At 74.4% G+C, this 56,571-nt stretch carries 48 protein-coding genes and 4 riboswitches (1 of these 52 cut by a window edge); of the genes, 28 read left to right on the forward strand and 20 right to left on the reverse strand.

Annotated elements, in window-relative coordinates; translation table 11 throughout:
• Positions 1-1,269, reverse strand: partial view of a response regulator gene (locus tag E4622_RS21605; RefSeq protein WP_245156153.1) — the beginning only. 1,920 nt of this gene lie to the left of the window's left edge; the window shows 1,269 of its 3,189 coding nt (coding positions 1-1,269); its start codon is at positions 1,267-1,269; its stop codon lies off the left edge, out of view.
• Positions 1,270-1,413: 144 nt separating this feature from the next.
• Here E4622_RS21605 and icmF point away from each other — a divergent pair, with 144 nt between their 5' ends.
• From icmF to ppgK, 3 genes are all read left to right on the forward strand, one after another.
• Positions 1,414-4,644: a fused isobutyryl-CoA mutase/GTPase IcmF gene (gene icmF, locus E4622_RS21610; RefSeq protein WP_134742302.1), complete on the forward strand. Its 3,231-nt coding sequence runs from the start codon at positions 1,414-1,416 to the stop codon at positions 4,642-4,644.
• A gap of 126 nt (positions 4,645-4,770) precedes the next feature.
• Positions 4,771-5,478 carry a helical backbone metal receptor gene (locus E4622_RS21615; protein WP_134742303.1) on the forward strand — a complete coding sequence of 236 codons (708 nt, stop codon included), beginning with the start codon at positions 4,771-4,773 and terminating at the stop codon, positions 5,476-5,478.
• A gap of 60 nt (positions 5,479-5,538) precedes the next feature.
• Positions 5,539-6,312 carry a polyphosphate--glucose phosphotransferase gene (gene ppgK, locus E4622_RS21620; RefSeq protein WP_134742304.1) on the forward strand — a complete coding sequence of 258 codons (774 nt, stop codon included), beginning with the start codon at positions 5,539-5,541 and terminating at the stop codon, positions 6,310-6,312.
• Positions 6,313-6,321: 9 nt separating this feature from the next.
• On the opposite strand, the gene E4622_RS21625 is transcribed toward ppgK, so the two are convergent.
• Complete coding sequence (locus E4622_RS21625) at positions 6,322-6,960, reverse strand: TetR/AcrR family transcriptional regulator (RefSeq protein ID WP_134742305.1); 639 nt, start codon at positions 6,958-6,960, stop codon at positions 6,322-6,324.
• A gap of 65 nt (positions 6,961-7,025) precedes the next feature.
• On the opposite strand from E4622_RS21625, the gene E4622_RS21630 reads away from it, so the two are divergent.
• From E4622_RS21630 to E4622_RS21640, 3 genes are all read left to right on the forward strand, one after another.
• Positions 7,026-8,378, forward strand: a complete 1,353-nt coding sequence (locus E4622_RS21630; protein ID WP_134742306.1) for a cytochrome P450 — start codon at positions 7,026-7,028, stop codon at positions 8,376-8,378.
• A gap of 150 nt (positions 8,379-8,528) precedes the next feature.
• Positions 8,529-9,734: a YibE/F family protein gene (locus E4622_RS21635; RefSeq protein ID WP_134742307.1), complete on the forward strand. Its 1,206-nt coding sequence runs from the start codon at positions 8,529-8,531 to the stop codon at positions 9,732-9,734.
• Between the two features lie 31 nt (positions 9,735-9,765).
• Positions 9,766-11,229 carry a protein adenylyltransferase SelO gene (locus E4622_RS21640; protein ID WP_134742308.1) on the forward strand — a complete coding sequence of 488 codons (1,464 nt, stop codon included), beginning with the start codon at positions 9,766-9,768 and terminating at the stop codon, positions 11,227-11,229.
• Positions 11,230-11,239: 10 nt separating this feature from the next.
• Here E4622_RS21640 and E4622_RS21645 read toward each other — a convergent pair whose 3' ends face one another.
• The 3 genes from E4622_RS21645 to E4622_RS21655 all read right to left on the reverse strand — a co-directional run bounded on the left by E4622_RS21645 (position 11,240) and on the right by E4622_RS21655 (position 14,035).
• Positions 11,240-12,898 carry a sigma-70 family RNA polymerase sigma factor gene (locus E4622_RS21645; RefSeq protein ID WP_134742309.1) on the reverse strand — a complete coding sequence of 553 codons (1,659 nt, stop codon included), beginning with the start codon at positions 12,896-12,898 and terminating at the stop codon, positions 11,240-11,242.
• Positions 12,899-13,064: 166 nt separating this feature from the next.
• A complete protein-coding gene (locus E4622_RS21650) occupies positions 13,065-13,661 on the reverse strand; it encodes a sigma-70 family RNA polymerase sigma factor (RefSeq protein ID WP_167736193.1) in 597 nt (198 codons plus the stop codon).
• A 41-nt stretch (positions 13,662-13,702) separates the two neighbouring features.
• The gene (locus E4622_RS21655) at positions 13,703-14,035 is read right to left on the reverse strand and encodes a hypothetical protein (RefSeq protein WP_134742311.1); all 333 of its coding nucleotides are present in this window, start codon (positions 14,033-14,035) and stop codon (positions 13,703-13,705) included.
• A 161-nt stretch (positions 14,036-14,196) separates the two neighbouring features.
• On the opposite strand from E4622_RS21655, the gene E4622_RS21660 reads away from it, so the two are divergent.
• The gene (locus tag E4622_RS21660; protein WP_134742312.1) at positions 14,197-15,543 is read left to right on the forward strand and encodes a hypothetical protein; all 1,347 of its coding nucleotides are present in this window, start codon (positions 14,197-14,199) and stop codon (positions 15,541-15,543) included.
• Positions 15,544-15,565: 22 nt separating this feature from the next.
• Here the strand turns inward: E4622_RS21660 and E4622_RS21665 are convergent, their stop codons facing one another.
• Together E4622_RS21665 and E4622_RS21670 are read right to left on the reverse strand one after the other, a co-directional pair.
• Positions 15,566-16,303 (reverse strand): hypothetical protein, encoded by a 738-nt coding sequence (locus E4622_RS21665; protein WP_134742313.1) that lies wholly within the window; start codon positions 16,301-16,303, stop codon positions 15,566-15,568.
• 4 nt (positions 16,304-16,307) lie between these two features.
• Entirely contained in the window at positions 16,308-17,039 is a 732-nt protein-coding gene (locus E4622_RS21670) for a hypothetical protein (protein WP_134742314.1), read from the reverse strand.
• A 90-nt stretch (positions 17,040-17,129) separates the two neighbouring features.
• Between E4622_RS21670 and E4622_RS21675 the strand changes: the two genes are divergently transcribed.
• Positions 17,130-17,960: a sigma-70 family RNA polymerase sigma factor gene (locus tag E4622_RS21675; RefSeq protein ID WP_134742315.1), complete on the forward strand. Its 831-nt coding sequence runs from the start codon at positions 17,130-17,132 to the stop codon at positions 17,958-17,960.
• A gap of 371 nt (positions 17,961-18,331) precedes the next feature.
• Here the strand turns inward: E4622_RS21675 and E4622_RS21680 are convergent, their stop codons facing one another.
• Positions 18,332-24,613 (reverse strand): DUF5979 domain-containing protein, encoded by a 6,282-nt coding sequence (locus E4622_RS21680; RefSeq protein WP_134742316.1) that lies wholly within the window; start codon positions 24,611-24,613, stop codon positions 18,332-18,334.
• Positions 24,614-24,835: 222 nt separating this feature from the next.
• Here E4622_RS21680 and E4622_RS21685 point away from each other — a divergent pair, with 222 nt between their 5' ends.
• The 6 genes from E4622_RS21685 (at position 24,836) to E4622_RS21710 (ending at position 29,687) form a co-directional block, all read left to right on the forward strand.
• Positions 24,836-25,498, forward strand: coding sequence for a class E sortase (locus E4622_RS21685; protein ID WP_245156145.1), 663 nt, complete (start codon positions 24,836-24,838; stop codon positions 25,496-25,498).
• 51 nt (positions 25,499-25,549) lie between these two features.
• Positions 25,550-25,807, forward strand: coding sequence for a hypothetical protein (locus tag E4622_RS22975; protein ID WP_167736194.1), 258 nt, complete (start codon positions 25,550-25,552; stop codon positions 25,805-25,807).
• Positions 25,788-25,982: riboswitch (cobalamin riboswitch) on the forward strand. It overlaps the preceding gene by 20 nt.
• A gap of 53 nt (positions 25,983-26,035) precedes the next feature.
• On the forward strand, positions 26,036-26,899 hold the full coding sequence (locus E4622_RS21695; protein ID WP_134742318.1) for a nitrite reductase: 864 nt from the start codon (positions 26,036-26,038) through the stop codon (positions 26,897-26,899).
• Positions 26,896-27,561: a precorrin-8X methylmutase gene (locus E4622_RS21700; RefSeq protein WP_134742319.1), complete on the forward strand. Its 666-nt coding sequence runs from the start codon at positions 26,896-26,898 to the stop codon at positions 27,559-27,561. The genes E4622_RS21695 and E4622_RS21700 overlap by 4 nt, the downstream gene beginning before the upstream one ends.
• Positions 27,558-29,078 carry a precorrin-2 C(20)-methyltransferase gene (locus E4622_RS21705; RefSeq protein ID WP_134742320.1) on the forward strand — a complete coding sequence of 507 codons (1,521 nt, stop codon included), beginning with the start codon at positions 27,558-27,560 and terminating at the stop codon, positions 29,076-29,078. The genes E4622_RS21700 and E4622_RS21705 overlap by 4 nt, the downstream gene beginning before the upstream one ends.
• A gap of 108 nt (positions 29,079-29,186) precedes the next feature.
• Complete coding sequence (locus E4622_RS21710; protein WP_134742321.1) at positions 29,187-29,687, forward strand: hypothetical protein; 501 nt, start codon at positions 29,187-29,189, stop codon at positions 29,685-29,687.
• 64 nt (positions 29,688-29,751) lie between these two features.
• On the opposite strand, the gene cobM is transcribed toward E4622_RS21710, so the two are convergent.
• Positions 29,752-30,519 (reverse strand): precorrin-4 C(11)-methyltransferase, encoded by a 768-nt coding sequence (gene cobM, locus E4622_RS21715; RefSeq protein WP_134742322.1) that lies wholly within the window; start codon positions 30,517-30,519, stop codon positions 29,752-29,754.
• On the reverse strand, positions 30,516-31,733 hold the full coding sequence (cbiE, locus tag E4622_RS21720) for a precorrin-6y C5,15-methyltransferase (decarboxylating) subunit CbiE (RefSeq protein ID WP_209022043.1): 1,218 nt from the start codon (positions 31,731-31,733) through the stop codon (positions 30,516-30,518). The genes cobM and cbiE overlap by 4 nt, the downstream gene beginning before the upstream one ends.
• Before the next feature lie 18 nt (positions 31,734-31,751).
• A riboswitch (cobalamin riboswitch) is annotated at positions 31,752-31,919 on the forward strand.
• 21 nt (positions 31,920-31,940) lie between these two features.
• Between cbiE and E4622_RS21725 the strand changes: the two genes are divergently transcribed.
• Genes E4622_RS21725 through cobC form a run of 4 tightly spaced genes read left to right on the forward strand, consistent with a single transcriptional unit; the run spans position 31,941 to position 36,979 of the window.
• Entirely contained in the window at positions 31,941-34,010 is a 2,070-nt protein-coding gene (locus E4622_RS21725; protein WP_134742323.1) for a VWA domain-containing protein, read from the forward strand.
• Positions 34,010-34,624, forward strand: a complete 615-nt coding sequence (cobO, locus tag E4622_RS21730) for a cob(I)yrinic acid a,c-diamide adenosyltransferase (RefSeq protein WP_134742324.1) — start codon at positions 34,010-34,012, stop codon at positions 34,622-34,624. The genes E4622_RS21725 and cobO overlap by 1 nt, the downstream gene beginning before the upstream one ends.
• On the forward strand, positions 34,621-35,979 hold the full coding sequence (locus E4622_RS23250; protein WP_245156146.1) for a cobyrinate a,c-diamide synthase: 1,359 nt from the start codon (positions 34,621-34,623) through the stop codon (positions 35,977-35,979). Before cobO ends, E4622_RS23250 begins: the two co-directional genes overlap by 4 nt.
• The gene (cobC, locus tag E4622_RS23255) at positions 35,972-36,979 is read left to right on the forward strand and encodes an Rv2231c family pyridoxal phosphate-dependent protein CobC (RefSeq protein WP_245156147.1); all 1,008 of its coding nucleotides are present in this window, start codon (positions 35,972-35,974) and stop codon (positions 36,977-36,979) included. The genes E4622_RS23250 and cobC overlap by 8 nt, the downstream gene beginning before the upstream one ends.
• 486 nt (positions 36,980-37,465) lie before the next feature.
• Here the strand turns inward: cobC and E4622_RS23260 are convergent, their stop codons facing one another.
• Positions 37,466-37,723: a hypothetical protein gene (locus E4622_RS23260; protein ID WP_245156148.1), complete on the reverse strand. Its 258-nt coding sequence runs from the start codon at positions 37,721-37,723 to the stop codon at positions 37,466-37,468.
• A 141-nt stretch (positions 37,724-37,864) separates the two neighbouring features.
• Between E4622_RS23260 and E4622_RS23265 the strand changes: the two genes are divergently transcribed.
• The 6 genes from E4622_RS23265 (at position 37,865) to E4622_RS21765 (ending at position 43,219) form a co-directional block, all read left to right on the forward strand.
• Positions 37,865-39,016: a hypothetical protein gene (locus tag E4622_RS23265; RefSeq protein WP_245156149.1), complete on the forward strand. Its 1,152-nt coding sequence runs from the start codon at positions 37,865-37,867 to the stop codon at positions 39,014-39,016.
• Positions 39,013-40,104, forward strand: coding sequence for a hypothetical protein (locus E4622_RS21745; protein WP_134742326.1), 1,092 nt, complete (start codon positions 39,013-39,015; stop codon positions 40,102-40,104). Before E4622_RS23265 ends, E4622_RS21745 begins: the two co-directional genes overlap by 4 nt.
• Positions 40,105-40,239: 135 nt before the next feature.
• Positions 40,240-40,316: riboswitch (cobalamin riboswitch) on the forward strand.
• Positions 40,317-40,375: 59 nt separating this feature from the next.
• Complete coding sequence (locus E4622_RS21750; protein ID WP_134742327.1) at positions 40,376-40,591, forward strand: CbtB-domain containing protein; 216 nt, start codon at positions 40,376-40,378, stop codon at positions 40,589-40,591.
• A 92-nt stretch (positions 40,592-40,683) separates the two neighbouring features.
• The gene (locus E4622_RS21755) at positions 40,684-41,481 is read left to right on the forward strand and encodes a CbtA family protein (protein WP_134742328.1); all 798 of its coding nucleotides are present in this window, start codon (positions 40,684-40,686) and stop codon (positions 41,479-41,481) included.
• Positions 41,482-41,492: 11 nt separating this feature from the next.
• Positions 41,493-42,521 (forward strand): nicotinate-nucleotide--dimethylbenzimidazole phosphoribosyltransferase, encoded by a 1,029-nt coding sequence (cobT, locus tag E4622_RS21760; protein WP_134742348.1) that lies wholly within the window; start codon positions 41,493-41,495, stop codon positions 42,519-42,521.
• A 2-nt stretch (positions 42,522-42,523) separates the two neighbouring features.
• On the forward strand, positions 42,524-43,219 hold the full coding sequence (locus E4622_RS21765) for an adenosylcobinamide-GDP ribazoletransferase (protein ID WP_245156150.1): 696 nt from the start codon (positions 42,524-42,526) through the stop codon (positions 43,217-43,219).
• A 5-nt stretch (positions 43,220-43,224) separates the two neighbouring features.
• Here E4622_RS21765 and E4622_RS21770 read toward each other — a convergent pair whose 3' ends face one another.
• Positions 43,225-43,734 (reverse strand): bifunctional adenosylcobinamide kinase/adenosylcobinamide-phosphate guanylyltransferase, encoded by a 510-nt coding sequence (locus tag E4622_RS21770; RefSeq protein ID WP_134742330.1) that lies wholly within the window; start codon positions 43,732-43,734, stop codon positions 43,225-43,227.
• A 2-nt stretch (positions 43,735-43,736) separates the two neighbouring features.
• Here E4622_RS21770 and E4622_RS21775 point away from each other — a divergent pair, with 2 nt between their 5' ends.
• Positions 43,737-44,630: a cobalamin biosynthesis protein gene (locus tag E4622_RS21775; RefSeq protein WP_134742331.1), complete on the forward strand. Its 894-nt coding sequence runs from the start codon at positions 43,737-43,739 to the stop codon at positions 44,628-44,630.
• On the opposite strand, the gene E4622_RS21780 is transcribed toward E4622_RS21775, so the two are convergent.
• The 5 genes from E4622_RS21780 to E4622_RS21800 form a co-directional block, all read right to left on the reverse strand.
• Positions 44,542-45,297: a cobalt-precorrin-6A reductase gene (locus E4622_RS21780; RefSeq protein WP_134742332.1), complete on the reverse strand. Its 756-nt coding sequence runs from the start codon at positions 45,295-45,297 to the stop codon at positions 44,542-44,544. The genes E4622_RS21775 and E4622_RS21780 overlap by 89 nt on opposite strands.
• Positions 45,294-46,673, reverse strand: coding sequence for a cobyric acid synthase (locus tag E4622_RS21785; RefSeq protein ID WP_134742333.1), 1,380 nt, complete (start codon positions 46,671-46,673; stop codon positions 45,294-45,296). Before E4622_RS21785 ends, E4622_RS21780 begins: the two co-directional genes overlap by 4 nt.
• On the reverse strand, positions 46,670-47,428 hold the full coding sequence (cobF, locus tag E4622_RS21790; protein ID WP_245156151.1) for a precorrin-6A synthase (deacetylating): 759 nt from the start codon (positions 47,426-47,428) through the stop codon (positions 46,670-46,672). Before cobF ends, E4622_RS21785 begins: the two co-directional genes overlap by 4 nt.
• Positions 47,429-47,503: 75 nt before the next feature.
• Positions 47,504-51,097, reverse strand: coding sequence for a cobaltochelatase subunit CobN (gene cobN / locus E4622_RS21795; RefSeq protein ID WP_134742334.1), 3,594 nt, complete (start codon positions 51,095-51,097; stop codon positions 47,504-47,506).
• Positions 51,098-51,120: 23 nt separating this feature from the next.
• A riboswitch (cobalamin riboswitch) is annotated at positions 51,121-51,250 on the reverse strand.
• An 86-nt stretch (positions 51,251-51,336) separates the two neighbouring features.
• Positions 51,337-51,954 (reverse strand): TetR family transcriptional regulator, encoded by a 618-nt coding sequence (locus tag E4622_RS21800; protein WP_167736196.1) that lies wholly within the window; start codon positions 51,952-51,954, stop codon positions 51,337-51,339.
• Between the two features lie 76 nt (positions 51,955-52,030).
• Between E4622_RS21800 and E4622_RS21805 the strand changes: the two genes are divergently transcribed.
• From E4622_RS21805 to E4622_RS21815, 3 genes are all read left to right on the forward strand, one after another.
• Complete coding sequence (locus E4622_RS21805; RefSeq protein WP_134742336.1) at positions 52,031-53,458, forward strand: MFS transporter; 1,428 nt, start codon at positions 52,031-52,033, stop codon at positions 53,456-53,458.
• An 85-nt stretch (positions 53,459-53,543) separates the two neighbouring features.
• Positions 53,544-53,903 carry a hypothetical protein gene (locus E4622_RS21810; protein WP_134742337.1) on the forward strand — a complete coding sequence of 120 codons (360 nt, stop codon included), beginning with the start codon at positions 53,544-53,546 and terminating at the stop codon, positions 53,901-53,903.
• Positions 53,904-53,945: 42 nt separating this feature from the next.
• Complete coding sequence (locus tag E4622_RS21815; RefSeq protein ID WP_134742338.1) at positions 53,946-54,293, forward strand: MmcQ/YjbR family DNA-binding protein; 348 nt, start codon at positions 53,946-53,948, stop codon at positions 54,291-54,293.
• A gap of 13 nt (positions 54,294-54,306) precedes the next feature.
• Here E4622_RS21815 and E4622_RS21820 read toward each other — a convergent pair whose 3' ends face one another.
• The 3 genes from E4622_RS21820 to E4622_RS21830 all read right to left on the reverse strand — a co-directional run.
• Positions 54,307-54,594, reverse strand: a complete 288-nt coding sequence (locus tag E4622_RS21820) for a PspC domain-containing protein (RefSeq protein ID WP_134742339.1) — start codon at positions 54,592-54,594, stop codon at positions 54,307-54,309.
• Positions 54,595-54,718: 124 nt separating this feature from the next.
• Positions 54,719-55,861: an MFS transporter gene (locus tag E4622_RS21825; RefSeq protein ID WP_209022044.1), complete on the reverse strand. Its 1,143-nt coding sequence runs from the start codon at positions 55,859-55,861 to the stop codon at positions 54,719-54,721.
• Between the two features lie 32 nt (positions 55,862-55,893).
• The coding region (locus E4622_RS21830) for an NAD(P)-dependent oxidoreductase (protein ID WP_209022045.1) at positions 55,894-56,571 on the reverse strand (678 nt) is incomplete at its 5' end.

The raw sequence follows: 56,571 nt of genomic DNA on the forward strand, positions 1-56,571 counted from the left end.
GGCCAGGAAGTCCGACTTGGCCCGCGACGCGCTCAGCGCCTCGTCACGCGCGGCGGCGAGCTCCTCGGCCGCCCACTCGCGCTCCGCGACCCGGGCGAGGAAGCCGAGCATCTGGTTGAAGACGGCGAGGTCCGAGGGGCGCGGGGCGACCGGGTCGAGGGAGTCCGAGACGATGACCGCGGCGAGCCGGCCCCCGTAGACGACCGGGCCCGCGACCAGCGCGGTGCCGCCCGGGCCGACCTCGGTGAGGGTGCGCTGGGCCTCTCCGGCGCGCGTGGCCAGGGCGCGCGCGGCACGCCGTACGTCCTGGGGATGCTTGTCCCACGCCACGTCGATGAACCACAGGCCGCCGTCCTCGAGGTAGGGGGCGCCCACCAGCACGGCCGGCCACTGGGCGTAGGGCATGACGTGCTGCTCGGCGGCGTTGAGCACCTCCTCCAGCGTGCGGGCGTCGTTGGCGGCCGACGCCATGGCGCTGAGGAAGCCCAGCCCGAGCTCGTTCTCCTTGGCCGCCGTGACGTCCTGGAGCGTGCCGCCCATGCGCAGCGGCGTGCCGTCGCGGTCGCGGGTCACGACGCCCTGGGCGTGGACCCAGCGGGGCGGCCCGCCCTCGCCGGGGACGCGCGCCTCGAACTCCAGGGTGTCGCTGCCCGCCACCATCCGCTCGAACGCCTCGCGGGCGAGGGGCCGGTCGTCGGGGTGCAGCAGCTCGAAGAACGACTCCGGGGTGGCCTCGAAGGTGTCCGGGTCGACCCCGCAGAGGTGGTAGGTCTGCTCGGACCACTCCGCCTGGCGGGTCGCCAGGTCGAGGTCCCAGCTGCCGATGCGTCCGATCTCCTGGGCCTCGGCGAGCTGGTGCTCGCGCCGCTGGGACTCCGCCAGCACCCGGCGCTGCTCGGTGTGGTCGCTGACGCGGTGCAGCCACCCGCGCAGGGCGCCGTCGTCGTCGCGCAGCGGCGTGCAGCGCACCTGTGCCCAGAACTCGGTCCCGTCGGTGCGGGTCACGCAGCACTCCACCTCGGTGGTGACGTCCTCCTGCTCACGCAGGCGGCGCCGGTGCTGCTGCAGCACCTCCAGCCCGTCGTCGTCGAGCGCCTGGGCCACGTCGTAGCCGGCCACCTCGTCGGGCGCCACGCCCAGCATCTGGGCCATCCGCTCGTTGACGAACACGGTCCGGCCGACCTCGTCGACGACCCACAGCCCGTCGGGCAGCGCCCGCACGATCCAGTCGGGCAGCCCACGAGGAGGCGCGGGACGGCCGTCGTCCATCGCCCTCACCTCGCCCTCCTCCGCACGTCTCGCGCCAACTGTAAGGGTGGCGGCCGAGGGTGTGCGGCCGGTCTGGATGACCGAATTACTAGGACGTCCTACTATATTGGGGGCACGCCCCATCCGTGAGCACCCGGAGGACCGATGTCGGACCCGTACCGCCCCACCCACCCCGTGCGCCTGGTCACGGCCTCGGCGCTGTTCGACGGCCACGACGCCTCGATCAACATCATGCGGCGGATCCTGCAGAGCCAGGGCGCGGAGGTCGTCCACCTGGGCCACAACCGCTCCGTCCAGGAGGTCGTGGACGCGGCGATCGAGGAGGACGTGCAGGGCGTCGCCGTGTCCTCCTACCAGGGAGGGCACGTCGAGTACTTCGAGTACCTCGTGGAGTCGCTGCGCGCCCAGGGCGCCGACCACGTCAAGGTCGTGGGGGGCGGGGGCGGCGTGATCGTGCCCGCCGAGATCGCCCGGCTGCGCGAGTCGGGCGTCACCATCTTCTCCCCCGAGGACGGCCAGCGCCTGGGCCTGGTCGGCATGATCAGCCAGGTCGTCCAGGACTGCGACTTCGACCTGTGGGGCGGGCGCCAGGTGAGCGCCGAGCAGGTGCTCAGCGGCGACCGCTTCGCGATCGCCCGGGCGATCACCTCCGCCGAGCGCGGCCAGCTGCCCGCCGAGGTGCTCGACCAGCTGCGGGCCGCCGGCGCCCGGCACGCTGCCCCGGTCCTGGGCATCACCGGCACCGGCGGGTCCGGCAAGTCCTCGCTCACCGACGAGGTCGTACGCCGCTTCCGGCTCGACCAGCAGGACAAGCTGCGCATCGCGGTGCTGGCCGTCGACCCGACCCGGCGCCGCGGCGGCGGGGCCCTGCTCGGCGACCGGATCCGGATGAACAGCCTCGACGGCGACCGGATCTTCTTCCGCTCCCTCGCCACCCGCGGCGCCCACGAGCTGCCCGAGCACCTCGGCGACGTCCTCGACGTCATCAAGGGCGCCGGCTTCGACCTGGTCGTCGTCGAGACGCCCGGCATCGGCCAGGGCGACGCGGCGATCGTGCCGTTCGTGGACACCTCGATGTACGTGATGACGCCGGAGTTCGGCGCCGCCTCCCAGCTCGAGAAGATCGACATGCTGGACTTCGCCGACCTCGTGGCGATCAACAAGTTCGAGCGCCGCGGCGCCAAGGACGCGCTGCGCGACGTGGGCCGCCAGCTGGTCCGCAACCGCGAGGCCTTCGGCCAGCAGCCGGCGGACATGCCGGTCTTCGGCACCTCCGCGGCGACCTTCAACGACGACGGCGTGACCGCGCTCTACCAGCACCTGCGCGGCCTCCTGGCCGAGCGCGGCCTCCCGGTCTCGGAGGGCACGCTCGCGCCCGTCGAGGTCAAGCACTCCTCCGGCATCCGCCAGGTGGTCCCCTCCGAGCGGGTGCGCTACCTCGCCGAGATCACCGAGACCGTCCGCGGCTACCACGCCCGCACCGCCGAGCTCGTCGAGGCCGCGCGGCGGGTGCAGCGCCTGGAGCTGGTCGCCGCGGAGCTGGCGGCCGGTGACGGCCTGGACGCGGGCGGCGTTCCTGCGCTGCTGGAGCAGGCGCGCAAGGCGCTGCCCCACGAGGTCGCGGAGCAGCTCAAGCGCTGGCCGGACGTCGTGGCGTCGTACTCCGGCGACGAGCAGGTGACCCGGGTGCGCGACCGCGAGATCACCACCCGGCTCACCCGCGAGTCGCTGAGCGGCAACAAGATCCCGCGCGTCTCGCTGCCGCGCTTCACCGACCACGGCGAGCTGGTGCGCTTCTGGCGCGGCGAGAACCTCCCGGGCTACTTCCCCTTCACCGCCGGCGTGTTCCCCTTCAAGCGCGACGGCGAGGACCCCGCCCGGATGTTCGCCGGCGAGGGCGACCCGGCCCGCACCAACCGCCGCTTCAAGATCCTGTCGGCCGACGGCGACGCCAAGCGGCTCTCGACGGCGTTCGACTCCGTGACGCTCTACGGCCGCGACCCCGACCCGCGCCCCGACGTCTACGGCAAGGTCGGCACGTCCGGCGTCTCGGTGGCCACGCTCGACGACATGAAGGTGCTCTACGACGGCTTCGACCTGGTCGCGCCGTCCACGTCGGTGTCCATGACGATCAACGGCCCCGCCCCCACGGTGCTGGCGTTCTTCCTCAACACCGTCATCGACCAGCAGGTCGACGCCTTCCGCGACAAGGAGGGTCGCGAGCCGTCGGAGGAGGAGCGCGCGATGCTCGCGGCGCACGCGGTCGCGAGCGTGCGCGGCACGGTGCAGGCCGACATCCTCAAGGAGGACCAGGGGCAGAACACCTGCCTGTTCTCCACGGAGTTCTCGCTGCGGATGATGGCCGACATCCAGGAGTGGTTCATCCAGCAGCAGGTGCGCAACTTCTACTCGGTCTCGATCTCCGGCTACCACATCGCCGAGGCCGGGGCGAACCCCATCAGCCAGCTCGCGTTCACCCTCGCCAACGGCTTCACCTACGTCGAGGCCTACCTCGCGCGCGGCATGGACATCGACGACTTCGCGCCCAACCTGTCGTTCTTCTTCTCCAACGGCATGGACCCCGAGTACTCCGTCATCGGCCGCGTCGCCCGCCGCATCTGGGCGGTCGCGATGAAGGAGCGCTACGGCGCCAACGAGCGCTCGCAGAAGCTGAAGTACCACGTGCAGACCAGCGGCCGGTCCCTGCACGCGCAGGAGATGGACTTCAACGACATCCGCACCACGCTGCAGGCCCTGATCGCGATCTACGACAACGCCAACTCGCTGCACACCAACGCCTACGACGAGGCCGTGACGACCCCGTCGGAGGACTCGGTGCGCCGGGCGCTCGCGATCCAGCTGATCATCAACCGCGAGTGGGGGCTGGCGATGAACGAGAACCCCCTGCAGGGCTCGTACGTCATCGACGAGCTCACCGACCTCGTCGAGGCGGCGGTGCTGGCGGAGTTCGACGCCATCAACGAGCGCGGCGGCGTCCTCGGCGCGATGGAGACCGGCTACCAGCGCGGCCGCATCCAGGACGAGTCGATGCTCTACGAGCACCGCAAGCACGACGGCTCGCTGCCGATCATCGGCGTCAACACCTTCCGCAAGGCCGACACCGGCGCCGCCCCGCAGGAGATCGAGCTCGCCCGCGCGACCGACGACGAGAAGGAGTCGCAGCTGCGCCGCGTCCGCGCCTTCCAGGCCGCGCACACCGAGGAGTCGGCCGCCGCCATCGCCCGCCTCCGTGAGGCCGCGGTCTCCGGCGAGAACGTCTTCGCCGTCCTCATGGACGCCGCCCGCGTCTGCTCCCTCGGCCAGGTCACCGAGGCGTTCTTCGAGGTCGGCGGGCAGTACCGCAGGAATGTCTGATGGCCACCGTCGTGGGTTGAGGAGGGACGAAGTCCCGTCTCGAAACCTCTGCACCACCACGAGGGCGCTGGGTTTCGAGACGGTTGCTGCGCAACCTCCTCAACCCACGGAAGCGAGGATGTCGGCATGGCCCTGACCCGCATCGTCTCCCTCGTCCCCTCGATCACGGAGGCGCTGGCCCAGGCGCGCCCGGAGGCGCTCGTGGGCGCGACGGACTGGTGCACGCACCCCGCCGACCTCGACGTCACGCGCGTGCGCGGCACCAAGAACCCCGACCTGGCCGCGATCCGCGCCCTGGAGCCGGACGTCGTGGTCGTCAACAAGGAGGAGAACCGTGAGCTCGACGTACGCCGCCTCCGCGACGCCGGCGTCCGGGTGCACGTCACGGTGATCGAGACCGTCCCCGACGCGGTCGCGGCCTACGACGAGCTGTTCGACGACGTCCTCGGCTGGCCGCGCCCCGACTGGCTGGAGCAGGCGCGCGAGCTGTGGTGCGGGCCCCTGCCGCCGGTGACCGGCACGTGCGCGGTGCCGGTGTGGCGTGACCCGTGGATGGTGGTGGGGAGCTCGACGTTCACCGGCGACCTGCTGCGCCGGGCCGGGCTCGCCAACGTCTTCGCCGACCACGCCGACCGCTACCCGAAGGTCGAGGCCGCGGAGATCGACGCCGCCAGGGCCGATGTCGTGCTGCTGCCCGACGAGCCCTACGTCTTCACGGCCGATGACGGTCCCGAGGCGTTCACCCGCACGCCCACCCGGCTCGTGAGCGGTCGGCTGATCACCTGGTACGGCCCGTCCCTCCTCGAGGCGCACGCGGCGCTCGCCCCGGCTTGACCCGCGCGCGGCCACCCCGCGATCCTGAGCCGATCCCGTCAGCCGACCTCTCGAGGACCCATGCGCCTGCCACGACCCCACCTGCCGACCCGACGACACGTGGCCACCCCGGTGGGGGTCGACTTCGGCGGCTCCGGCATCAAGGGCGCACCGGTCGACGTGCAGGCCGGGAAGTTCGCCGCCGACCGGGTGCGGATCCCGACGCCGCAGCCCTCGACGCCGCAGCGCGTCGCCGAGGTGCTGGTGGACCTGCTGGCCCAGCTCCCCGACGCGGAGGGGCCGGTGGGGGTCACGGTCCCCGGCGTCGTACGCCGCGGCGTGGTCGGCAGCGCCGCCAACATCGACCAGTCCTGGATCGGCACCGACGCGGACGCGCTCTTCAGCCGCGCGACCGGGCGCACGGTGCGCACCGTCAACGACGCCGACGCCGCCGGCCTCGCCGAGGTGCGCTTCGGCGCGGCGCGCGGGCAGTCGGGCCTCGTCATCGTGACGACCCTCGGCACGGGCATCGGCAGCGCGTTCGTCCACGACGGGGTGCTGGTCCCCAACTCCGAGCTCGGACACCTCGAGGTCGACGGCGCCAACGCCGAGGCCCGCGCGGCCAACAGCGCCCGGGAGCGCGAGGACCTGTCGTGGGAGGAGTGGGCCGCCCGGCTGACCCGCTACTACCGCACGGTCGAGAAGCTCTTCTCCCCCGACCTGATCGTGGTCGGCGGCGGCGTCAGCAAGCACTCCGAGAGCTTCCTGCCGCTGGTCGAGATCGACACCCCGATCGTGCCCGCCAAGCTGCGCAACAAGGCCGGCATCATCGGCGCCGCCCTCTACGTCAGCTGACGCGCGGCCTCAGGCGTCCGGCGCCGACGGGCGCGTGAACGCCTCGGCCAGCCCGGCCAGCACCTGACCCGTGAGCCCGTCGGGCGCCTCGTGCGGGGCGATCAGGCGCTCCATGGCCATGCCGTTGGCCAGCGCCATGATCGCGACCGCGACGTGCTCGGCGGGGATCGTCAGCTCCGAGCCGCTCGCCTCGGCGTGCAGCCGGACGGCGTCCGCGATCGCGTCGCGCATCGCCGTACGGCGCTCGCGGAACCCCGCGGCGGCCGGGTCCTGGCGCACAGCCCGCTGCCACAGCTCGACGAACAGCAGGTGCCAGTCGCGCTCCTCCTCGGAGGCGGCGTCCAGGCGGTCGCCCAGCGTGCGGGCGATGGCCGGCAGGGACCCCTCGCTGGCCGCGGCGGTGGTGAGCCCGAGCGAGAGGTACGCCGCCGCCCGGTCCTCCGCGAGGGCGGCGACCAGCCCGTCCTTGTTGCCGAAGTTCGAGTAGACCGCGCCCTTGGTGTAGCCGGCCTCCGCCGCGACGTCGTCCAGGCTGGCGCCGTCGATGCCGCGCCGCCCGAAGACCCGGGCGGCCGCCGTCAGCAGCGTCGCGCGGACCTCGGTCCGGCTCGGGCGTCGCACCCGGACCCGCTCCCCCGTCGTTGACATGCGGCCGAGGATACTCCACGGTATCGGATACCGTTCGGTATCGAACGACACGAGGAGGCACGGCGATGACCACGACGAGCGACTCCGCACGAGCGGGTGCGGCGACCCCAGGGGTCGGCCGCCTCGGACGCGGCGCCCGGTTCGCCACCCGCTGGGGCCTGGGCCACGCGGTCCCGTGGACGGCGATCCGCGCGCAGGCTCGCGGTGGGGACCTGCACGCCGCGGCCCTGGTGCGCTCGACCGGCTCCGAGACGCCGGTGGGGCTCTTCGACGAGATCCGGGCCAGCGGCCCGCTCCACCGCTCCCGGCTGTCGTTCATCACCGCCCACCACGCCACCGTCAAGGAGGTCCTCGCCAGCCCCGACGTCCGGGCCGGCGTCGAGCTGCGCGGCCAGGGCGCGCTGGGCCGGATGAGCGACTGGGCGCAGACGACGGCGCCCATGAGCCCGATCCGCCCGCCGTCGCTGCTCGCGATCGAGCCGCCGGACCACACCAGGCTGCGTCGGCTCGTCACCCGCGTCTTCACGGCGCGAGCGGTGCAGCGCCTCGAGACCCGCACCGAGGAGATCGCGGACCGCCTCCTCGACGACCTCCCGCAGGGCGAGCCCGTCGACCTCGTCGAGCGCTACTGCGCGCGGCTGCCGGTCCGGGTCATCTGCGAGATCCTCGGCGTCCCCGAGAGCGAGACCGAGATGGTGCGCGGCTTCGGGGCGGGCGCGGCTCCCAGCCTGGACGTCGGGCTGGGCGTGACCGAGCTCGCCCGCGTCGAGCGCAGCCTGCGCGACTTCGACGCCTGGCTCACCCAGCACCTCGCGCGGGCGCGCCGCCGGCCCGGCGAGGACCTGTTCAGCCAGCTCGCCGTCGCCCGTGACGACGAGGGCGCCCTGCTGACCGACGCGGAGCTGAAGAACACCGCGGGGCTCGTCCTCGCCGCGGGCTTCGAGACCACCGTCAACCTCATCGGCAACGGCATCGCGCTCCTCGAGCGGCACCGCGACCAGCGCTCCCGGGCCCTGGACGACGACTCGCTGTGGGGCGGTGTCGTCGAGGAGGTCCTCCGCTACGACCCGCCGGTGCTGCTCACCGGGCGCACCGTCGTGCGGGACACGCAGATCGCGTCCGTGCGGGTGCCGCGCGGGTCGGTGGTCACCGTCCTGCTCGCGGGCGCCAACCGGGACCCGGACGTCTTCCCCGACCCGCACCGCTTCGACATCACCCGGGCCGAGGCTCACGAGCACGTCTCCTTCTCGGCCGGGCGCCACTACTGCCTGGGCGCCGCGCTCGCCCGCATGGAGGGACGCGTGGCGCTGCAGCGGCTGCACGAGCGCCACCCCGACCTCCGGCTCCTGCCCGGCGCCGAGCGGCGGCCGACCCGGATCCTGCGCGGCTACCGCACCCTGCCGGCGTCGCTGGGGTAGCGCGCCGCCCTGCTAGCGACCCGGGGGTTGAGGAAGGCGCGCCGGCGCCTGTCTCGAAACCCCTAGACATGCGGCGCGGCTCGAGACGGGACTTCGTCCCTCGTCCACCACCGGTGGGGTGGACGGCGGAGCGGTGGGAGGATTCCGGCCATGGGCCACGGACACTCGCACTCGCACCGTGCCGGGGCCGACGACGACGTGCAGGTCGCCCGGGGCGCCCGGCTCGGGCTGCTCGGCGTCCTCGCGGCGGTCGGGATCGCCGCGCTCGTGGGGCTGCTGCTGCTCTGGCCCGACGGGAGCGCCGCCGACGACCTGCAGGGCTCGGTCGGCTTCGCCGCCGAGGGCGTGAGCTTCCCGGAGGCGGTGGTCGACGAGGTCGAGCCCGTCTGCGCCTCGGCGGAGGTCTCTCCCGAGGAGGAGCAGTGCGGCCGGATCATGGCCACCGTCGACGAGGGCGCCGACAAGGGCACCGAGGTCGCGGTCGAGGTCCCACCCCAGGTCACCGCCTCGGGCCTCGGGGCGGGCGACCGGCTCGAGCTGGTCCGCCAGCCGCAGGCGGAGGGCGACGCGACGTACGCCTACTTCGGCACCAAGCGCACCGGAGCCCTGTGGCTGCTGGGCATCGTGTTCGTGGTGGTGGTGGTCGCCATCGCCCGGCTGCGCGGGGTGATGGCGCTGCTGGGCTTGGGGTTCGCGAGCCTGGTGATGTTCTTCTTCGCGCTCCCCGCCCTGCTGACCGGGGAGTCGGCGATCCCGGTCGCCCTGGTGGCCGCGACCGCGATCATGTACGTCGTCCTCTACACCACCCACGGCTTCTCGGTGCGCACGAGCACGGCCCTCGCAGGCACCCTCGCCGGGCTCGGCATCACCGCGCTGGTGGGCTGGTGGGCGGTGCGCTCGACCCACCTCAGCGGCATCGCCGGTGAGGAGGGCGGCTTCCTGACGACGTTCACGCCGTCGATCAGCTTCCCGGACCTGCTCGCCGCGGCGGTCATCATCGCGGGCCTGGGCGTCCTCAACGACGTCACGATCACGCAGGCGTCGGCGGTGTGGGAGCTGCGCGGCGCGTCCCCGACGATGAGCCGCACCCAGATCTTCACCAGCGGGATGCGGATCGGCCGCGACCACATCGCCTCGACCATCTACACGATCGTCTTCGCCTACGCCGGCACCGCGCTCACCCTGCTCCTCGTCCTGCAGCTCTACGACCGGCCCCTGACCGACCTCCTCGGCACCGAGGAGATCGCGACCGAGGTCGTCCGCTCGCTCGTGAGCAGCATCGGGCTGGTGCTCGCCGTGCCGCTCACGACCGCGATCGCCGCGCTCACCGTGCCGCCTGCCCGCCACGACGCCTGAGCGCCCCCGGGGCCCACGTACCCTGGACGGGGTGAGCATCGCCCCCGCAAGCACCCTCGCCCTCGGCGACCGATTCGCGCGCGAGCTCCCGGAGCTGGCCATGGACTGGAAGGCCGAGGAGGCGCCGTCCCCGACACTGCTCGCGCTCAACGAGCCGCTGGCCGCCGAGCTCGGCCTCGACCCGGACTTGCTGCGCAGCGACGACGGTCTCCGCCTGCTGGTCGGCAACCTCGTGCCGGACGGCGCGCACCCCGTGGCCCAGGTCTACGCCGGCCACCAGTTCGGCGGGTTCAGCCCGCGCCTCGGTGACGGCCGCGCGCTCCTGCTCGGCGAGCTCACGGCGCCCGACGGGACGCTGCGCGACCTGCACCTCAAGGGCTCGGGCCGCACGCCGCTCGCCCGCGGCGGCGACGGGCTCGCCGCGGTCGGCCCGATGCTGCGCGAGTACGTCGTCAGCGAGGCCATGCACGCGCTCGGCATCCCCACCACGCGCTCGCTCGCCGTCGTCGCGACCGGCCGAGCAGTACGCCGCGAGACCGTGCTGCCCGGCGCGGTGCTGGCCCGGGTCGCGAGCAGCCACCTGCGGGTCGGCAGCTTCCAGTACGCCGCGGCGCAGGGCGACGTCGAGCTGACGCGGCGCCTCGCCGGCCACGCGATCGCGCGCCACCACCCGGCGGCGGCGCAGGCCGAGGCGCCGTACCTCGCGTTCTTCGAGTCCGTCGTCGCGGCCCAGGCGTCGCTCGTCGCGCAGTGGATGCTGGTCGGCTTCGTGCACGGCGTGATGAACACCGACAACATGACGATCTCCGGGGAGACCATCGACTACGGGCCGTGCGCGTTCCTCGAGGCCTTCGACCCGGCCACGGTCTTCAGCTCGATCGACGAGACCGGCCGCTACGCCTACGGCAACCAGCCGCTCGTCGCCGAGTGGAACCTCGCCCGCCTCGCCGAGGCGATCCTGCCGCTGCTGCACGACGACCAGGAGCAGGCCGTCGCGATCGCGGTCGAGGCGCTGGGGACCTTCCGGCCGGCGTACTCCGGCGCGTGGACGCGCGGCATGCAGGCCAAGCTCGGCCTGCCCGAGGGACTCGCCGACGAGGTAGTCACCCCGCTCCTCGGAGACCTGGTCGAGTTGATGAAGTCCAGCCGCGTCGACCACACCGGCTTCTTCCGGGCCCTGGGCGCCGCCGCCCGCGGGGACGTCGAGCCGGCGCGCGGGCAGGTGCTCGACCTCGCCGCGTTCGACGCGTGGGCCGAGAGGTGGCGAGCTCTGGGGCCCGACGGCGACGCCATGGACCGGGTCAACCCCGTCTACCTCGCCCGCAACCACCTGGTCGAGGAGGCGCTCGTCGCCGGCACCGACGGCGACCTCGCCCCGCTCGAGCGGCTGCTGGAGGCGCTGTCGGCGCCGTACGACGTGCGGCCGGGGCTGGAGCGCTACGCCGAGCCGGCGCCCGAGGACTTCGGCCACTACACGACCTACTGCGGCACCTAGGCCCCAGGCCTCAGAAGACGACCTCGTCGTTGGTGGGATCGGGGTCGACGTTGTGCTCGGCCGAGACCCGGGCGCTCGCCTCGAACGGGCCGTCGACCCAGACGTCGACGGCGAAGGTGCCCGCCCCGGCGGCCAACGCGCACGTGACGGTGCCCGGCTCGCCCGGCGCGGCGGCGGCGAACGAGCACGTGGTGCCGGCGAAGTCGCGGTCCTGGTGGACGCTCACGTCGGTGAGGCCGGCGATGCGGAACGTCACCGTCGTCGGGTCCAGCCGCGCCTCGACGGCCATCTCGAGGTGGTGGTGGGGCGAGTAGAACGCGTGGTAGCCCTGGCTCAGCGCCAGGTCCTCGGTGGTCGGCGGGTCCGGGGTGGGGCCGGTGGTCGGGCTGGTCGTCGGGATGGAGGTCGGCACCGAGGGCAGGGCCGTGGGCGTCGTGGGCAGCGGGAACGGCGGCAGCGTCAGTGTCGGCTCCTCCTCGGCGGCCGTGGGGCTCGAGGTGGGCGGTCGACCGGGCGTCGTCGAGGCGGTGGGTGGCGTGCTGCTCGGGCTCGCGGCGGTCGACGGACCGGTGGACGTGCCACGGGGAGGCGGGGTCGGGGACGGCGACGCCGACGGCCCCGGCGGCAGCCCCGCGTCCGACGGGCTCGGGACCCCGGCGCCCGGGTCCGTCGTGGGCGAGCTGCTCGCACTGCGCTCCCCGAGGAGCGGCTGGGCGGCCCAGGTGGCGCCGAGCGTCACCGTGACCAGCACCAGGGCGGTCACCGCGGCACCGGCGGGCCGGCGGACCAGCTCCCGCAGCCGGGTGAGGAGGAGCGCCACCGACGGCGCCGCACCGGGGACCGACGTGGCGGCGTACCCGATCGCGGACGAGCCAAGGACGGCCGGTGCCAGCACGGCGCCGAGGCCGGTGTTGATGGCGCCGAGCTCGAGGTAGGCGGCGGTGCACTCGTGGCAGGACTCCAGGTGCTCCTCGACCTGCTCGCGACGCCGACGGCCCAGGCCGCCGCGCAGGTGGACCGGGAGCTGGTCGACGAAGGGGCGGCACTCCTCGGAACGGACGGCCGCGACGTGGGCGGCGAGGTAGGCCCGGCGCAGCCCCTCGCGGGCGCGGAAGCTCAGCGCCGCGACGGCGTTCGCCTTGACGCCGAGCAGCCGGCCGACCGTCTCGTGGTCCTCGCCCTCGACGGCGGTGTGCCACAGCACCACCTGCCAGCGCTCGGGCAGCGCGGAGAACGCGGTGGCCAGCAGCTGGGAGTCCGCGTTCTGCGCCGTGGTGTCCGGCACGAGCGGGTCCAGCCCGGCCTCGGCGTGGTCGGGAGTCCACACGTGGCGGCTGTCCTGGCGCACGTGGGTGACGTAGGCGTTGCGGACGGCGGTGAGGAAGTACGGCCGGAACGCCGACGTAGGCCCCTTGCCGGCCCGCAGCGCCTGGAGCACCCGGGCGAACGCCTCAGCCACGATGTCCTCGGCCGTCACCGGGTCGGACAGGTGGCGCGCCAGGCGGAGGGCGGCGTCGCGGTGACGACCGTAGAGCTCGGCGACGGCCGCGTCGTCGGCGTCGGCCCGCACCCGCTCGATGAGGGGCAGGTCGCCGTCGTGCGGGGTCGACGGCCTCTCGGCCGGGGCCTCCGACCGGCCCGTCCCCGGGCGCTGCGCGTCGTCCTGCATCGTGCGTCACCTCGTTGCTCGTCCACGGCGGGGGCACGGGGACGCCCCCGCCCGGGACAGGGGAGCCTCGGACGGGGACGTGCCCCCCGGACAGGAGACGGAGATGAGGGCCGGCCCTTACGGCCCGGAAGGAGAAGATTTCTCCCAGGTGGTGCGGCTGGGTGGGTCAGGCGGCCAGCAGGCTCCCCAGCAGCCGGCGCAGCGTGCCGCGCGCCCGGAAGGCCAGCTGGCTCGCGGCGTTCGGGGTCACCGCGATCTCCTCGGCCACCTCCGAGACGGTCAGCCCGTCGACGACGAGGCGCACCAGGACGTAGCGCTGCCGGTCCGGCATCTCCCGCAGCGCGCGGGCGACCGCCCGCCGCTCCTCGGGCAGCAGGTCCGAGGCCTCGTCGCCGCCGATCCGGGCGTCGCCGGCCTGGCGCTCCGCGATCTCGCGCCGCTGGACGCGACCGCGCACGGTGTCCACCACCAGGTTGCCCGCCGCGGTCCTGAGGTAGGCGCGCAACGAGGCCGGCGCCGGGTGGGCGGTGAAGCGCACCAGCGTGCGCAGCATCGTCTCCGAGGCGACGTCCTCACCGTCCTCGTCGCTGCGCAGGGTGGACGCCGCCCAGCTGCGCAGCCACGGGTAGTGCCGCTGCCACAGCGTCTCCCACGCCGCGCCGTCCCCCCGGCGCAGCCGGTCGAGCAGCACCGCGTCGTCCAGGTCCCCCGCCGAGCTCGGTGCCGGGCCCCGACCGGCCGGCTCGGTCCTCGTGTCGCGCATCGCCCCCGTCATGCCAGTCGGACGCGCGACCGGCCGCCTCCTTACGCGCCCTCCGCGCGCTCCGCGTCGTCGCCTGCGAGCCACGGGTCGCGCCCCGGCGCGAGGAGGGGAGCCACGGCGACGCTCCACGTCTGCTCGCCGGCCCACGCCCCCAGGGAGGTCCGGTGCCGCTCGGCGGCCGTCGCCGCGGCGAGGGCGTCCGGGTAGGGGCCGCGGCACGAGGTGGCACCGCCGGGGACCTCGGTGCAGATCACGACGTGCGGCACGTCGAGCTCGGCGACGGCGCCGTGGACGAGCCGGTCCAGGAGCAGCGCCGCCAGCGCCTCGCGCGCCGACCTCGCCTCCTCGTCCGGGGGTCCGGGCTCGGTGGGCATCACTCCCTCGTTCCTCGGCGCGGGCGCCGCAGCGTCGCCTCGGCCCGAGCCGGGGTCCTTCCTGTGTCCTTCAGGGACGCGCGGGACGCGGATCCCTTACGCGACGCACACGAGTCGGACCACCTCCGCTCTCGCGCCGGCCCTGTGGAACGATGACGCCCGTGTCCGTGGTGACGTGGGTGCACGTGGTCGCGGCCGTGGTCGCGGCCGCCACGACCGCCTACCTGTGGCTGCGCACGGAGCGGCCACTCGGGTCGACGCGCCACCTGCTGTGGGCCTCGGCCGGCACGGTCGTCTGGACCCTCTCCGTGGCGTCGGTCAAGGCGGACGGGGGCCTGCACGAGTGGCACCAGATCCTGTGGCTGCCCGTGATCGCCTTCTGCGGCGGGGCCTTCCTGATCTGGGCTGGCGCGTTCTCGCGCTACGGCTGGCAGCCGCCGCGCGCGCTGGTCGCCATGTGGCTGGGCGTGCCCGCCGCAATGCTGTCGCTGCGCATCGGTTGGGGGCTGGACTCCCGCGACCCGCTGTTCGTCTTCAACACCGTCTACTCCTTCGGTGTGCTGGTCGTGGCCACCGTGTGGGTGGCCCAGCGCGCCAACGACCCCGCCCCGGCCGTGCGTCACATCTCCCGGGGCGTCCTGGCCTCGGCGGTCGGGATCCTGGTCGCGGAGGCGTTCCTGCTGAACGTCACGGACGTGGTCGCGGCCGGCCTCCTCGCGGTGCTGGCCGTCGCGACGGTCCGCGCGGCCGACGACCTGCGCGTGCGTCCCAGCTCCGACGTCCTCATCGACGACCTCGGCGCCCTGCTGTTCGTCTTCGACGAGGACCAGCGGCTCGTGGACCTCAACGCGCCCGCACGGCTGTTCTACACGCTGCGGGGCGAGGGTCCGCCGGTCGCCGGCAGCCGCGGCGAGGTGCTGCTGGGCTCCGACCTCGCCGGGCTGGACACGCTGACGGTGGTGCTCGAGGCCGGCGAGGACAGCGTGCGGTTCAGCGGCTACGTGCAGCGGCTCCCGTCGCACGGGTCCCCCTCCCGGGGGTGGGTCTGCCTGCTCCGGCGCTCGGCCGGTGAGGCCACCGAGGAGCAGACGCGCACCGCGCGGCTCGCCGTCATGAACCGGCTGCCGGCGTACGACCCCACGACGCGGGTGCTGTCGGCCCGGGCCTTCGACCAGGCACTCACCAGCGCCGCGTCGTACGACGGGGGTCGGTCGGTGCCGGCGTCCGCGCTGGTCCTGGAGGCGGAGGACACCGCCGCACTCAGCCGCGCGGCCCGCACGGTGGCCGACGCGTGGGAGGACCGCCTGGAGACGATCGCGGTCGGCCGGTGCGGCGAGCTGCGCCTCGGGCTGGTCGCGCGCGACGTGCCCGAGAGCAGCCTGCGCGCCTGGTCGGATCAGGTGCTGGGCGCCGGCGTGCGCCTCGCGACGCGCAGCGGGACCGTGGAGGCGGCGCCGGACCTGGTCGACGACGCGCTGTCCGAGCTCACGCGCGCGTGGCGCCGCTGACGGCCCGGGGACGGCCCCAGGCTCAGGCCGGGTGCCCGACCGCCTCGCGCAGCGCGGCCAGCATCCCCTCGGGGTGACCGGTCAGTGCGACCACCCGGACGTCGAGGGCGCCCTCGCCCCCGATCGGCTGGGCCCGGACCCGCGCGCGGGCCAGCTCGGGCCGGTCCTCGTCGGCGCCTGACACGACCAGCGCCAGGACCCGGTCGGGCTCCTGTCCCGCGGGGCGGCGCAGGAGGCTCACGTGCTCGCCGGGACGGTCGAGGTACGCCGCCAGCAGCTGGGCGGCGCCGCGCAGGTGGTCGGCGGGGCCGAGCACCGAGGCGAGGACCGACGGTGCGCCCTCGGTCGTGAGCGGCGTACCGGCGCGCACCTCGACGAGCCAGGTCGGGTCGGGGTGCTCGCCCAGGCCGACCGAGCCCCACAGATGGCTCTCCAGCTCGTGCCACGTCCGCACCGCGACGTCGCCGGCCACGCCGGCGGCGAGGTCCTGCTGCACCGACGCCCATGCGAGCGCGCAGGCGCGCAGCACCGGCGCGGGGAGCTCCGCGCCCGGGGCCAGGTCGAGCACCAGCCGCAGATCCTCGAGCACGGCGGACAGCGGCAGCCCGTCGACGGCGGCCTGGCGGGTCATGGCGACGACGTCCTGCACGAGGTCGTCGTCGAGCGGCGGCTCGGGCGGCTGCGCCGCGGAGCCGGGAGTGGCGACCCGGGCGGCGCTCGACCACCGGCGCCACCGCGACCGCCGGCCGTCGGGACTCACGGGCTCAGCCCGCGGGCCGGAGCAGGCGGTCGACGCCGCCGGCGTCGCCGGGCACGTCGGCGAGGGAGACGGTGGGCGGCACCCCGGCGGCCAGCTCCGCGCAGCGCGCGGCGAGCGTCGAGACGCGACCGGGCAGCGAGGGCGAGTCGGCCACGGCGGCCACCACGCGGGGGTAGGACGGCTGCGAGGCCACGGCGGAGCGCGGGAAGACCTGCCGGGTCTCGCGTACCACGCGTGCGAGCTCCTCCGGCGACGGGCGCGGGTCACCGGTCTGCGCGCCGGGCCAGGTGACGAGCAGCAGGCGCCCGACCGGGACGAGCGGTCCCCACGTCGACCCGTCGCCCGCGCGCCGCAGGAGCCGTTCGACCTCGCGCAGGGACTCGGCGTCCTGCCCGGGCGCGACCACCTCCGAGGTGGGGACGTGCCCGGCGGCCCCGTCCAGGAAGGCGTCCGACCAGGCCACCGAGGACGCCTCGATCATGCGGCTGGAGGTGCCGATGCCGACCACGGAGCAGAGCACGTCGAGGTCGGCGAGCAGGTCCTGGAGGCTGCGGCCGGCGCGCGCGTAGCCGCGGCCCAGGACCGCCAGCGCGTCCTCGTCGACCGGTCCGCCGGGACCGTCGGGCCACAGCAGCGGCAGGTGCGCCCGCAGGTCGGGCGACGTCGCGGTCGGGGCGGAGGCCGCGGGCGCGGTGCGGGAGCGCGTGAGGCGGTCGGCCACCCACGTCCAGACCATGCTCCACCGCCTCGTGTCCTGCGGCATGCCGCTGTCTCGGGCACCGCCCCTGAGGCGGACAGGTACCCGATCGCTCGGTAGCATAGCCACGTGTTGAGCCAGCTGCCGGGGATCCGGCGGACGGCGAAGGGGCGGGGGGCCCCGGCCGTCTCAGCCCCACCCTCCACGACCGTCGGCGACGCTCCCACCGAGGACGCCCGCAGGCTCCACGAGCGGGACCTCATCGACCGCGCCCGCGCCGGCGACCACGCCGCCGTCGCCGAGCTGTACGACGCCCACCAGCCGGTCGCGCTCGGCATCGCCCGTCGCCTGTGCCGCCCTTCCGACGTCGACGACGTCGTGTCCGAGGCGTTCACCAAGGTGCTGGACCAGATCGCGCGCGGAGCGGGGCCCCGGGTGTCGTTCCGGGCCTACCTGATCACCGCCGTGCGGAGCGCCGCGGCCGACGTGGGCCGCGCCCAGTCGCGCCTGCTGCCCACCGACGCGGTCGAGGACCTCGGGGTCGACGACGAGGGACCGCTGGGCGACCAGCCCCACAGCAGCCTGCGCACCGACTCCGAGCTGCTCGCCCGGGCGCTCTCCACCCTGCCCTCGCGCTGGCAGCTCGCGCTGTGGTGGACCACCGTCGAGGGCCGGCCGCTCGCCGAGGTCGGCGACGAGCTCGGCCTCAACGCCAACGCCGTCGCCGCGCTGACCTTCCGCGCCCGCCAGGGGCTGCGCGACGCCTACCTCGACCTGCACGTCAGCCGCAGCGCGGACCCGGCGTGCGACGCCCTGCGGTCCGACTTCCCGGCGTTCGCCCGGGACCGCCTGGACGCGAGCCCGACCGCCGTCATCGGCGCGCACCTGCTCGACTGCGAGGCGTGCCGCGAGGTCATCGCCGAGCTGCGCTCGATGCTCGCCGCCGGCGCCGCGCGCTGACTCGTCCCGCCTGACTGCTTGCTGGTCGGCAGTCCTCGGGCGGCCCCGCGCTTGTGGCTGACTCCGAGGGCGCACGGGGTGCCGCGCGCTTGGCGTCGGCAGCTGGTCGCCCCACCAGCCTGGTCGAGCGCGGCTGGGTCCGTCCGGGGCTCGAACTGCCGACGTGGGTGACCAACCATCGGGCCCGCGCTGTCAGCGGGCGGCGCGGCGAAGCCGTCGCCTCACACCAACCCCGCCGAAGAGGTGGTGTCGAGACGGGACTTCGTCCCTCCTCCACCACGGGGTCTCGACGGTCGCTCGTCGCCGGCGCTCTCGCTGCTCGACCACGCGGGCAGACGGCGGGGGCCGCCCACAGGCGACCCCCACCGCCGTCAGGCCTGCGACGGCTCTCGGCGGCGTCGCGACGACACGACCAGCGTCGTCCCGCCCGCCAACAGGAGGACGCCCACGAGCAGCAGCCAGAGCTGCGGCCCACCGGCCGAGGGCAGGAGCCCGTCGCCGCCCTGGTCGGTCTCCTCGGTCGCGCCCGCGCCGTCCGGGAAGGAGTTGACGACCGTGACCGAGGCCTCGGGGTCGACCTCGACCTTCCCGTCGTCCGTGCGGTCGGAGTCCTCGAAGGTCACCGTCGCGTCGTCGGGGACGTCGGCCTCCTCGACCGTGCAGACCGCGCCCAGCGGCACGCTGACCGTGCGGGTCTGCCCCGCCCGCAGCCGGAAGCTCGCGTCCGCCGGCGCGAGCGCGACGTCGCCCTGGTCGGTCACGCAGGCCAGCGTGAACGAGTAGGGACCCGCTCCGCCGCCGACCACCTGCTTGGTCACCCGCAGCTCGCCGGCGGCGAAGGTGTTGGTGACCGTGAGGTGACGCGGCTGGTCGGCCACCACGGCGGGCTGCGCCGGGCCGGCGAACTCCACGACGGTCGAGGTGGCCCCACCGGTGTCGGTCTCCTCGGCCCAGCACTCGGCGCCCACCGGCAGCTCGTCGATCACGAGCGGCGTGCCTGCGAGGATCGTGTGCGGCTCCCGCGTGAGCAGCGGGGTGGCCGCGGCTCCCTGCGGCAGCACGCACGTGACCTCGACGGCGAACTCCCGGCCGGCGGCGTAGCCGGCCGCGGCGCCGTCGACGACCTTGTCCAGCACCAGCGACGACAGGTCGAAGGTGTTGGTCGCCGAGAGCTCCATCGTCTGCAGGTCGTCGGGAGCACCGCTCACGACCACCAGCGCGTCGGCGAAGGAGTCGGCGTTGACCGCGTGCGACGTGGCGCCGCCGGTGTCGCTCTCGACCCCCCAGCACCGGCTGCCGAGCGGCAGCAGGACCGGGTCGCCCAGGGCGTCCTTCAGCTCGAGCCGCTCGCCGCCGCGGATCCGCACCGCGTCGGAGAACAGCACCTGCGTGGCGTCGTCCAGCGCGCAGGTGACATCGACGGTGAAGACCGCGTCGGTCGCGTACGGCGCCGTGGCACCCGCCCCCGCCAGCACCTTGGAGAGCGCGACCGTGCCGGCCGAGAACTCGTTGGTGAAGGTCGCCTGCACGGTGTTGTCGTCGGCGTTCTCGACGATCGTCACCGTCACGGGCGGCGGCGTGGCGTCGGCCCCACCGTCGTCGGTCTCGGTCACCGTGCACTCGGCCCCGATCGGCAGGACCAGCGGGACGTCGGCGAGCAGCTCGCGGGCGTCGCCGTTGCGGGCCAGCGTCACCGACACCGGCGCGATCGGCGTGCCCTCGAAGGTGCAGGCCACGTCGTACTCGAACGGGCCGTCGGGCAGGGAGGCGCCCGCACCGCTGAGCCGCTTGAGGATCTGCAGGCTGCCCGCCTCGAACGTGTTGGTCACGGTCAGGCTGAGGGCCTCCGGCGCACCCGCGGTGATCAGGACTCCGGCCGCGGGGGCCACCGTCGTGGTGGTCGCGCCGCCGGCGTCGAGCTCGGTGGCCGTGCAGGTCGAGCCCACCGGCGCGTCGATGCTCTCGGTGTCGTCTCCGACGAGGTCGACGGTGACCGGGAAGCCGGTCGCCGTCACCCCGTCCATGGCGCACAGCACCTGGACCGGGTACGTCGTGTCGTCGCCGTACGCGGCGGCGTCACCCTCGACGGACTTGGTGATCGACAGCGCCGCGAGCGGGTAGCTGTTGGTGACGGTGACGACGGTCGCGTCGGTCGCCGCGCCCAGCTGCGGGGTGATGGTGACGACCGCGGGGTCGTCCTCGGGGTGGTTGGTGACGCCTCCGAAGGCCTCGGTCTCCCACACCTCGCACTCCGCGCCGGCCGGGATGCCGGTGACGTCCGCGGACTCGCCCGGCTTCACCGACAGCGTGCCCTCGGCGACGGTCTGCGCCGGGTTGCCCACCGGGTCGATGGTGCAGGCGTAGGCCATCTCGAACTCGCGGTCTCCGACCGGGAGGCCGCCGGGGTTGGCCAGCAGCTCCTTCTCGACCCGCAGCGTGCCGTAGGCGAGCGCGACGCCCACCTGGATCGGCTCGGTGGGCGGCAGCACCCGGGTGGCGCCGCCGCCGCGCAGCGTGGTCTCGGCGTGGCCGAAGGAGTTCCACGCGATGGTGGGGTCGGCGACGCGCTCGACGTCCAGCGGGGTGTTCATCGAGAACGCGATGCTCACGCCCTGCCCCGGAGCCAGCGGCGTCGCCCACGCGACGCGCATCTGCGCCGCGACGGCCTCCGGGCCGAACGGGTCGGACCAGGCGCCGGCGCCGCAGGACGAGGTCATGGAGAGGTCGGTGGTGCAGACCCCCGCCTCGGCGTGGGCGTACGACGTCGTGAGCGCGCCGCTGCCGATCAGCACCGGCGCGGTGGCGAGCGTGGGCCGGTGGTCCCACTGCGTGCCACGGTCGGTGCCGGTGAGCACGACGCCCTTGTCACCCTGGACCGGGAACCGGTCGATGATGCGCATGTTCGTGGCCGGCTCGGTGCCGGAGTTGACCATGCGGAGCAGGTAGTCGTAGCGGTCGCCGGGGTTGACCAGCGCGATGCACGGGAACGCCGTGTAGGTGCGCCCGGCCTCGGTCAGCGACGGGCAGGACGCGGCGCCGACGGGCACGGCCCGGCCGGCCCGGTTGTCGAACCAGCCCAGGGAGTCGGTGCCGGCCACCCACTTGCGCGCCTCGAACGCCGCGCCGGCCTTGGTGGTGACCGCCGCGGTGTCGGTGCACCACGTGCCGGCCCCGAGGTCGCCGTCGGTCTGGGTGCCGGTGCCCGGCGCGCAGGCCAGGTCGTCCGCGGACGAGATGGCGCCCATCAGGTTGGTGTTGACCTGGCCCTCGGTCACGCCCGGGGCCAGCTTGACCTGGATCTCGATCGTGAACGTCGCACCGGGACGCATCACCCAGTCGCCGAAGCCCCAGCGCAGGCCGGTGACCCGGCCGCCGGGCGCGGTGGTGGTGGTGAAGGTGGGCGCGGGCGGCTGGGCCGTGCCCGCCGGGACCTGCACGTCGACCACGCGGTAGCCCACGTTGCCGGCGAAGGTCTCGTCGAACGACAGGCCGGGCGGCAGCAGGTCGCGCACGACCAGGTCGGGCAGGTCGGCGGTTCCGGAGTTGGTGACGGTCAGCCGGAACGGCGCGGTCTCCCCCGGGACGATCGCGCTGTTGGGCGTCTTGTCCACGTCGAGCTCGGGGTCGCCCTCGGCGAGCACGAGGTCGGCGGTGACCGGAGCCACCGGGTTCATCGTGCCCGGGGTCTGCAGGCGGGTCTCGTAGCCGCCCACGAGGGTGTTCTCGAGGTCGTCCGGAATCGGCTTGCTCGGGTCGGAGCGCAGCGCCTCGCGCGGGTGCACGTCGAGGACCACGACCGCCGTGCAGCTGGCCGGGGTCGGCGCCCCCTCGCACGGGCGGATGTCGTAGCCGCCGCTCGCGGAGGTGAACGTCGCCCGGATGCCCTGCACGTCGCCGGCGGCGATCCCCGCCGGGAGCGGGAAGGCCGAGGCGCCCTTGGCGACGAGCGCGCCGGTGACCCAGCTCGTCCCGTCGAAGGCGTCGATGCGCACCCGGTCGGAGGCCAGCGGGAACTGCACCGAGGCGACCTTGCCGAAGTCGGCGGCGTCGAAGAAGTCGCGGTCCTCGTCGGTCAGCTGCAGCTGGCGGGCGCTCATGTTGCCGGTGTTGGCGATGGTGAGCCGCACCTGCGCGGTCTGCCGCGGCACCCCGGGGATCGGGGCGACGAGCCGGCCGGGCGCGATGCTCTTGTTGATCGCGGCAGCGGAGGCGGCAGGGGCGGACTCCATGCCGGGCGAGCAGACGGGGTCACCGCTCCAGCCGGCGGCGCCGGCGGCGAAGCAGTTGGACAGCGTCACGCCGTCGGGCACGCCGTCGCGGCGCATCGTCACCAGGTCGAGGAAGACCGCCTTGGTCGGGGCGAGCTCGCCGTCCACGACCGCGCGCACGCCGGTCGCGCGGGTCAGCAGCGCGGCGTCCCCGGCGGCGTACGCCACCCAGGCGCCGGCTCCGCCGGCGGCCGCGGGGTCGAACAGCTCGAGCGCCACGGCCGGCACGCCCGTGTCCTTGCGGACGGTGGCCGAGACGATCCGCACGATCGCGAACGGGTTGCCCGCCGCGCGCGGGGTGCCGTCGGCGTCGGTGACCGGGTCGGAGAGCACCGCGTCGACCAGCGGCACGTTTCCGTTGTTGCGCAGCGTGATGCCGAAGTCGACCGGCTGGCCGGGCGGCAGCTGGGTCTGGCTCACGGTCTTGACGCCGGTGCCCGACGAGCGCGGGCTCTCGACGGCCAGCGACTTGCAGGCGCTGCCCGACGTCGTGCCGGTGCTGTTGGAGGTCGTCGCCTTGGCGGTGTACTGCGCGCAGTTGACGACGCCCGGGGACGTGCCGTTGGCCAGGTCCTGCGCGGTCACCGCGGAGTTGAGGGTGCCGTGCAGGTCGAGGTACGCCGTCGCGTCGATCGCGATCGAGGGCTGCCCGCCGCCGTCGACGCCGGTGTAGACGACCTCGATCCGCGAGGGGCGGGTGCCGGCGCGGGCGACGTCGATGGTCGCGCCGGCCGTGCGGTCGGTGACCAGGTCGGCGCTGCCGTCGGCGTAGGTCACGACCAGGTGCGCCGAGGTCGCGCCCGAGGGGAACCGCAGCCGGACCTTGGTGACGTCGAGCTTGGCGAACTCGCCCATCGGCGCCCCGGCGTCGGGCTCGACCACCCGGACCTCCTGCAGCGGGAAGGCCGACTTGTTCTGGACGCGGACGGTCGCGCTCACCGGTGAGCTCTCGCCGACGACGGCGTACTCGCCGTTCTCCCGGGAGAAGTCGCCGTCGGTGTCGGCGACGTAGTCCTTGGAGGCGTCGATGAGCACCGTGCTCGGCAGGACGTCGTAGGTGTCGCAGACCGCGGGGCCCGAGGTGACCGCGTCGAGCTCGTCGACGGCGGAGGGGACCGCGCAGTTGGTGGTCGTGAGCTTCTGGGTGGGCTCGAGCGGCGCACCGGTGGAGCGCACGGTGTCGCGCAGGACGAGCCCGGCGCGCACGGTGCCGCCGGTGGAGTCGAACGGCAGGGCCTCGCCGTCGGCGTCGGTGAAGACCACGACGAAGCCGGTGACGTCCTTGGGGTCGACGCCGGCCGGCAGGCCGAGGGTCACGGGCGCGGGCCCACCGGTCGCGGGACCGGCGACCTGGTCGGCCGGGGCGCACGTCGTCGTCGCCGCGGTGCAGACCCGGAGCCGCGCGGTGTCGGTGCCGGCGGGGAAGCGCTCGACCTGCACCCCCGTCAGGTCGAAGCGCTCGTACGTCGCCGGCGTGACGTCGCCGACCCGCAGCTCGTCGACCGTGACCGAGCTGGAGGAGGCGTTGCGGATGCCGAGGACGACCTGCGAGGCCTCGCCGGACCCGGCGACCGCCGAGCCGTCGTTCCACGTCTTGGTGGCCACGGGCTTCACGTCGCGCGGCACCGACACGGTGATGTCGGCCGCGGCGGAGGCCTGGTCGGCGTTGTCGGCGACCGTGGTCGCGGTGTTGGTGATCGTGGTGCCGTCCGGAGCGGGCGTGTTGGCCGGGACGCGCATGCCGATCTCCAGCACGCGCGTCGCGCCGTCGTTGAGGCCCTTGGCGCCGACCGGCTCCTGCAGCGGCTCGATGAACCGCACGGTCAGGGTGCGGGTGGCGGCCACGTAGGTGACCTCGCGCGTCGAGGTGGACGGCGGCAGCGAGGTCATGTCCAGCCCGGCCGGCAGCACGTCGGTGACGGACTGGTTGATGCAGCCGGCCGTCAGGCCCGAGCACCGCGCGGTCAGGATGTAGGTGAACTCGCTGCCGGGCACGGCCGGAGCGCCGTCCAGGCTGGTCTCCTTGGCGATGCCCACCACCGACTGGGCGGCCGCGGCCGCGGCCGCCGGTCCGGCGCGAGGCTCGTCGGCGCGGGCGTCGTCCTGGTCGTCGTCCTCGTTCGGCGCCTGCGTGTCGGGCGCCTGGGTGTCGGGCGCCTGCGGCGTGCCCGACGGCGCGTCCTGCGGCTCGGCGTCCCCGGACGCGTCGTCCGCGTCAGGCGCCGCCGTCTCGCCGGCGGGCCCCGGCGTCGGGGTCCCGTCCTGACTCACCGACGGCTGCTCGTCCGGCGCCGCGACCGCGGCGCCGGGCGCCAGCCCGGTCATCGAGACCACCACTGCCACCAGCGCCCACATCAGCGCACGGCGCGACCGACCCACTCCCACTGCCCCCACTGCTACTCCCGATCCCTGCTCGCGTCCCACGCGAGTCGTCTGCTCCGCGGCGGGCAGATCGCCTCAGCCGCACCTGTCAGAGACGTCGAGCGGGGCGGTCGCTTACGGCCGGTGCCGGATCCGTCGAGGTGGTCCAGACCAGTGCCCGCGGCGGGCGGTCCCGGCGGCATCCCGGCGGTGCCGCGGCCGGGATCGCCGGGCACCATGTGCGGCGTGCCCCGCCCCGTCCGCTCCCGCCGCCGCCTCCAGCTGGGCGCGGTGCTGCTGCTCGTGGGGCTCGTCCTGCTCGGGTACGTCGGCTGGCAGCTGGTCGGCACCAGCTGGGTCTCGCGCCGGGCGCACGCCGCCGGGGTCGAGGCCCTGCGCGAGCAGTGGGAGCAGGGGCGCGACCACGCCGACGTGGACCACCACCGTGTGCTGGCGCTCGTCCGGGTGCCGCGCTTCGGCGACGACGTCGAGGTGCCGCTCGTCGAGGGCACCTCGCCCGACGACCTCGCGGCCGGCTTCGGGCACGTCGAGGGGACCGCAGAGCCAGGCGCCAGGGGCAACCTGGTCATCGCCGGGCACCGGGTGACCCACGGCGAGCCGCTGCGCGACATGCCGCGCCTCGAGCCCGGCGACCGGGTCGTCGTCGAGACCCGCACGGCCACCCACACCTACGTCCTGGACACGGCCGGGGACGCGCTCTCGGTGCCGTTCACGGCCGACTGGGTGCTCGACGCCCGCCCGCGCAACCCCGACGCCGGCGGCACCGAGCCGCCCGCCGACGCCGGACCCCGCCTGCTCACGCTCGTGACGTGCGCCGAGCTGTTCCACACCGACCAGCGGCTGGTGGCCTTCGGGCACCTCGTGTCCTCGACGCCGTCGGTCTCCTGAGGCTCGTGGCCGCGGGGCATAAGGATCGGCGCGCTCACGCGTCTTCAGGGCATGAGGAGCATTCTCGGCCGCACCCGCAGGCGGCACCCGGACCACCCGCGGCCGTCGCCGCGGGCGCGCGCGGCGGCGTACGAGACCCAGGGCCTGGTGGGCGCCTTGAGCCCCGGCGAGTGGGCGGCGGTGCTCGACCTGCTGGGCGAGGAGATCGCCCGCGGCTGGGTGCCGAAGCGCACGGACATCGAGGCCGCGCTGGGCGTCCTGCAGATCCCGGTGCCGGCGACCGCCATGGATCGCGGAGCCTGCGGCTAGTAGCCTGCGGGGGCCAGTGAAGGGAACCCGGTGCGACTCCGGGACTGACGCGCAGCGGTATGGGTGACGGACGAGACGCTGTCTTCGGACAGGCCACTGGACCTCCGGGTCCGGGAAGGTGTCTCGCCCCGGCTGACCCCGAGTCCGAAGACCTGCTGGCCCTTGCGGTGACCGCCGTGAGGTCAGCCAGGGGCTCCGCGCACGAGCCCCAGACCTCGAAGGACTCGCGTGCCCGCCACCTCCGTGAACCGGTCCCGTCCCGACCTCTGCCCCGGCGCCCTGCGCCCCTGGCCCGCCGACGACGGCGCGCTGGTGCGGCTGCGGCTGCCCGGGGGCCTGATGTCCGCCGACTCGCTGCGGGCGCTGGTCGCGGTGGCCACGGCGTACGGCGACGGCGCGGTGCACCTGACCGGGCGCGCCAACCTGCAGCTGCGCGCGCTGCCCTCCGCTGACGGCGACCTCCCGGCCGAGGTGCTGGCCGCGATCGAGGCGACCGGGCTGCTGCCCTCGCGCAGCCACGAGCTGGTCCGCAACCTCCTGGTCTCGCCGCTGACCGGGCTCGGCGGCGGGCGCGCCGACCTCCGGCCGGTGGTCGCCGAGCTGGACCGGCTGCTGTGCGCCCACGCCGCGCTGGCGGGGCTGCCGGGGCGCTTCCTCTTCGTGCTCGACGACGGCCGCGGCGACCTCGTCACGCGGACCTGCGACCTGGGGCTGGTCGCGCTCGATGGGACCACCGCCCAGCTGCGGGTCGGTGCCGCGTGGGGACCGGCCGTGCCGCTGACCGACGCGCCGGCGGCACTGGTCGACCTGGCCGCGCTCTTCCAGGAGCGCCGGGGCGACGGACCGAGCGCCGCATGGCACGTCGACGAGCTGGCCGAGCCGCTGGCGGCCGACCGGGCCGCGGACCCGCGCGCGCTCGTGTCCGGCGAGCCGGCGGCGTACGGGCGTCATGGGGGTGTCGAGCACGTCGAGGTGCCCGACGGGGTGCTCGTGCCGGACCTGGCGCTGGACCTCGCCGCGCGCGGGCCGGAGCTGGTCGTCACGCCGTGGCACGGCGTCGTCGTCCCCGCGCGGGACGGGGGTGCGCGATGAGCACGCTGGCGCGGCCGGGACGGCACTACGACTACGTCGACGACGGTCCCGCGATCTACGTGGAGTCGTTCGCGACGATCCGCCGCGAGGCGTCGTTCGCCGGGCTGCCGGCCGACGCCGAGAAGGTGGCGGTGCGGATGGTGCACGGCAGCGGCCAGGTCGACCTGGTGCGCGACCTGGTGGTGCACCCCGGACTCGTGGGTGCGGCGCGGACCGCGCTGATGATGGGCGCGCCGATCCTCACCGACGCCCGCATGGTCGCGATGGGCATCACCGCCTCGCGGCTGCCGGCGGGCAACGAGGTGCGCTGCTTCCTCACCGACGAGCGGGTCCCCGGCCTGGCGGCCGCCTGGTCCACGACGCGCACGGCGGCCGCCGTATCCCTGTGGGAGCCCTACCTCGACGGTGCCGTCGTCGTCATCGGCAACGCCCCGACCGCGCTGTTCCACCTGATGGAGATGCTGATCGAGGGCGCGCCCCGGCCGGCGGCGGTCATCGGCTGCCCGGTGGGCTTCATCGGCGCCGCGGAGTCCAAGGAGGCGCTGGTCGCGCTCGCCGACGACCACGGCATCGACGTCCCCTACGTCACCGTGCGCGGTCGCCGCGGCGGCTCCGCGATGGCGTCCTCCGCGCTCAACGCCCTGGCCCAGGAGCAGGAGTGACCGGCCGGTTCTACGGCGTCGGGCTCGGCCCCGGCGACCCCGAGCTCGTCACGCTCAAGGCCGCGCGGCTGATCGGCGCGGCCGATGTCGTCGCCTTCCACGCGGGTGTCGGCAAGCAGTCCAACGCCCGGCGCATCGCGGCCTCGCTGATCCCGGCGACCGCCGTCGAGGAGGAGCTGCGCTACCCCGTCACGACCGGGCCGACCGCCCATCCCGGCGGGTACGCCGGCGCCATGGCCGACTTCTACGCCGAGTCGGCCGCGCGGCTGGCGGTCCACCTCGAGGCCGGTCGCGACGTGGTCCTGCTGGCCGAGGGCGACCCGCTCTTCTACGGCTCGTTCATGTACATGCACGACCTGCTCTCGCCCCGCTTCCCCACCGAGATCGTGCCCGGGGTGCCGGCCTTCGCGGCCGCGACCGCCGCGGCGGCGACGCCGCTGGTGCGCCAGACCGACGTGCTGACGATCCTGCCCGGCACGCTGCCCGAGCCCGAGCTCGCCCGGCGGCTGGCCGACACCGACGGCGCGATCATCATGAAGCTCGGCCGCACCTTCCCCGCCGTACGCTCCGCGCTGGCGCAGGCCGGGCGCCTCGAGCACGCCGTCTACGTCGAGCGCGCGTCGATGGACACCGAGCGCCGGATGCCGGTGGCCGACGTCGACCCGGCGACGGTGCCGTACTTCTCGCTCGTCGTCGTGCCCGGCGACTCGCGGCACGACGAGCCGGCGGGGCGCCGGGCGTCGCCGGTCGCTGACGCGTCCTCGGACGTCGTGGGCGGTCCGGCGGAGCTTCTCGTGGTCGGGCTCGGGCCGGGACCGGACGCATGGGTCACGCCCGAGGTCACGGCGGCGCTGGCCGAGGTCGACCACGTGGTCGGCTACGCGCCGTACGTCCATCGCGTGCCGCAGCGCGCCGGCCTCACCCGGCACGCGTCGGGCAACACCGTCGAGGTCGACCGGGCGCGCCTCGCGCTCGACCTCGCGCTCGCCGGGGAGCGGGTCGCGGTCGTGTCCGGGGGGGACGCGGGGGTCTTCGGGATGGCGTCGGCGGTCTTCGAGGCGGCCGAGGACCCGGCGTACGCCGCCGTGCCGGTGCGCGTGCTGCCCGGGGTCAGCGCGGTGCAGGCCGTGGCGGCGCGGGCGGGGGCGCCGGTCGGCGCGGACTTCGCGGTGATGAGCCTCTCGGACCGGCTCAAGCCGTGGCCGGTCATCGAGCGGCGGCTCCGCCACGTGGCCGAGGCCGACCTGGTGCTGGCGCTCTACAACCCGGCGTCGCGCTCGCGCACCGAGCAGGTGGTGCGCGCCCAGAAGGTCCTGCTCGAGCACCGTTCCCCCGACACCGTCGTGGTCGTCGGCCGTGACGTCGGCCGCGCCGAGGAGTCCCTGCTCGTCACCACCCTCGGCGCCCTCGACGCCGACACCATCGACATGAAGTGCCTGCTGATCATCGGCGCCACCGCCACCCGGCGTACCCCCTCCGGCGCCGTCTGGACCCCCCGCAGCGTCCCCGAGGAGTGACCGCGGCGGGATAGTCCCCAACAAACGCGTGGTCGCGCCGGCGTGTCGACCACGAATTTGTTAGGGACTATCCCGCCGGGTGTCGGTGGTGGCGGGCAGGGTGAGGGCATGGCGTGGGTCGGGGAGCGAGTGCGGGACGCGGCGCTGGTGGACGCCTACCTCGGGGTCGAGGACGCGGCGTCGTGGTCGGAGTGGCTGCCGTTCGGCGAGGCGGTCCCGTGGGCGCCGCGGGAGCCAGGGGTCTACCTCCTCCGGGACCCGGCCAGCCAGCTGGTCGTGCACGTCGGGATGGCCGGCGAGCGGGCGGCGTCCGGTCGGCCGCAGGGGCTCTACGGGCGACTCTCGGCCTACCGCACCGCCCAGGGCGCTGTCGGCGGCTTCGCCGAGGCCGCGCTCGACCGTGCCCTCGCCGACCCCGACTGGGTCGCGGGCCGGCTGGACGACCTGCGCACCCACGGCCCCAGCCGCACCCGGCAGTGGGCCGCCGCGGCCGTCGCCCACGCGGCCCCGGAGGTCTCCTGGGCGGTCCGTCCCGAGCGCGCCGACGCCAAGCTCCTCGCCGACCAGGTCGAGCTCCTCCTGCGGCCCCACGGCCTCTGGACGCGCTGACCTCCGGGTAGTCCCTGACGTTGGTGTCGTCTTCTCGGCGTGTCGACGACACGAACGTCAGGGACTACCCCGGCGGACGCTTCGCGGAGCGGTCGCGGGCGGGGTCGTAGAGGTAGGACTCGCCGGCGGCCGAGGGGGACGGGTCGAGGGCGGGGCCGACGAGGATGACGGCGGCCTGGCGGAGGCCGGCGCGCTCGACCGCGTCGGCGATCGAGGAGACGGTGCCGCGCAGGACCAGCTCGTCGGGCTGGCTGGCCTTGTGGACGACCACGACCGGGCAGTCGGGGCCGTAGTGGCCGGCCAGCTCCTCCATCAGCTCGCGGGTGCGGGTGATCGCGAGGTGCAGGACCAGGGTGGCGCGGGTGGCCGCGAAGCGCGCCAGCTCCTCGGTCTCCGGCATCGCCGTCGAGCGGGCCTGGGCGCGGGTCAGCACCACCGACTGGGTCACCAGCGGCACGGTCAGCTCACGGCCGACGAGCGCGGCCGCGGCGGCGTACGCCGGGACGCCCGGCGTGACGTCCCACGGCACTCCCGCCTCGTCGAGACGGCGGGTCTGCTCGTGCAGGGCCGAGTAGACCGACGGGTCGCCCGAGGTGAGCCGGACGACGTCGAGGCCGGCGCGATGGGCATCCACGACGACGGCGACCATCTGGTCGAGGTCCAGGTCCTGGGTGTCGACGAGCCGGGCGTCGGGGCGGCAGTGCGCGAGGACCGTGTGGTCGAGGTAGGTGCCCGGGTAGAGGCACACGTCCGCGGCCGCGAGCATCGTCGCGGCGCGCAGCGTGATCAGGTCGGCCGCGCCCGGTCCGGCGCCGACGAAGTGGACGGTCATGCGCCCTCCTCGGTCCAGGCCCACTGGGTCACGGCACGCGTCGGCGTCCACCCGGTGAAGGAGCCGATCGCGCCGGCGTGCTCGACGTGCAGCCGGGTCAGCTCGCCGCCGCGCTCGGCGTGCAGCCGGCCGAGCAGCGCCTCGGTCTCCAGGGTCACGCCATGCACGACGAGGCGGCCGCCGGGTCGCAGCGCGGCGAGGCAGGCCGCTACGACGCCAGGCACGGTCGCGCCGCCGCCGACGAAGACCGCGTCCGGGGCCGGGAGCCCGTCGAGCGCGTCGGGGGCGCGGCCGTGGACCACCCGCAGGGCCGGTACGCCGAGGCGCTCGGCGTTGCCGCGGACCCGCTCGGCCCGGGCCGCGTCGGCCTCCACGGCGATCGCGTCACACGTGGGGTGGGCCCGCATCCACTCGATGCCCACCGACCCCGCGCCGGCGCCGACGTCCCACAGCAGCTGGCCGGGCTGGGCGGCGAGCCGGGCGAGCGCGGAGGCGCGCAGGTCGCGCTTGGTGAGCTGGCCGTCGTGCTCGAAGGCCTCGTCGGGCAGGCCACCGGTGCGCGGACCCACGACCGGGCCGAGCAGGGTGAGCGCGAGGACGTTCAGCGCCGGCGAAGCCCCGGTCCACGACTCGGCGATCCCGTCGCGGCGCGACTCGTCGGCCGAGCCGAGGTCGCCGAGGACGGTCAGCGCGCTCGCGCCGTACCCCGAGGAGACGAGCAGGCCCGCCACCTCCGCGGGCGTCGAGGCGTCGGACGACAGCACCAGCACGCGGTGACCGGGCGCCAGCGTGCGCAGGACCGCGTGGGCGTCGCGCCCCACCACCGAGACCACCTCGACCGACTCGGCCGGCCAGCCCATGCGCGCCCGCGCGAGCGCGACCGAGGACATGGCCGGCACCACCCGCACCGCGTCGGCGCCGAGCAGCCCGACCAGCGTCGAGCCGATGCCGGAGACCAGCGGGTCGCCCGAGGCCAGCGCGACGACCTCGCGACCGGCGTACCGCTGGAGCAGGCCCGGCAGGCCCTCCCGCAGCGGGGAGGGCCACGACACCCGCTCCTGACCGGGTACGGCGGGCAGCAGCCCCAGGTGCCGCGCGCCGCCGAGTACGACAGGCGCCTCCAGCACGAGGCGCCGGGTGTCCTCGGGGACCCCGGGCCAGCCGTCCGCGCCGAGGCCGACGACCGTCAGGCGAGGACGCGTGGGGGAGGGCACGAGGACGAACGCTATCGTGACGACCGACAGGCACGAGGTGCCCCGACCCCCTGCTGCAGAGCGGGAGCGACGGGAGAATCTGGGAAGCCGGTGAAAGTCCGGCACAGGCCCGCTGCGGTGACCTGGACGGCGTCGACGACGCTGGTCCAGGAAGTCCGAAGACCGGCCTCGCGCCCCCTGAAAGCTGGCGATCGAGCGGGAGCCTCCATGCCACAGCAGTACCCCTTCTCTGCCGTCGTCGGATCCGACGACCCCGACCACATGGCGCTCGCCCTGGTCCTCACCACGATCTCGCCCGAGGTCGGCGGCGTGCTCGTGCGCGGGGAGAAGGGCACGGCCAAGTCGACGATCGTCCGGGCCCTGGCCGCCGTGCTGCCGCCGATCGACGTGGTGGCGGGCGACCGCTTCTCCACGGACCCGCGCGAGCGGCACGTCGCCTCGCCGGACGGCCCGTTCGGCCCGGACGCGGCGACCGAGACGCGGCCGGTGCGGCTCGTCGAGCTCCCCGTCGGCGCGACCGAGGACCGCGTGCTGGGCTCGCTGCACCTCGAGCGCGCCCTGTCGGAGGGCAAGGCGGAGTACGAGCCCGGCCTGCTCGCCCGCGCGCACCGCGGGATCCTCTACGTCGACGAGGTCAACCTGCTCCACGACCACCTCGTCGACCTGCTGCTCGACGCCGCCGCCATGGGCCGCTCGACCGTCGAGCGCGACGGCGTCTCGGTCGAGCACGCCGCCCGCTTCGTCCTCGTCGGCACCATGAACCCCGAGGAGGGCGAGCTGCGCCCCCAGCTCCTCGACCGCTTCGGACTCACCGTCGAGGTCGCCGCGCCGCGCGACCCGCAGGAGCGGGTCGAGGTGGTCCGCCGGCGGATGGCCTACGACGCCGACCCCGACGGGTTCGTGGCGGCGTACGCCGAGCGCGAGGCGGCCCTCACCACGCGCATCCAGCGCGCCCAGGAGCTGGTCGGTCGGGTCGTCCTGTCCGACGCGGCGCTGCTCAAGATCGCCGAGGTCTGCGCGGCGTTCGAGGTCGACGGCATGCGCGCCGACCTGGTCACCGCCCGGGCCGCGCTGGCCCACGCGGCCTGGCACGAGCGGACGTCGGTGACCCGCGCGGACATCCGCGCCGCGGCCCGGCTCTCGCTGCCGCACCGGCGCCGGCGCAACCCGTTCGACGCGCCCGGGCTGGACGAGGAGCTGCTCGACCGGGTGCTCGGCGACGAGGAGCTGCCGCCGGAGCCGCCGCTGCCGCCGAGTCCCGGGGAGGACGGCGGGGACGGTGACGCTGGTGAGGGTGACGGCGGTGAGGGTGACGAGGGTTTCGAGACAGGCGCCAGCGCGCCTTCCTCGACCCACGAGGGCGACGGCACCTCCCCGACCCACGAGGGCGACGCCGCTTCCTCGGCCTCCGAGCAGGAGCAGGCGGAGACGCCCGGCTCCGGTGCGGCGGCCCCGTCGACGCCGGTGGCCGCGGGCACGCCGTACCGACCACGGCTGTTCACGGTCTCCGGGACCGGGGCGGGCGCGGCCGGCAAGCGCAGCCGGGCGATCACCGAGTCCGGGCGGCGGGTGGGGGCACGACGCTCGCAGGACGGCGGCGGCGCGATCCACCTCAGCGAGACCGTGCGCGCCGCGGCGCCGCACCAGGTCGCCCGCGGACGCAGCCACGGGCCGCTGCGCTTCCGGGGCGCGGACCTGCGCGTCGCCGTGCGCGAGGGACGCGAGGCCAACCTCGTGCTGTTCTGCGTGGACGCGTCGGGCTCGATGGCCGCACGCAGGCGGATGGAGCAGGTCAAGACCGCCATCCTCTCGCTGCTGCTCGACGCCTACCGGCGCCGCGACAAGGTCGGGCTGATCACCTTCCGTGGCGCCGGCGCCGAGCTGGCGCTGCCGCCGACGCGCTCGGTCGACATCGCCGCCACGCGCCTGGAGGACCTCGGCGCCGGCGGCCGGACGCCGCTGGCCGAGGGGCTGCTCGAGGCCGACCGGGTCCTGCGGGTGGAGCGGGTCCGCGACCCGCACCTGCGGCCGCTGCTGGTGGTCGTCACCGACGGCCGGGCCACGCAGGGCGCCGACGCGGTCGCGCGTTCCCGCCAGGTGGCCGCCCACCTCGCGACCACGGTCGACTCCGTGGTGGTCGACTGCGAGACCGGGTCCTTCCGGATGGGCCTTGCGGCCCGCCTGGCCGAGTCGCTGGGCGCCGAGCACGTCCCCGTCGCCGAGGTGAGCGCCCCCGGCCTGGCCGCGATCGTCCACCACTCCGTGGGCGCGGCCTGATGCCGCAGGGACAGCCCGACGCCGTACCCGACGACGGCCTCACCACCCGCGAGCGCCGCCAGCAGCCGCTGCTCATGGTCCACACCGGCGACGGCAAGGGGAAGTCGACCGCGGCGTTCGGCCTGGCGATCCGGGCGTGGAACCAGGGCTGGGACGTCGGGGTCTTCCAGTTCGTGAAGTCCGCCAAGTGGCGCATCGGCGAGCAGACCGTGCTCGAGCGGCTCGGGCAGCTGCACGAGGAGACCGGCGAGGGCGGCCCGGTGGAGTGGCACAAGATGGGCGCCGGCTGGTCGTGGTCGCGCAAGGCCGGCGACGAGACCGACCACGCCGCGGGGGCTGCGGCGGGGTGGGCGGAGATCAAGCGCCGCCTGGCCGAGGAGACCCACGACCTCTACGTGCTCGACGAGTTCACCTACGTCATGGAGTGGGGCTGGGTCGACCTCGACGACGTCATCGAGACGCTGTCGCAGCGCCCGGGGCGCCAGTACGTCGTCGTGACCGGCCGCCGCGCGCACCCCCGGCTGGTCGAGGTCGCCGACCTGGTCACCGAGATGACCAAGGTCAAGCACCAGATGGACCGGGGCCAGAAGGGCCAGAAGGGCATCGAGTGGTGACCACCCCCAGGACGGCACTCCCCCGGATCGTGGTCGCCGCACCGGCCACCGGCCAGGGCAAGACCACCGTGTCCACAGGGCTCATGGCGGCGCTGACCCGCGCCGGCCACGTCGTCAGCGGCCACAAGGTCGGCCCCGACTACATCGACCCCGGCTACCACGCGCTCGCCTGCGGTCGCCCCGGCCGCAACCTCGACCCGCACCTGGTCGGCGAGGACCGGATCGCCCCGCTGCTGCTCCACGGCGCCCGCACGCCGACGCCCGCCGACATCGCGGTGGTCGAGGGCGTGATGGGGCTCTACGACGGTCGCGTCGGCCACGACGGCTTCTCCTCGACCGCCCACGTCGCCCACCTCACCGACTCGCCGGTCGTGCTCGTGGTGGACATCGCGCGCTCGTCGCGCTCGATCGGCGCGGTGGTGCACGGCATGGCGACCTGGCGCGGCGCGCCCCGCATCGCCGGTGTGATCCTCAACCAGGCCGGCTCTCCCCGCCACGCCGCGGAGGTCGCCTCCTCGATCGACCTGCCCGTGCTGGGTACGGTGCCGCGCGACGAGTCGGTGTCGGCGCCGTCGCGCCACCTCGGGCTGGTGCCGGCCGCCGAGCGCGACGAGGCGGCGCACGCGCTGGACCGCCTGGCCGAGCGGATCGCCGAGACCGTCGACCTCGACGCCGTCCTCGCCGTCGCCCGGTCCGCGCCCGACCTCGAGGTCGAGGCGTGGGACCCCGCGCAGGAGGTGCGCCCCTCCAGCGACGGGCGACCGGTCGTGGCGATGGCCGGCGGGCGCGCCTTCACGTTCCGCTACGCCGAGACCGAGGAGCTGCTGCGCGCCGCTGGCTGCGAGGTCGTCACCTTCGACCCGCTCGCCGACCCCGCGCTGCCGCCGGGCACGTCCGGGATCTACCTCGGCGGCGGCTTCCCTGAGGTGCACGCCGCCGACCTCACCGGCAACGAGTCGCTGCGCCGCGAGCTGGCCGGGGCCGTCGCCGCCGGCGTACCGACCGTCGCGGAGTGCGCCGGGCTGCTCTACCTCTGCGACACCCTCGACGGCGCCCCGATGGTCGGGGCGCTGCCGGCCACCGCGGAGATGACCGCGCGGCTGACGCTGCGCTACCCCACCGCCACCGCCGCCGGCGACTCGCTGCTGACGCGCGCGGGCGAGGACGTCACCGGGCACGAGTTCCACCGCACCCACGTCGAGCCCGTGCGCGGCGACACCGCCACCTGGACGGTCGACGGGACGGCGGTCGGGTTCGGCACCCCGACGCTGCACGCGTCGTACCTGCACACGCACTGGGCGGGCCACCCGCGCATGGCCCAGCGGTTCGCGGACGCCGCGCACGCGCATGGCTGACCCCCTCGGCGACCCCCTGCGACACCACGGGGACGTCGAGGTGGGCGACCTGCTCGACCTGGCGGTCAACGTCTACGCCGGCGCCCGCCCGGACTGGCTGGACGCGGCGCTCCTGGCGTCGCTGGACCAGGTGGGCGCCTACCCCTCGCCGACCGCGGCCGAGACGGCGCTGGCCGGACGCCACGGCGTCGCGCCCGAGCGGGTGCTGGCGACGGCCGGTGCCGCCGAGGCGTTCTCGCTCGTCGCGCGGCTGCGCCCGTGGCGGCGCCCGGTCATGGTGCACCCGCAGTTCACCGAGCCGCACGCCGCGCTGCTCCAGGCCGGACGCACGGTCACCGAGGTGGTGCTGCCCGAGCCGTTCGTCCTGGACCCCGCGCTGGTGCCGGAGGACGCCGACCTCGTGGTGGTGGGCAACCCGACCAACCCCACCGGCGTCCTGCACCCGGCCTCTTCGCTGCTGGCCTTGGTCCGGCCCGAACGGTTGGTGGTGGTCGACGAGGCGTTCCTCGACGCCGTGCCCGGCGAGCCGGGATCGCTGGTCGCCTCCGGGATGGCCGGGGTGCTGGTCGTCCGCAGCCTGACCAAGCACTGGAGCATCCCCGGCGTGCGCGCGGGGTACGCCGTCGGCGACCCCGACCTCGTCGCCGAGCTGCGCCGCGGTCAGGTGCCGTGGTCGGTGTCGGCGCAGGCGTCCGCGGCGATGGTGGCCTGCTCGTCGCCCGCGGCGCTGGTCGAGTCCGAGCGCCGCGCCCGCGAGATCGCCGGCTGGCGGGCGTACCTCGAGGATCGTCTGTCCGCACTGGGGATCCGCCACGTCGCCTCGTCCGCGCCGTTCGTGCTGGCCCGCGTCGGCGACGGCGTCCACGCCCGGCTGCGCGCCGCCGGGGTCGCCGTACGCCGCGCCGACACCTTCCCCGGCCTCGGCCCCGACTGGGTCCGCATCGCCGTCCGCCCGCCCGACGTCACCGAGCGGCTGGTGGCGGCGCTGGGCGCCGAGTGACGTTTCCCCAAGGTATGCAGGGGAGCTGTCACTTCCCGTGCGCTGCACACCGAGGGAAGTGACGCCTTCCCTGCATACCTTGATGAAACTGTCACTCGCCGCACCGCCGCGGCGCTAGTGTGCCGTCACATCCGGGTAGTTCTCCGACGTCGGTCGCTATCCACGGTCGATGGGGGGCGTCGCGTGAGTCGAGCCAAGGCCTGCAAGATCCACTGCGCGGAGTGCCTCCGCAGTGCCGTCGACGCCGGCTTCGACCTGGCGGGAGTCCACGCCGTCCTGTCGATCGACCCGCATGCCCTGATGTTCGCCAAGCAGCTGCGCCGAGCACAGTTCCTCGACCCTCAACTCGCGGATGTCGATCTCGTACTGCTCACCAAGTCGAAGGACCCTGCATCGATCGTCTCAGCGCTGGTGTCCACGGAATACAACTGGGTTCAGCTGCACGAAGCGTGGACAGCCATCGACCTTGCCGAGCTGCGAGCGCGCTCAGACGACGCCGGGCTCGGCGATCTCCGGATCATCAGCCTCCTCCCTGCCGGGGCCGGGCTCCCGCCCGGCTCGGTCACCGACTCGGTGGGCGCCGTCCTCGAGCACGCCGACTACGTAATCGTCGACCACCTCTCCGGTGGGACCGGGAGACGCGTCGACCAGGGCGTGCTGGTCGGTCTCCGCGACGCGGGGTTGATGGACCGCACGTTCATCGCCGGTGGCCTGAACGTCTCGAACGTCGCCGGCGTGGTCCAAGACTTCGATCCCTACGCGGTCGATGTCCAGTCGTCAGTCCGTGACGTCAGCGGCAGACAGGACTTCCGTCGGATGAAGCGCTTCGTGGAAGCGGTCGCGGCGCCGCGAGCAACCGCGCCAGGGGCCAGATCGGCAACACGTGTGGCAACTGGGCCACTGACGACGTTCGGCGACGCCTTCTGGACAGCACTGGACCCGGTCAGCCTGACCCAGGAGAACGTCGTCGCCAAGATCAACCTGCTCGAGCGGCTCGAGGTCAGGTCCCCCTACGGCGACAGCGGCATCTCGCCGTGGGAGCGCATCAAGCGCTCCCTGAGGATGCTCGAGCCCCTGCTCCCCGAGCAGCACCGGCAGGAGTGGCTGAGGGCCGCGCTGGTCATCTTCGCCAACGTCAAGTACGTCCCCTCCAACATGCTCGAGGCGACGTGGAAGTCGCTCTACTTCGACCTGGTCAACTCACGGCGCTTCGGCCTGGGCCGGGAGAACGTGCCGGTGCTCCACCAGATCCATCTCTTCCAGAACGACCCCGGCCGTCTGGCCAACGAGTTCTGCCACGTGAACGGCCTCCAGGGAAGGCTCGACACCGGCACCAGTGCGCGCATCGAGGGCACCGAACGGCTGGTCGACCAGCTGCTCACCTCGCGTCCCGACACCGACGACGGCTTGAGACTGCTCTTCTCCAAGCCCTTCTGGGTGCTCCTGGCGGACAAGGCGCTCAGCGGCCACTCACTTCGCGGCGACCTCGAGAAGTTGGTGACCATCCGCTCCTGGATGCCGGAGGAGAGTCGCCCGTCGATCTTCGTGCTCTGCCAGGTGCTCACCGAGCAGGCGCAGCAGAGCATCGCCGATCTGACGGCGCTCGACGGGGTGGCCCTCCACTCCGGGCTCTACTTCCCGCTGTCGGAGAACCTGAGCTTCCCCAACTCCAGCCTGATCCGCACCGAGAGCATCCGAAGGGACGCACGGCGGCTGTGCCAGTGGTTCGCGGAGCACGTCATGGGCGACGACCCCCAGCTGGACCGGATGCGCCAACGCAGTGGGGACCGGCTCGAGTTCGGCTACCGCAACTGCGGCCTCACCTTCGTCGACCACGAGAACTGCGCGACCGACGCCCTGCCCCTCCTGTGGTACCAGTCGCGCGGTGGGAGCCCGAGGCACTACGCCGGTCCCTACCTCAGGGTCCACTCCCGCATCGGGGACCAGGCCGTGGAGGCGACCGGGAGCAAGTGGGAGACGCTGTCGCGCGGCGACGGTCTCGCGAGGGTCTCGGCACTGGCGGGCGCGCGCCGATGAGGCTCGACGACGCCGACTGGGACGACATCGAGGCCGTCCTCACCGGGGCGGGCGAGACGCTGGCGATCGTGGCCCCCAACTTCGAGGAACGCTCCCTCTACTTCGCCGAGCGGCTGCTGGCCCTTCATCTCAGGCTGCGCACGCAGGGGACGCCGGTCAAGAAGCTGAACTGGCTGGTGCTCACCTTCCAAGGAGTCCCCGAAGGATCGCTCCTGGACGGGGTGAAGGGGACCCACGCCAACCGCGGGTGGACGGCCGCCGCCAGCGAAGCCACCGGTGAGGTCATCCACCGGCTGGTGCCGTATCCCGTCGAAGCCGAACGCATGCGGGGACTGCTGCGGACGAGCCTGCGGCTCTTCCCCACGCCGGACGACGTCATCATCGACTTCACCAGCGTCCCCCGTCCCATCCTCACGTCCCTGATGGAGGGCCTGGCCTCGGGGACGCTGCTCAGCCGGAACGTGTCGCCGTACCTCGCATACTCGTGGGCACGCTCCTATCCCGAGGCTGCCGCGTTCGAGGACTACGGCAGACCGAAGGGATCCTTCTCCGACTCGACCGTCGAGGAGCTGCTCGAGGGCATCCAGCACCTCGAGCTGGTCGTGACCACCGGGACGTCCATCCACGAGGCGCACTCCGTGCTGGGGGAGCTGGAGCAACGACGAGGCACGTTCACCAGCAACGTCCGGGTGGTCAACTTCATCAACCGGGCCAACCTGGCGGAGTCGTGGCGCCAGCTCACCAACCACCAGTCCCTGCTGACGGACGCCACGAACCAGGGATGGCGGGTGGAGTACGCGTTCACGGTGCGACACGTCCTGGACCACGTCAACCGCGCGTGGGTCAGTGCCACCGACGTCAGCAAGGACGGCCGCGGCCCGGTGGGTCTGCTGGTGGCACCCTTCGGGCCGAAGCCGATCTCTGTCGGTGTCCAGCTGATGATGGCCGACCTGCGGCAGGTCGACCCCGCTGCGCGGATGGACGTTCTGCGCACCTCTGAGTCCCAGTACCTGTCGGTGTACTCGCTCGGCGCCAGCGACTGCTCGCTGTTCCGCTGCCAGGACATCATTCCCCGAGCCGAGTCGTAGCTCGGTCTCACGGGACACCCCTGGCCCTGCTCGGCTCCCGGGGTCTCGACGTGCGTTCGTCGCTGGCGCTCCTCACTGCTCGACCAACGGATGCGGCGGCTCTCGCGATGCCCTAGGCTGCTCGCGCGGGCACGAGGAAGCCGGTGGGAATCCGGCACAGTCGCGCTACTGTGACATCGCCTCCGAGGGATCGGATGGCGGTGGAGTCAGACCCGAAGGTCCGCCTACACCCCATCGAACAGGGACGCACTCATCCCTGAGGAGGACACACATGTCATCGGCTGTCGCCACCCCCGTTCCCGAGGTCGAGATCCCCTCGATCCCCCTCGCCGAGATCGCCCCGTGGGCGCTGTTCTTCGGCCTCCTCGGCACCCTGGTGCTCTTCTTCATCAGCGCCGACCAGGGCGCGATCTCGCTCCCCGCCGGCACCGCGATCCACGAGTGGGTCCACGACGGGCGCCACCTGCTCGGCTACCCCTGCCACTGAGCCTCCCCGCTCCGCAGCAGCAGTAGCCCCAGGCAGCACCCTCACTCATCCCGACCACCCATCTGGGCGGTCGGTCGTCGGACGGACCCCTCATGACCGCACGCTCGTTCCTCGTCCGGGGGCTGGTGGTCGGCCTCCTGGCCGGTCTCGCCTCCTTCCTCGTCGCCTACACCGTCGGCGAGCCGCAGGTGGACGTCGCCATCTCGCTCGAGGAGTCGGCACCCGCCGGCGCCACCACCGAGGCCGATGACGGCCACACCCACTCCCACGCCGACGACGGTGACGCCGAGGAGGGCGTGACCGAGGTCGGCCGCGGCACCCAGCGCACCTGGGGCCTGCTCACCGGCACGCTCGCCGTCGGCGTGGCGCTCGGCGGCATCGTCGGCCTGGTCGCCGCCGCGACGGTCGGCCGGCTCGGCCGGCTCACCCCGCGGCAGTCGACGGCGACCGTGAGCGCCATCGGCTTCACGTCGTTCGCGCTGGTGCCGTTCCTGAAGTACCCCGCCACGCCACCGGCCGTCGGCAGCGGCGACACGATCGGCGACCGCACCGCGTGGTACTTCGGCCTCGTGCTCCTCTCGGTCGTCGTCGCGGTGCTCGCGACGCTGGTCGCGGTGCGCCTCGCCGAGACCTACGGCGCATTCACCGGCGTCGTCGGCGGCGCCGGCCTGTACGTCGCCGCGATGGCCCTGACCGCGCTGCTGCTGCCCACGGTCAACGAGGTGGGCGCCTTCCCGGCCGACACGCTCTGGTACTTCCGGCTCTCCTCGCTGCTCACGCTCGCCACCCTGTGGACCGCCATCGGCGTCGGTCTGACCGGCGTGGTCGGCCGGCTGCACGAGCGCTCGGTGGCCGCGCAGTCCCGCCGCGAGCTGGCGGCCAGCCTGTGAACGACCAGCCTGTGACCCGCGAGCCGCTCGCCGCGCCCTCCGCGGTCGCCCGGGCTGCGGCGCAGGTGCGGCTCGCCGCGCTGGCCACGCCCGCCGGCGCCCTGGGCCGGCTCGGCGACCTGGCGGTCTGGGTCGCGGCGACGCAGGGCTGCGTGCCGCCCCGCGAGCTGACCGACGTACGGCTGGTGATCTTCGCGGGCGACCACGGCGTCGCCGCCCACGGCGTCTCGGCCTACCCGCCCGCGGTCACGCCGGCCATGGTCCGCACCTTCCTCGCGGGCCGGGCCGGCGTCTCCGCGCTCGCCCGCGCGCACGGCGTGAGCGTCCGCGTGCTCGACCTGGGCGTGGACGACGACCTCGTCGGGGTGCCGGCCGACGTGCTGGCCCACAAGGTACGGCGCAGCTCGGGCGCCATCCACCTGGAGGACGCGCTCAGTCCCGAGGAGACCCGGCAGGCGCTCGACGCCGGCGCCACGGTCGCGCGCGAGGAGGTCGCCGCCGGCGCGGACCTGCTGCTCAGCGGCGACATGGGCATCGGCAACACCACCCCCGCCGCGGCGCTGGTGGCGGCGGGGCTCGGCCTGCCGGCGACCGAGGTCGTCGGTCGCGGGACCGGCGTCGACGACGCCGGTCTGCGGCGCAAGACCGAGGTGATCGAGGCGGCCCTGCGCCGCGCCGGGTCCCGCACCGACGACCCCGTCGAGACCCTCACCGCGCTGGGCAGCGCCGACCTCGCCGCGTCGACCGGCTTCCTGCTCGAGGCCGCGCGCCTCGGCGTACCGGTCCTGCTCGACGGCCTCATGGCCGTGGCCTGCGCGCTCACCGCCGACCGGATCGAGCCGGGCGTCGCCGCCTGGTACGCCGCCGGGCACCGCTCCACCGAGCCGGCCCAGTCGCTGGCGCTCGACAAGCTCGGCCTCGTGCCGGTGCTCGACCTCGGCCTCCGGCTGGGCGAGGGCTCGGGTGCGGTCGCGGCCGTGCCGGTGCTGCGCTCGGCCGTGGCACTGCTGCGCGACGTGGCGCTGCTCGCGGAGCTCTGAGCGTGGACGCCTGGCGGCTGGCCGTCGGCACCCTGACCGCGCTGCCGGTCGCGGCGCCGTCGACGGTCGACCGCCGGGTCGCCGGGCGCGCGATGCTGCTCGCACCGCTCGCCGTGCTGCCGCTCGGCGCCCTGGTCACCGTCCTGCTCCTCCTGGGCGGACTCAGCAGCCTGCCGCCACTCGCCGTCGCCTTCGTGGCCGTGGCCGCGCTGGCCGCGGGCAGCCGCGCGCTGCACTGGGACGGGCTGTCCGACGTCGCCGACGGGCTCACCGCCTCCTACGACGCAGAGCGGTCGCTGACGGTGATGAAGTCCGGGACGTCGGGCCCTGCGGGCGTGGTCGCCACCGTGGTTGTGCTCGGCGTGCAGGCCGCCGCCCTGGCGCCCCTGGGCACGACGGCCCTCGGCGCCTGCCTGGCCGGGCTGCTGGTCTGCCTGTCGCGCTGCGCCCTGTGGATCGTGTGCTGCACCGCCGTCCCGGCCGCCCGGGCCGACGGGCTGGGCGTGACCTACACGCGCACCGTCCCACTGCCGGTCGCCGTGCTCGGCGGCGTGCTGCTGTCCGGCGCCGGCGGCCTGGTCGTCCTGGCGCTCGTACGGCGCACGGTGCGGCGCCTGGGCGGGGTCACCGGCGACGTCTTCGGCGCGGGCATCGAGCTGGCGCTCGCGACCACCCTGCTGGCGTGGTCATGGGTGTGAGGCGACTAGAGCCGCAGCACCCGGCCGGCCACGACCAGGTGCACCTCGTCGCAGGCGGCGCCGAAGGACTGGTTGACGGTGCCGAGCAGGTCGCGGAACAGGCGGCCCGACCGGTGCTCCGGCACGACGCCGAGCCCGACCTCGTTGGTCACCAGCACGACCGTGCCGCTCATCGCCGCGACCGCCGCGGCCGTCCGCTCGGCCACCAGAGCGGCGACCTCGTCGGCCGGCGCCTCCCACAGCCCGGCGTCGTCGACGACGCGGGTGAGCCAGGTGCCGAGGCAGTCGACCAGCACCGGCCCGTCGACGCCCAGCGCGGCGGCGAGGTCTCCGGTCTCGAGCGTCGTCCACGTCGTCGGCCGCCGCTCGCGGTGGGCGGCGACGCGCAGCGCCCAGTCGGCGTCGTCGCGCACCGGACCGGGGGCGACGTAGGTGACCGCGGGCTCTCCCGCCAGCAGCGACTCGGCGTGCCGCGACTTGCCCGAGCGCACGCCGCCCGTGACCAGGACCCTCATCCATGACCTCCCTCGGACTGGTGCTGGGCTACGCCGCCGACGCGGCGCTGGGCGACCCGCGGCGCGGGCACCCGGTGGCCGGCTTCGGCCGGCTGGCCGCCGCCCTGGAGCGTCGCACGCACGCCGACCGCCGCGCGCCCGGGGTGCTGCACGTCGCGCTGCTCGTGGGCGGCGCCGCGGCGCTCGGCCGCGTGGCCGGCCGCGGCACGCTCGCCACCGCCGCCGCGACCTGGGTGGTGCTGGGCGGCCGCTCGCTCGACCGCGAGGCGGCAGCGGTGCAGGACCTGCTCGAGGCCGGGCGGCTGCCCGACGCGCGTCGGCGCCTCACGCACCTCGTCGGTCGCGACACCGCGGCGCTCGACGAGGCCGGCGTCGCCCGCGCGGTGGTGGAGTCGCTGGCCGAGAACAGCTCGGACGCCGTCGTCGCCCCGTTGGTCTGGGGCGCCCTGGCCGGAACGCCGGGGCTGCTCGCCTACCGCGCCGCCAACACCCTCGACGCGATGGTGGGTCACCGCTCGCCGCGCTACGAGCGGTTCGGCTGGGCCGCGGCCCGCCTCGACGACCTGCTCAACCTGCCGGGGTCGCGGCTCACCGCCGCGCTGACCGTCGCGCTCGGCGACGACCCGGCCGGCGCCGTACGTGCCTGGCGTCGTGACGCCGGAGACCACCCCAGCCCCAACGCGGGACCGGTCGAGGCGGCCTTCGCCGGCGCGCTCGGGGTCCGGCTCGGCGGCCGCACGGTCTACGCCGGACGCGTCGAGGACCGCCCGGTGCTGGGCGACGGCCGGGAGGTGAGCGTCCACGACGTCACCCGCGCCCGGCGGCTGGCGCAGCGGGTCGACCTGGCGGCACTGGCAGTGTGCGCAGCCATCTCCGCACGCCCTCGACGTCGCTGACGGTCTCGACGCCCTCGGGGACGGCAGGCCGACGGACCACCACCACCGGCACCCCGAGCGCCTCGGCCGCGTCGAGCTTGGCGCGGGTGTGCTCGCCGCCGGAGTCCTTGGTGACCAGCACGTCGGCTCCGTGACCGCGCAGCAGCGCCAGCTCGCCGTCGAGCTCGTAGGGGCCCCGGCTGTGCAGCACTGTCCACGACGGCGGCAGCGCGAGCTCGGGCTCGTCGACCACCCGCGCCAGGACCGCCCGCAGCCGCAGCGCCGGGACGAAGCGCCCCAGCGCCTGACGCCCCACCGTCAGCACCGGTCGGTCGCCCAGGCGGCCTGCGACCTCGGCCGCCTCGTCGTGGGTGTCGACCCAGGTCCAGCCCGCCCGCGTCGTCCAGCCCGGCCGGGCCAGCCGCAGCAGCGGCACGTCGACGTGAGCGGCGTGGGCGGAGATCCGCGCCGCGAACGGGTGCGTCGCGTCGACCACGGCGTCGAACGCCGCGGCGTAGGACCGCAGCGCCTCGGCCCCGCCGAAGCCACCGATCCGTACCTCGCCCACGGGCAGCCGCGGCCGTGCCACCCGGCCGGCCAGCGACGAGACGACCTCCGCGCCCTCGTCGACGAGCACGGCCGCGAGCGCGCGGGCCTCGGCCGTGCCGCCCAGCACCAGGACCCTCATCGCCGAGGTCCCGTCGCCAGCGCGAGCAGCGCGTCCACGTCGAGGTGCTCCTCGAGCAGGTCGCCGAGCAGCTCGAGGCGCCGCTCGCGCGCCGCCGGGAAGGACGCCCGGCTCGTGACGCCCAGCGCCCGGTCGAGGTACGCCGCGCGGTGGGCGTCGTCCTCGAGTGCGCCGTGCACCATCGTGCCGGTCACCGTCCCCTCGGTGAGCGAGCCGGTCACCCGGCCGTGGTGGATCTCGTAGCCGGCCGGGTCGTGGCGGCGCAGCACCTTGTCGGGCGTGAACTCCGTGACCAGGTCGAGCAGCCCGAGACCCTCGATCGTGGTCGGCGCGCCCTCCACCCCGTGCGGGTCGGCGACGGTGCGCCCGAGCATCTGGCAGCCGCCGCAGACGCCGAGCACCGGCCGCCCGGCCGCGGCGTGCGCGACGACGGCGTCGGCGAGGCCGCGCTCGCGCAGCCACGCCAGGTCGCTGATCGTGGCGCGGGTGCCCGGGAGCACGACCAGGTCGGCGTCGGCGAGGTCGCGCGGTGCGCCGGCGAAGACCACGTCGAGGTCGGGCTCCAGGCCGAGCGCGTCGACGTCGGTGAAGTTGCTGATCCGCGGCAGCCGGACGACCGCCACCCGGCGTACCCCTCCGGCGCCGGAGCGGCGCCCCTCCAGGTCGAGGGCGTCCTCGCTGTCGAGCCAGACGTCCGGGTGCCACGGCAGGACCCCGTGGACCGGTCGGCCGGTGCGGGCCACGAGGTCGTCGAGCCCGGGCCGCAGCAGGTCGAGGTCGCCACGGAACTTGTTGACCACCCACCCCGCCAGCAGCCGCGCGTCGCTGTCGTCGAGCAGCGCGAGCGTCCCGACGAACGCCGCGAAGACGCCGCCCCGGTCGATGTCGCCGACCACGACGGTCGGCAGGCCGGCGTGCTGGGCGAGGCCCATGTTGACGTAGTCCCCCGCCCGCAGGTTGACCTCGGCCGGGCTGCCGGCGCCCTCCGCGACGACGACGTCGTAGCGCGACGACAGGTCGTCGTAGGCCGCGTACGCCGCCCGCGCGAGGTGCGCGCGGCCGTCGGTCCAGTTCGCCGAGGACACCTCGCCGGCGGGCCGGCCCATCACCACGACGTGGCTGCGGCGGTCGCTGCCGGGCTTGAGCAGGACCGGGTTCATGGCGGCCTCGGGCTCGGCGCGGGCCGCGAGGGCCTGCACCCACTGGGCGCGACCGATCTCGGCCCCGTCACGGGTGACCATCGAGTTGTTGGACATGTTCTGCGCCTTGAACGGTGCCACCCGCACCCCGCGGCGGGCGAACGCGCGGCACAGCCCGGTCGTCACGATGCTCTTGCCGGCGTCGGACGTCGTCCCCGCGACCAGCAGGCCGCTCACGGCGCCCGCAGCAGGAAGAGGTCCATGACCCAGCCGGCCTCGGCCTTCGCCGCGTCCCGGGCGGCGAGGACGTCGACCAGCACGTCGCCGACCCGGCCGGCGACCAGCGCCTCGCCGGCGGCGCCCAGGTTGGCGCCCCACCAGATCGACCAGTCCTCCAGCCCGTCCAGGTCCAGGCCGCTGTTGAGCATCACGACGAGGTTGTCCTGGCCGGCCTCGACCGCCTCGCGCAGCCGACGCCCGGTCGTCACGTGCACCGGCGCGCCGACCTCGTGGAGCACGATCCGGTGCCGGGCGGCGAGCAGCTGCGGCGCGCTGATGCCCGGCACCACGTCGACCTCGAGCCCGAGGGCGCCGTCGAGCCCGTCGACCAGGCGCAGGGTCGAGTCGTAGAGCGACGGGTCGCCCCACACCAGGATCCCGACGTCGCCCGGACGCTCCTCCAGCACCGCGCGCAGCGCCGCCACCCGGGCGTCGTGCCAGTCGCGCACGGCCGCGGCGTAGTCGGCCGGGTCGGCCCGGTCGCGCGGCGGGTCGGGCACGACGACGACCGGCGGGTCGCCGTACTGCCGCGCGACCTCGGCGCGCACCGCCAGCAGCGGGTCGTCGCGCTCGCCCTTGGCGAAGGCCACCAGGTAGTCCACCGACGCGATCGCCGCGGCGGCCTCCGGCGTGACGTGCTGCGGACCCATCCCGAAGCCGATGACCCGCAGGCGGCGTGGTCTCGAGGCTCGCTGCGCTCGCACCTCAACCACCGAGAGCTCCTCGGTGGTCGAGGTGCGAGGAGCGCCAGCGACGAGCCTCGAGACCCGGTGAGCCGAACGCGGTCCTCACCGGTCCTCCAGGTCGCCCTCGAGGTCGAGGTAGACCTGCTGCATGGCGGCGAGGACGTCGGGGTCGGGGGACTCCCAGAGCCCGCGGTCGACGGCCTCGTGCAGCTTCTCCACGATGCCGCGCAGCGCCCAGGGGTTGGACTGCTTCATGAACGCCTGGTTGGTCTCGTCGAGGACGTACTCCTTGGCGAGCGTGTCGTACATCCAGTCGTGGACGACCCCGGTCGTCGCGTCGAAGCCGAACAGGTAGTCGACGGTCGCGGCCAGCTCGAAGGCGCCCTTGTAGCCGTGGCGCTGCATCGCGCCGATCCAGCGCGGGTTGACCACCCGGGCGCGGAACACCCGGTTGGTCTCCTCCTGGAGCGTGCGGGTGCGCACGGCGTCGGGCGTCGTGGAGTCGCCGACGTAGGCCTTGGGGTCGGTGCCCGTCAGCGCGCGCACGGTGGCGACCATCCCGCCGTGGTACTGGAAGTAGTCGTCACTGTCGGCGATGTCGTGCTCGCGGGTGTCGATGTTCTTGGCGGCGACCTTGATCCGCCGGTACGACGTGCGCATGTCGTCGGCCGCCGCGACGCCGTCGAGGTCGCGCCCGTAGGCGAAGCCGCCCCAGGCGGTGTAGACCTCGGCGAGGTCCTGGTCGTCGCGCCAGGTGCCGGACTCGATGACCTGGAGGATGCCGGCGCCGTAGGACCCCGGCTTGGAGCCGAAGATCCGCGTCGTGGCACGGCGCTCGTCGCCATGCTCGGCGAGGTCGGCCTGGGCGTGGGCGCGGACGAAGTTCTGCTCCGGCGGCTCGTCGAGCGCCGCCACGAGCTGCACGGCGTCGTCGAGCATGGTCACGACGTGCGGGAAGGCGTCGCGGAAGAAGCCGCTGATCCGCACGGTCACGTCGATGCGCGGGCGGCCTAGCTCCTCCAGAGGTACGACGGTCAGCTCGCGCACGCGCCGCGACGCCTCGTCCCACTCCGGCCGGACGCCCAGCAGCGCGAGCACCTCGGCCACGTCGTCGCCGGAGGTGCGCATGGCGCTGGTGCCCCAGATGCTCAGGCCCACCGACTCGGGGTGGCCGCCGGTCTCCTCGACGTACTTGCGCACCAGCGACTCGGCCATCGCCACCCCGGTCTGCCAGGCCAGCCGGCTCGGCACCGCGCGGGGGTCGACGGTGTAGAAGTTGCGCCCCGTCGGCAGCACGTTGACCAGCCCGCGCAGCGGGCTGCCGGACGGCCCGGCGGCGATGAACCCGCCGTCGAGCGCGTGCAGCACCGCGTCGAGCTCGTCGGTCGTGCGGCCGAGCCGGGGGACGACCTGGGTGGCGGCGAAGGCCAGCACCCGCTGGACCTCCGGGTCGTCGTGCATCGTCGACGCGGCCTCGGGCGCCCAGCCGGCCGCCTCCATGCGCAGGACCAGGTCGCGCGCCTGCTGCTCGATGGCGTCGACGGCCGTGGTGGCCTCGGCGTTCTCCTTGAGCCCGAGAGCGGCGCGCAGACCGGGCACGGCCGCGGTCTCGCCGCCCCACACCTGCGAGGCGCGCAGGATGGCGAGCACCAGGTTGACCCGGGCCTCGCCGGCGGGCGCCTGGCCCAGCACGTGCAGGCCGTCGCGGATCTGGGCGTCCTTGATCTCGCAGAGCCAGCCGTCGACGTGGAGGATGAACTCGTCGAACTCCGCGTCGTCCGGGCGCTCGTCCAGCCCGAGGTCGCGGTGCATCTCGGCGGCGTGCATCAGCTGCCAGATCTCGCCGCGGATCGCCGGCAGCTTGGCCGGGTCCATGGCCGCGATGTTGGCGTGCTCGTCCAGCAGCTGCTCGAGCCGCGCGATGTCGCCGTACGACTCCGCCCGCGCCATCGGCGGGATCAGGTGGTCGACGATCGTGGCGTGCGCGCGGCGCTTGGCCTGGGCGCCCTCACCGGGGTCGTTGACGAGGAACGGGTAGATCAACGGCAGGTCGCCGATCGCGGCGTCCGTGGCGCAGGCGGCCGACAGCGCGGCGTTCTTGCCCGGCAGCCACTCCATCGAGCCGTGCTTGCCGAGGTGGACGACGGCGTGGGCGCCGAAGCCACCCTGGTCGGGGTGCGCGGCCAGCCAGCGGTAGGCCGCGAGGTAGTGGTGGCTGGGCGCGAGGTCGGGGTCGTGGTAGATCGCGACCGGGTTCTCGCCGAAGCCCCGCGGGGGCTGGATGAGCAGCACGACGTTGCCGGCCTGGATCGTGGCGAGCACGATCTCCTGGCTGTCGTTGACGAACAGGGTGCCGGGCGACTCGCCCCAGGCGCCGACGATGTCGTCCATCAGCGCGCGCGGCACGTCGGCGGTCCAGGCGTCGTAGTCGGCCTTGCCGATCCGCACGTGCGCGTCGGTGAGCTGCGCGCTGGTCAGCCACTCCTCGTCCTGGCCGCCGGCGGCGATCAGCGCGTGGATGAGGGTGTCGCCGGCGACGGTGTCGTCGGCCTCCTCCAGGCCGGGGATCGACCCGGGGGCGCCGAGGTCGTAGCCGGCGTCGCGCAGGCGGCGCAGCAGCCGGATCGTGGAGACCGGCGTGTCGAGGCCGACCGCGTTGCCGACGCGCGAGTGCTTGGTGGGGTAGGCCGACAGCATCAGCGCGACCTTGCGCTCCGCCGCAGGGATGTGGCGCAGACGGGCGTGGTTGACCGCGATCCCGGCCACGCGGGCGCAGCGCTCCGCATCGGCGACGTAGCGCGGGAGCCCGTCCTCGTCGACCTCCTTGAAGGAGAAGGGTGCGGTGATGATCCGACCGTCGAACTCCGGGATCGCCACCTGTGTCGCCGAGTCCAGCGGGGTCACCCCGTCGTCGGATGCCTCCCACTCCTCGCGGCTGCTGGTGAGGCAGAGCCCTTGCAGCACCGGGATGTCGAGCGCGGCCATGCGCTCCACGTCCCACGCCTCGTCGTCGCCGCCGGCGCTCGCGGTGGCCGGCTTGCTGCCGCCCGCGGCCAGCACGGTGACGACCAGCGCGTCCAGCGTCGCGAACGCCGCGTAGAGGTCGTCGGACGCCGAGCGCAGCGAGCCCGCGAAGATCGGTACGCCGACGGCCCGGCCGGTCGCGTCGACCGCGTCGGCCAGCGCGTGCACGAACGCGGTGTTGCCGCTGGCCTCGTGCGCCCGGTAGTAGAGGATCCCCACCCGCGGCAGGGTCGCGTCACCCGCCACCCGCTCGCCGTACCCCCACTCCGGCAGCGCCGCCGGCGGCTCGAAGCCCTCGCCGGTCAGCAGCACGGTGTCGGAGAGGAACGCGTGCAGCTGGGCGAGGTTGGCGGGGCCGCCCTCGGCGAGGTAGCGGTGCGCCTCGGCGGCGACGCCGATCGGGACCGTCGAGAGCTCCATCAGCTCCGCGCTGGGCGTCTGCTCGCCGCCGAGCACCACCATCGGCTTGCCGGTCTGGCGGATGCGGGCGAAGCCGGTGCAGAGGTCCTGCGGCGAGCCCAGGATCCGCCCGACGACGAGGTCGGCGCCCTCGATCGCCGCGCCCATCGACTGGTGGCCGGGCCGCGACGGGTTGGCCCAGAGGTAGTCGGCGCCGGAGGCCCGGGCGGAGAGGAGGTCGGTGTCGGACGTCGACAGCAGTGCGATGCGCATGGTTCTCCCGGGGTTCTCGCCCCTGTAGGCGGAGGTCCCGTGGCCAGTGTCTGGCTGGTGCCCTCGCGGGCACTCACAGTGGCGGAACCGCCCCGGACTTCCACCGGGTTCCTGCTCCACGAGACGTGTCCCGCCACCCTAGTGGGTGCGCTCGCGGCCTCATGTAACACGTCGAAATTGCCCCTACCACGTCGAAATATCGACGTGGTAGAGGTCAGAACGACGTGTTACATCCAGCATCAGAGCGGAGCGACCGCCGCCATGGCCTGGTCGAGCAGCCGGGGCAGGGAGGTCCCGGGGTGGTCGGTCCAGGCGTCCTGGGCGGCCTCGAGGCAGGCCAGGGCGCTGCCGGTGACCGCCGCGGCGCGTACGTCGGCCGCGGCACCGCGGCCGCGGGGCAGCCGCGCGGTGACCAGCGGCGTCAGCAGCTCGTGCCAGCGGCGGCGGCGCTCGAGCACGCTCCCGCGCAGGGCCGGCTCGGTGCGCAGCATGACCATGAGGGGCCGGGCCTGGTCGGGGTGCTGCTCCTGCAGGACGACGACCGCCTGGAACGCCGCTCGCAGGGCAGACCAGGCGCTCTCGGACGCGGGTCGGGCAGCGAGCTCGTCGGCGATCGACCGCCCCGACTCGACGAGACGCTCCAGGACGAGCTGCTCCTTGCCGGCGAAGTAGCGGAAGAAGGTGCGGCGCGACATGCCCGCGGCCTCGGCGATCTGGTCGACGGTCGTGCCTTCGAAGCCGTGCTCCAGGAACAACAGCCAGGCGCACCGCATGACCTCGTCGCGCACGGCTCCCCGTGCGTGGTCGCGCAGGGTCATCGCTCCGGGCGTCGTGGCACTCGGTCCGTCGGTGGTCATCCCCCGCAACCTATCCGCCCCAGCCCGAAGCGTCACGATTGGCACGCAGTGCCACCTATGGCCTAGCGTGCCAGTCATGTCAGACATCAAGCCCGCCGCCGATGCGGACGTCACCCGCCCGATGTCGTCCCGCACGGCGAACCTCCAGCTCGTGGTCGTCGGTCTCGGCGCCCTCGTCGTGGCGCTGTCGCAGTCCGTCCTGATCCCCGTGCTCGGCACCCTGCCGGCGGAGCTGGAGACGTCGGCGAGCAACGTGAGCTGGCTGCTGACCTCCACGCTGCTCGTCGCCGCGGTCACCGTGCCGATCATGGGCCGCCTCGGCGACATGTTCGGCAAGCGGCTGATGCTGCTGGTCGCCATCGGCGCACTGACCGCGGGCTCGCTGCTCACCGCCCTCACCAGCGACATCACCCTGCTGATCGTCGGCCGCGCGATCCAAGGGGCGTCCGCCGCGGCGATCCCCCTCGGCATCAGCCTGCTCGCGAGCACCATGCCGAAGGAGAAGGTCGGCTCGTCGATCGCCCTCATCAGCGCCATGCTCGGCGTGGGGGGCGCGCTCGGCCTGCCGCTCGCCGGGTTCGTGGCCGAGAACGCCGACTTCCACGCGCTCTTCTGGATCACCTCGGTCGCGGGCCTGGTGTCCTTCCTCGGGATCCTGACGGTCGTGCCGGAGTCCGGCTACCGCAGCGGCGGCCGCGTCGACCTCGTCGGCTCGGCGCTCCTCGCGGTCACCCTCGTCACCCTGCTGCTGCCGCTGAGCCAGAGCGCCGCCTGGGGCTGGGACGACCCGCGCGTCGCCGTCCTGCTGGTCGTCTCCGCCGTCACCGTCGTGCTGTTCGGCTGGTCGCAGACCCGTATCCAGGACCCGCTGGTCGACCTGATGGCGCTGCGCCGCCGGCCGATCGTCCTGACCAACCTCGCCTCGGTCCTCTTCGGCTTCGCGCTGTTCGCGTCGTTCATCGGCACGGCGGCGTACGTCGAGGCGCCGGAGGCCAGCGGATACGGCTTCGGCTCCAGCCTGCTCGTCGGCGGGCTGGCGATGCTGCCCAGCGGCCTGGCCATGCTGCTCTTCTCGCCGGTCGCGGCCAGGCTGATCGAGCGGCGCGGCGCCCCGCAGACCCTCGCGCTGGGCGCCGGCGTGGTCGCAGCGGGGTGGGTGATGCGGATCGTCGTCACCGACAGCCTGTGGCAGATCATCGTCGGCGCGACCGTCGTGGGCATCGGCACGGGCATCGGCTACGCGGCGATCCCGTCGCTGATCAACGCACACACGCCACCGGGCGAGATCGCGGCGGCCAACGGGCTCAACACGCTCTTCCGCAGCCTCGGCAGCTCGCTCGCCTCGGCGGTCGGCGGCAGCATCCTCGCGGCGAACACCGTCATCCTGAGCGGCTTCGCCGTGCCGTCGCTGGACGCCTACCGCGAGCTCTTCGCCCTCTGCGCCGGCGCCTCGGTCCTCACGGCGCTGATCGTGCTGCTGATCCCGCACCGCCCCGCCGCCTGACGTCGGTCGGATCGTGGGCGACACGGCGGGCCGGTCGTGCCATGATTGTTGAACGCGTTCAACAATCATCCCGGAGGTCGTCATCATGAGCTGGCACTCATCACGGACGATCCCGCTGCTCCTGACCGCCGCGGGCCTGTGGAGCGTCGGGCTGACCGCCGCCCTCCGCGGCATCCTGGGTGACGGCGCCTACCTCGTCGGCGGCCTCCTGCTCGGCGCGACGACCCTGGTGGCGGTCCTGGCGTCGCTGCCGCCTCGGCCCTGGTGGGTCGCGGCGGCGTTCGTCGTGGTCGGTCTCCTCGGGCTCGTCAACCTGCTCGGCATGCTGACGATCGGGATCCTCATGCTGCCGGCCACCGTCGCCCTGGCCACGGCGGTGGTCCTCATGCGGGAGCGCCTCACGCCGGCCTCTCCCGCCGCCGGGGCGCGCGCGGACTCCATGTAACACGGGTCGGCCCGTCGACGGCCACCGCTAGCGTGGGCGGCGATGTGCACGATCGCGGACTTCCTGGAGCTGGCGGGGCAGCTGCCCGACGTCGTGCGGAGCGACCACGGCCGCTACTCGCGCTTCCAGGTCGACTCGCACACGTTCGGCTACCTGTGGGAGCCGACGCGGACGGTAGGGCTCAAGCAGCCGCTGGCCGAGCAGCTGGCGCTGGTGGCCGAACGGCCGGAGGTGTTCGAGGTGCAGTTCACCGCGGGGGCGTTCGGGTGGGTGGTGGTCCACCTCGACGGGGTCGAGCGCGACGAGCTGGCGGAGCTGGCGTTCGAGGCATGGCGGCTCACGGCCCCGGCCGGGCTCGTCGCCGCACGCGGCGACGAGCTGCCGACCTGAGCGGCGTACGACGTCAGGCGGCCGGGCCGCCGGCGGTCGGCGGGACCGGGTGGCCGGGGTAGACCGTCTGCGGGTTCGCGAGGGTGACGTTCTCCTCCGACGGCATCAGGATCCACAGGACCGGGTAGATCAGGAGCTGGCTGCCGGGCACCACCATGAGGATCAGCACGAACAGCAGGCGCGCGGTCCACTCACCCATGCCGAAGCGGCGGGCGATGCCGGCGCACACGCCACCCAGGAGGCGGCTGCCGCGCGGTCGGACCAGGCCCTGTCGGGCGAAGCTCTGCTGGATGTCGTTCATGTCGGTGGTGCTCCTTCGGTCGGCGCCGGGGCGTCTCCCCGACATCACCAGTCTGCTCCGGTCCGTCCCTCCGGCCCATCGGGATCAGCCCTGGCCCGACCCCTGGATCGGGGGCGGTTCGACGTCAGGGACGCGCCTCGGCCCGGAACCGGTCGGTGCGCAGGTCCAGGGTGGCGACGTAGACGACCAGCGCCGCCAGCGCGGCTGCGGCGGCCCCGATCGCCAGCGGGCCCGGACCGCCCGGCAGCAGGCGGGCGCCCACCACCGGCGCGGTCGCGACACCGACGTACATGGCGGTGGAGTTCCAGGACGTCGAGACGGTCGCCACCGCCGGTCGCACCTCGAAGAGCCGGTGCAGCTGCGGCACGACGGCCATCTGCGAGGAGGCGCCCAGCGCCAGGAACAGGACCCAGGTGAGCGGACCGGAGTGCCACCACACCAGCGTCGTCACCGACGCGAGGAACACCCCGAGCGCCGCCACCCCGGCGCGCCCGCTGCCCCACCTGTCCGTGAGCGGACCGCCCAGGAGGGTGCCGAGCAGCCCGCCGATGCCGCACACCGCCAGGAGCCCGGCCAGCCGTACCCCGCTGTCCCCGGTGACGTCGCCGGCGATGACCGAGCTGAACGTGTAGACGAGGTTGAAGGCCAGCATCAGCAGGAGGTTGGTGAGCATCAGCAGCACCAGCCGCTGGTCGACCAGCACGACGGCGCTCTCCCGAGGCGTCAGCCGCCGGGCCGGCGGCAGGTCGCGGACGACGAGCGCCGCCGCGACGGTGACGAGCGCGGCCAGCACCGTGAGCGCCAGCATCGCCAGGCGCCACGAGCCGATGTTGGCGAGCACCGTGCCCAGCGGGGCGCCGACGGCGACGGCCAGCGCGAACCCGAGCTCCACGAAGGACAGCGCCCGCCCACGACGCGCGTGGGGCACCATGCGCGGTACCGCCGCGAAGACCGTGGGGACCAGCGCCGCGCCACCGACCGCGGCGACGGCCCGGCCGCCGATGAACGTGCCCAGCCCGGGAGCGAGCGCCGCGACCGCGGTGCCGACGGTCACCAGGGCGAGCCCGCCGCCGACCATGACCTCCCTGGGGACCCGGGCCAGGGTCATGCCCATCACGGGCCCCAGCACGGCGACCGTGCCGGCGTACCAGGCGATGGCGTAGCCGGCCTGACCCGTGCTCACGTCGAACGTCGCCGCGACGTCGGGCAGGACGCCGGCGATCACGAACGCGTTGGTGCCGACCAGGAAGAGGGCGGCGGCCAGCACCAGGAGGCGCGGGTCGGGTCGGTCCTCGCCGGCTACGCCAGCACCTCGTCGAGGCTGACCGCGTCGATGCCGACGGCCTCCCCGACGGGTGCGTTGGTGAGCTGCCCGGCGTGGGTGTTGAGGCCCAGCGCGAGCGAGTGGTCACGACGGCTGGCCTCGGCCCACCCGTGGTCAGCGAGCTTGACCGTGTAGGGCAACGTCGCGTTCGTCAACGCATACGTCGAGGTGTTCGGCACCGCACCCGGCATGTTCGCCACGCAGTAGAACGTCGACCCATGCACCTCATACGTCGGGTCGTCATGCGTCGTGGCACGGGTGTCCTCGAAGCACCCACCCTGGTCCACCGCGATGTCGACCAGCACCGAACCCGGCTTCATCCGCGACACCAGCTCGTTCGACACCAGCTTCGGCGCCGCAGCACCCGGGATCAGGACCGCACCGATCACCATGTCAGCCTCCATCACCTGCTGCTCCACCGCCAGCCTGGACGACGCCAGGCCGTGGACCCGGTTGTTGTAGCGCCAGAACGACATCCGCAGCTTGTCCAGGTCGGTGTCCAGCAACGTCACGTCCGCACCCATCCCGAGCGCAATGTTCGCGGCGTTCTGACCCGAGACACCGGCGCCGATGATCACGACCTTCGCGTTCGCGACACCGCCGACACCCCCCATCAGCACCCCACGACCACCCTGGGCCTTCAACAGGCTGTG

It is taken from the genome of Nocardioides sp. 503 (assembly GCF_004522095.1).
Taxonomy (GTDB): Bacteria; Actinomycetota; Actinomycetes; order Propionibacteriales; family Nocardioidaceae; genus Nocardioides.

Excerpts from the sequence above, each read along its gene's own strand:
- E4622_RS21655 (WP_134742311.1), bottom strand. The coding sequence starts at position 14,035 with ATGCCCACCGAGCCCGGACCCCCGGACGAGGAGGCGAGGTCGGCGCGC.
- E4622_RS21650 (WP_167736193.1), bottom strand. The coding sequence starts at position 13,661 with ATGCGCGACACGAGGACCGAGCCGGCCGGTCGGGGCCCGGCACCGAGC.
- cobM (WP_134742322.1), bottom strand. The coding sequence starts at position 30,519 with ATGACCGTCCACTTCGTCGGCGCCGGACCGGGCGCGGCCGACCTGATC.
- E4622_RS21810 (WP_134742337.1), top strand. The coding sequence starts at position 53,544 with ATGAGCTGGCACTCATCACGGACGATCCCGCTGCTCCTGACCGCCGCG.
- E4622_RS21725 (WP_134742323.1), top strand. The coding sequence starts at position 31,941 with ATGCCACAGCAGTACCCCTTCTCTGCCGTCGTCGGATCCGACGACCCC.
- E4622_RS21700 (WP_134742319.1), top strand. The coding sequence starts at position 26,896 with ATGAGCACGCTGGCGCGGCCGGGACGGCACTACGACTACGTCGACGAC.
- E4622_RS21625 (WP_134742305.1), bottom strand. The coding sequence starts at position 6,960 with ATGTCAACGACGGGGGAGCGGGTCCGGGTGCGACGCCCGAGCCGGACC.
- E4622_RS21770 (WP_134742330.1), bottom strand. The coding sequence starts at position 43,734 with ATGAGGGTCCTGGTCACGGGCGGCGTGCGCTCGGGCAAGTCGCGGCAC.
- E4622_RS21615 (WP_134742303.1), top strand. The coding sequence starts at position 4,771 with ATGGCCCTGACCCGCATCGTCTCCCTCGTCCCCTCGATCACGGAGGCG.
- ppgK (WP_134742304.1), top strand. The coding sequence starts at position 5,539 with ATGCGCCTGCCACGACCCCACCTGCCGACCCGACGACACGTGGCCACC.
- E4622_RS21750 (WP_134742327.1), top strand. The coding sequence starts at position 40,376 with ATGTCATCGGCTGTCGCCACCCCCGTTCCCGAGGTCGAGATCCCCTCG.
- cobO (WP_134742324.1), top strand. The coding sequence starts at position 34,010 with ATGCCGCAGGGACAGCCCGACGCCGTACCCGACGACGGCCTCACCACC.
- E4622_RS21800 (WP_167736196.1), bottom strand. The coding sequence starts at position 51,954 with ATGACCACCGACGGACCGAGTGCCACGACGCCCGGAGCGATGACCCTG.
- E4622_RS21670 (WP_134742314.1), bottom strand. The coding sequence starts at position 17,039 with ATGGTCTGGACGTGGGTGGCCGACCGCCTCACGCGCTCCCGCACCGCG.
- E4622_RS21645 (WP_134742309.1), bottom strand. The coding sequence starts at position 12,898 with ATGCAGGACGACGCGCAGCGCCCGGGGACGGGCCGGTCGGAGGCCCCG.
- E4622_RS21780 (WP_134742332.1), bottom strand. The coding sequence starts at position 45,297 with ATGAGGGTCCTGGTGCTGGGCGGCACGGCCGAGGCCCGCGCGCTCGCG.
- E4622_RS21755 (WP_134742328.1), top strand. The coding sequence starts at position 40,684 with ATGACCGCACGCTCGTTCCTCGTCCGGGGGCTGGTGGTCGGCCTCCTG.
- E4622_RS21635 (WP_134742307.1), top strand. The coding sequence starts at position 8,529 with ATGGGCCACGGACACTCGCACTCGCACCGTGCCGGGGCCGACGACGAC.
- icmF (WP_134742302.1), top strand. The coding sequence starts at position 1,414 with ATGTCGGACCCGTACCGCCCCACCCACCCCGTGCGCCTGGTCACGGCC.
- E4622_RS21710 (WP_134742321.1), top strand. The coding sequence starts at position 29,187 with ATGGCGTGGGTCGGGGAGCGAGTGCGGGACGCGGCGCTGGTGGACGCC.
- E4622_RS21815 (WP_134742338.1), top strand. The coding sequence starts at position 53,946 with ATGTGCACGATCGCGGACTTCCTGGAGCTGGCGGGGCAGCTGCCCGAC.
- E4622_RS21820 (WP_134742339.1), bottom strand. The coding sequence starts at position 54,594 with ATGAACGACATCCAGCAGAGCTTCGCCCGACAGGGCCTGGTCCGACCG.
- cobC (WP_245156147.1), top strand. The coding sequence starts at position 35,972 with ATGGCTGACCCCCTCGGCGACCCCCTGCGACACCACGGGGACGTCGAG.
- cobN (WP_134742334.1), bottom strand. The coding sequence starts at position 51,097 with ATGCGCATCGCACTGCTGTCGACGTCCGACACCGACCTCCTCTCCGCC.
- E4622_RS21775 (WP_134742331.1), top strand. The coding sequence starts at position 43,737 with ATGACCTCCCTCGGACTGGTGCTGGGCTACGCCGCCGACGCGGCGCTG.
- E4622_RS22975 (WP_167736194.1), top strand. The coding sequence starts at position 25,550 with ATGAGGAGCATTCTCGGCCGCACCCGCAGGCGGCACCCGGACCACCCG.
- E4622_RS21630 (WP_134742306.1), top strand. The coding sequence starts at position 7,026 with ATGACCACGACGAGCGACTCCGCACGAGCGGGTGCGGCGACCCCAGGG.
- E4622_RS21745 (WP_134742326.1), top strand. The coding sequence starts at position 39,013 with ATGAGGCTCGACGACGCCGACTGGGACGACATCGAGGCCGTCCTCACC.
- E4622_RS21805 (WP_134742336.1), top strand. The coding sequence starts at position 52,031 with ATGTCAGACATCAAGCCCGCCGCCGATGCGGACGTCACCCGCCCGATG.